Source organism: uncultured Shewanella sp. (assembly GCF_947491715.1).
Taxonomy (GTDB): Bacteria; Pseudomonadota; Gammaproteobacteria; order Enterobacterales; family Shewanellaceae; genus Shewanella.
This window is the reverse complement of sequence record NZ_CANLKR010000003.1, coordinates 115,343-173,013: the sequence shown is the minus strand read 5'-3', so window position 1 is coordinate 173,013 and position 57,671 is coordinate 115,343. Positions and strand designations below refer to the sequence as shown.

The following is a 57,671-nucleotide window of genomic DNA, read 5'->3' as shown; positions in this document are numbered from 1 at the left end:
ATGCCTGCCAAGGCCAAAGACTTGAGCAATAAAGCGTAAATTCTCTTCTATGGTTAGTTGTTCGTACAAAGAAAATTTTTGCGTCATATAACCAATGCGCAATCGTAAGGCTTCAATTTGATTGGGTAAATTTAAATCTAACACATTTACACTGCCGTGAGTCGGTGTTAAAAGCCCTGTTAATAACCGAATACTGGTCGATTTACCACAACCATTCGGCCCTAAAAAGCCATAAATTTTTCCTCTTGGTACATTGATACTAAGATTATCAACCGCCGTAAAATCACCAAATTTTCTCGTTAGCCCTTTTGCTTGTATGGCATATTCGCTCATGGCATAACCACCTGCGCAGGCAAGCCACTCGGTAAATCATTTGCTGTATCAGGGAGTGATACATCGGCTAAATACACCAATCGACTTCGCTCTTCTTCATTTAAAGCATAATAAGGGGTATAAGCTGAGTCCATTGAAATCCAGGAGATCACCCCTTGAAAGGGGCTTTTGATGCCATCGACTTTCACCATGACTTGACTGCCCACTTTTAATCTTGCTCGATACGGCTCAGGAATATAAGCCCTTACATAAGGTGTTGCACCACTTAAAATCACTGCCACAGGAGAGTTTGTCGACACCCTCTCCCCTAAATTCCAAGGTAAATTATCTAAAATACCATCGCGAGTGGCTACGACACTTAACTGATCATAAGTTAACTTTTCTGACTGATAAACAGCCTTAGCAGCTGCTAGGCTCGCTTCTGCGGAGTCTAAATCCTCTGGTCTAGTCCCATTCGTTAACTTTAATAAGGCTTCTCTGGCATTATTACGACTGGCTAAACTCGTTTTTTGATTGGCCACATCTTGATCATATTGCGCTTTAGAGGTCAAATTAGAAGCCAGTAAATCTTTTGTACGGGCTAAAGTTTTTTCCGCTAAGACAAGACTCGCCTCTGCATCATTCAGCGTTGCTTGAGCCGCGGCCACATCTTCTTTTCGAGAACCATTTTGTAACTTAACTAAATAGGCTTCTTTTTCAGCCACATCGGCAATCGTTTTATCCACTAATGCTTTTTGTCTAGCGTTATAAAGCTGAACCAATAAGTCACCTTTTTTAACGTGATCGCCCTTTTTAAAAGGAAGTGCTGTCACGATTTCATTCGCCGTTGCTGTTAACACCACCCGCTCTCTAATTAATGAACCTAATGCGACTTTTCCATCACTATTTTTTCCACAGCTGGTTAATAATAAAAGAAAAGGCAACAAGTAAACCAATCCCCTTTGACCAAAATAACTGTTCAATTGACGCATTAATTTTCCCCTTAAGCACTCACACATTTAAAATGGTCTAAATTAAATTTAGAACAATTATGAATTTAAATCCTAGAAATTATTGATGGCGTACTCAATGCAAAATGAATACAGAGAGACCCAAGTGACTTCTCATGTCTTTAGGCGGGAAAATATAATCTGAAACGTGATTTTAGTGCAAGGCAATACTTGCAACAAAAATTCCTCACCTTTTAGCTTACAACACTCAACAATATGAAAAATAATAAGAATTAAGCAAACTATCAAAAAATGAATGCCACCTTTCCCGTGTAATACTCAATCTCTGGACACTGTCCATCAATTTTTAGAAAATGACAGGCGCAAGGATAAAAGGCGAGCCGTGAAAAACGACAATGATAGGAGGTCGAGAGCTAAGGGGGATGAAAAAATCAGTGAGTGCCTTAAATAAACAAAGGCACTATGCGGCGGCAACTTGTTCTTTCACAACCAAAGGCAGTAAACGATCATGCATCACTTTTATGGTATCAAACTGCCTTAATACTTTTCTATCTGATAATACGCAGTGTTCTGATAATAGCATGATAAGCGAAGCTTGCAGACCCGACTCCACAACAAGCACTGTCACTTGCTCCGATAGTGTTTGAAGGTGAAATAACTTGCCTTCTTCACTAAAAACACAAACATCAGACACAGAAAAGTACCAAGATTTTGGCATCTCAGGTTTGAGCAAAAAACGTGCAGCAGTCGCATTTAAAGCCATTTGAACAATATGAGCATCATTGCATGATAAAGCTTGCCTTAAACGTTCAACCACTTGAATATAATATTTGGCGTGCTCGACACTAAATATTTGCGATGTTTTCGCATCAGGGATTAAGACTTTTGGTGTATATGGCGTCAAAAATTCCATTTCATCGCCTAACGAAATACTCAACACATTATAGTTATCGTTATACACCCATTGCCATTCCTTGTTTGGCATTAACAACATAACCTCTACCTATTATAATCATACAAGGTGATAATAGTTGATATTACCCCCTATCACAAAGTTAATTTATATCCTTATAAACAACACATCTAAATAAGATTTCTTTACCTCTATAAGATAAAGAAATCTTATTTCAAATACAACTGTAAATTGATAAGAGATTATTTCACGCTATAAGCATCAATGATCCGTTTGATCAGTTGAGGCCCCTTATAAATAAAGCCTGAATACACTTGTACCAAGCTGGCTCCTGCATCGAATTTATCCAACGCCGACGCAACGGTTGTGATCCCTCCTACACCAATAATCGGTATTTTCCCACGCACATGATCTGATAATGCTTGCACAACCGAAGTCGATAATCGATCAAGCGGTAAACCACTTAATCCCCCAGCCTCTTCTCCAAAGGGCAAATGTTTAACCGTTTCACGCGCCAATGTGGTATTGGTCGCAATAATACCATCAAATTGATTCTTTAAAACCGAGGTCGCAATATCTTTAATTTCATCTAACGATAGATCCGGTGCAATTTTTAACGTAAGAGGAACATATTTGCCGTACTGCTCAGCCAATTCACGCTGCTTCTCTTTCAAGCTGGATAATAGCTCATCTAATAAGGTGCCATACTGCAAACTTCTCAATCCAGGGGTATTAGGCGAAGAAATATTAATCGTAATATAAGCCGCATAAGGATACACTTTCTCCATGCAAATTAAATAGTCATCTTTACCTTGCTCAACAGGCGTATCTTTATTTTTACCAATATTGACCCCCACAAGCGCATTGGATTTCATCGCTTGTAAATTGCGAACAAGGTAATCCACCCCTTTATTATTAAACCCCATACGATTGATAATGGCTTGTGCTTTCTCTAGTCTAAATAATCGAGGTTTAGGGTTGCCTGCCTGTGCTCGTGGTGTCACAGTGCCCACTTCCACAAACCCAAAACCCATAGCATGAAATGCATCAATGCATTCACCATTTTTATCGAGACCCGCCGCCAACCCCACTGGATTAGGAAAAGTGATCCCCATCACTGACACAGGAGTCGATTGGACTTTCTGCGCATAAAGTCCATTCAAAGGAGAGTGTGCCGTTGACTTCAAACTACACAGTGCCAGCTCATGCGCGCGCTCTGCATCCATTTTGAACATGAACTTTTGGGCAATTTTATAAAACATGCTTTCCTCTAACGCTAAAAAAAGCCCCGGCATTTGCCAGGGCTAATAATTGAGTGACTATTTAAGCTTGACCTTCACAATGAATGATCAATAAATTCAGTTCACGTAGAGCCACTGAGAACTTAGCAAACTCATGACTTTGTGATGTCTTAAAGTCCGCCAACATATGGAACCATCTTTCCAATAAACCTTGATGCGCTTCGATCCACTCTTCGATAAGCGGCTCTGCAGTCAGATCTTTAGTACAACTGCGAAGCACCACTGAACATAATGAACGTTGTTGCCAATCAAGCTCTTCTCTAAACGCGGCTCTAGCCAAAGCTTGCCAATGGTTAGCTACAGGCTGTGCACTGATCTGATCTAAGAACCAATGTAAATCAACTTTCGATCCCAGTTTAAAGTAAGTCTCGGCAACTAAACTAATGGGTTTAGACTCCAAATCTACAATCTGAGCAATATCAAGGGATGAGAATAAGGTACTGACATTCGCAACAGACATCGCTAGCTTCTCTGGAACCCCTTCGTTCACCATCGCTTGTGTTTCAGATAAAATGGTATCCACTTCATCTTGCACCATGTATTGATGTACTGTCTCATTTAGCTCATCAAACACTGGTTTGAAGAAAGCCACACTTTGCTCAATGCTCATATTACGATTACGATGACGTAAGAACCAACGACTAGCACGGCGAATATTACGGCGTAATTGATGTAACATTTCACACTGAACAAGTGCTGGCATCAAACCATTTAATGCAATGATATCTTTAGTCATTGACTCTAAACTAAAGACCTCACTGGCCATGGTATAGCAGGTCGCCACTTCAGTAATAGTGGCCCCTGTTTCTTCTTGCATTCGCTGAACGAAATTCAGCCCCATGTCATTCACAATACCATTGGCTAATGAGGTGGCAATAATCTCACCTTTCAATGGATGTTGATCCATATTCGCCGTATATTTAGCTTGTAACTGCTCAGGGAAATACGCCACTAAAGATTGCTTAATAAAGTTATCTTCTGTAATTTCAGGGATCAGCAGCTGCTCTTTCAATAACATCTTCGCATAGGCAACCAATACCGATAACTCAGGGCGAGTTAACGGCTGCCCTTTCACCAAGCGATCGGCTAAATCATCCTCAGTGGGTAAAAACTCCAAGGCTCGATCCAGCTTACCTTCTTTCTCAAGATAATGAATAAAGCGAATTTGTTCTTTCAGTTCATCTGCACCACGCACTTGAGTAACCGAAATACTGCGAGTTTGTGCCTTACAATCATCTAATACAATTCGACTGACTTCTTCCGTCATATCTTCCAATAGACGATTACGTTGCTTGAGTGTCATCTCACCTTCAGCCACCAACGCATTCAGCAAGATTTTGATATTCACTTCGATATCAGAGCAATCTACACCGCCCACATTATCCACAAAGTCGGTATTCATTCGACCGCCATTGGCAGTATATTCAATACGACCCAGCTGAGTGCAACCTAAATTACCCCCTTCACCAATAATTTTCGCTTTCAGCTCATTACCATTGACCCGTAAACTATCATTAGCACGATCGCCCACCTCAGCATGAGATTCACTGGTTGCCTTAACATAGGTGCCAATACCGCCATTCCAAAGTAGATCAACGTCCATTTTAAGTAACTGCTTAAGCAGCTCTATGGGCGTCATACTGGCTTTATGTGTTCCCAGCATGGTTTTCATTTCACTGGATAATGGAATGGATTTCGCAGAACGTAAGAAAACCCCACCGCCTTTAGAGATCAACTCTTTATTATAATCTTCCCAACTTGAGCGTGGTAAAACAAATAAACGTTCACGTTCAGCATAACTCTTTTCAACATCAGGGTTAGGATCAATAAAGATATGCATGTGGTTAAAAGCAGCAATCAAACGCGTGTGCTTTGACAGCAACATGCCATTACCAAACACATCTCCACCCATATCACCGACGGCTAAACAGGTAAAGTCTGTGGTTTGGCAATTAACCCCCATTTCACGGAAATGACGTTTAACCGACTCCCAAGCGCCTCGAGCTGTGATCCCCATTTTCTTATGATCGTAGCCATTGCTGCCACCTGATGCAAAAGCGTCGCCCAACCAAAAATTGTATTCCTCGGCGATACCATTGGCTATATCGGAGAAAGTTGCCGTTCCTTTATCAGCTGCAACAACGAGATAGGCGTCATCTTCATCATGACGAACCACATTATCCGGTGGCACAATTTCACCATTGATAATATTATCACTGATGTCGAGTAAGCCTCGAATGAATAATTTATAGCAAGCTTGCCCTTCAGCAAAAAAAGCTTCACGGCCGCCTTCAGTAGGCAATTGTTTACAAACAAAGCCCCCTTTAGCGCCCACAGGCACAATCACTGTATTCTTAACTTGCTGTGCTTTTACCAATCCTAAGACTTCGGTACGGAAATCTTCACGACGATCTGACCAACGCAAACCACCCCGCGCCACTTTTCCGCCACGTAAATGCACACCTTCAACTCGCGGAGAGTAAACAAAAATCTCATACTTAGGTAATGGACGTGGCATTTCGGGAATTTGCTCTGGGGCAAATTTAAACGAAATATAAGGCTTCACATCACCTTGCTCGGTGATCTGATAAAAGTTGGTTCGATTGGTGGCATTAATCAAATCAAGATAACGATGAATAATACGATCATCATCCAAACTTGATACATCATTTAATCGTAAATCAATTTGTTCCACGAACTTATTCACCGTCCGTGTCTTCAATTTAGGATTAAACTTGCGAATATACATTTTAACCAATAAATCGGCTATTTGCGGATAACGGCTAAAGGTTTCTTCGATATAGGCTTGACTGAACGTCGAATCAATTTGACGCATATATTTCGCATAAGCCCGTAATACTGACACTTCTCGGCCAGTCAGTCCCGTCGATAGCACTAAACGGTTAAACCCGTCATCTTCAAGCTTTTTATTCCAAACTTGAGCTAATGCGGTTTGGAACCTGTCTTGACTATCAGCCAGGTTATCACTGGCCACGGCTTGCGCCGTCATCAAGAAGTCTAAAATCCAGTACGTTGCCCCGTCAGCGGTGATCACTTCATAAGGGCGTTCATTAATCACTCTTAAGCCGAAGTTTTCAAGCATAGGAAGCACATCAGATAAGTGAATAGGCTCATCCTTGTGAAACAGCTTCAAACGCACTTTACTGTTCTTCAGCGCCGTTTCTTGCGGCTGATAAAACAACATCCCCAATTTATGATCGTCATCCAATGCTTCTAAATGCTCAATATCGACCACCGAAGAGGTAGGTAACACATCTTCTTTATAGCTGCGAGGAAAAGCGTCAACATAGCGTTTCACTAAGCTGGTACCCATTTCTTCGCCTTGGGCACTGACTAACGCACTGCCCAGTTTGTCTTCCCAAGAGCGTGCAGCTTCCATTAAATTTTTCTCAATCGCAGCCACGTCCACGTCCATATTGTTGTTTTCAACTTTGACAATGTAATGAGTTCGAGCCAGTGTCGATTCAGAGAAATAAGTCGTGAATTCAACCGTTTCATTACTGTTAAAATGTTGCGCTAAAATACGTTGTGTGTCTTCACGTAACTTAGTGTTATAGCGATCTTTTGCTACATATACAAGGCAAGATAAAAAGCGACCATAGCCGTCTTTACGCACAAACAGCTTCAATCTATCCCTATCTTGCATTTCCAACACGCCATGAGCAATATGGGCAAGCTCTTTAACATTAGCTTGAATAAGCTCATCACGGGGTAACGTTTCTAAAATATGCAATAAAGCTTTGTGATCATGAGAGCGAGGAGCAAGGCCAGACGCTTTTAATACTCGCTCAACTTTCTCAGCAAGCAGTGGGATTTCACGCGGACTACGGTTATACAGATTCGATGCATAAAGACCAATAAAACGATCCTCACCAACCACTTCACCCGCATCATTAAAGCGTTTAATACCAATGTAATCAACATAGGCAGGACGATGTACTCGGCTTTTTTCGCTGCTTTTGGTCAACACTAACAAACTGTCATCTAACGCTTCTTTACGCGCAACTTCTGAGAAATTCGATAATAATACACCACGTTCTGCCTCAGATTTTGCCGATTTACTAAACAAACCTAAACTCGAGGCTTTATCTGCAATCAGCTCCAGATCCCCTTCGACTTTACGAAGATCATATCGGCGATAACCCAATAAGGTAAAATGATGATTATTAAGGTAAGTCAAAAAACGAGACGTTTCTTCAAGCTCTGATTTAGCCCCAGGGTATGGGCGGCTATCAAGCTCTACAATCGTTTCAGTCAACTTGGTTGACATTGCCTGCCAATCATTGACAGAAGCGGCCACATCTGCGACAACAGAAGCAATTTCTTTTTCTAATAATTTAATGTCTTCGTTGCTGCTTTGTCTGTCAATTTCAATTAAAAATACGGCGACTTTTTCTAAATCATCACGTCCTTCATCACTGTAACTGACATGGGTGACATCCCCATCCTTACGCTCAATAGACATAGGTGTATGTAACAACATATGAGCGGTGATGCCAAATCGATTAATTGCCATACCAATTGAATCAACAAGAAATGGCATATCAGGCTGGATCACTTCAATCACAGAATGGGCTGATTCCCAACCGTGTTTTGACTGGCTCGGGTTATAAACACGAATATGTCCTTTGCCTACCGATGTCTTATTTAATGCGTTCCATTGGCTCAATACTGCGCCATATAGATCACTGTCATTACGGGCATTGAGATCATCTTTTGACATATGCGCATAGAGACAATTTGCAAATTGCTCAACTTGTTTCGCATGAGAATTAGGTACTTTGGAATGAATAAGATTTACTACATTTTCAAGTAATACTGAAGGCATTGCATCTTTCAAGGCCATGTTGCTGTTTCCTTAAGGGTCTATAGCCGCGCTTTTATAATTTTTGGATGCTTATAAAAAATGACCTGAGCCCAGAATCTGACCTCGGTCATGGGGCGAAGTTTATTACTAAATGCACTATATTTCGAGGATTATTTTAGTGGTACATCCACCACTCATACATGTTTTTAACATCTTGATGAGAAGAACTGAAATTACAATCATGAATTAAGACTATTTATTCAAAAGAAAGAGGAGTCAAGCTCCTCTTTTAGTTAGATATTACCTAGGCTGCCGCCAAAGTATCGCCGCTAATGCAGGTAAAATAATTATGGCTCCCAACATGTTAACTAAAAACATAAAAGTCAGTAATATTCCCATGTCCATTTGAAACTTTAATGCCGAAAAAAACCACGTACTGACCCCAATAGACAAGGTCAGACCAGTGAACATGACGGCACTGCCTCTTTCAACAAGGGCTTGATAATAAGCTTTTTGCACAGAATCACCGGCTCTGAGCCTCACAGCCATGGTGGATAAAATATAAATACCATAATCGACCCCAATTCCAACACCCAATGCAATAACAGGCAATGTGCTCACCGCCAATCCAATGCCTAAAAATGTCATGAGTGCTTGTGCAAGCGTGGATACTACGTACAAAGGAATGATCACCGCCAAGGTGGCTCTTAACGATCGAAAGCTCATCAAGCATAAAATAAAGACCGCACCATAGACATATAACATCATAGGCCATTGCGCTTCGGCCACCGTTTCATTGGTGGCCGCCATCACGCCAACGGGACCAGACGCTAAAGCAAAACGGAGTTTATCCGTCTCCATTTCACTCGAGAGGTGTTTTACTTTCACTAACACACGCTCAATGGTATCGGCTTTATGATCGGTTAAAAAAACATAAATGGGCATGACCGAACAATCACGATTCAATAACCCCGATGTGGTGGGCACTCGTCCAACAGCTTGCACTAAACTGGCTGTTGTGCGAGGCAATATGTGCCATTTGGGATTGCCTTCATTAAAACCTGTATTCACTCTTTTTGCCACAGAAGCCAAACTGGCCGTCGATTCAACGCCAAGCGTATTACTGAGCCGCCACTCAAACTCATCAATTTGAGAAAGTGTATCATGATAAGTACAAGCTTCAGGGAACGCTTCAACAATCACTGTCAACACATCTGTAGTAATAGAAAAATGATCGGTAATAAAAAAAGTATCTTGGTTATACCTCGCATCTTGATGTAGAGCAGACGCCCCTGCATTTAAATCCCCAATTTTCATCTCCCTCGCTTGAAAAAAACCCAGTACATAAATCAATGCGGTAATGGATAAAATAACCACTGCATATTTGGGCGTCGCAAACAAAGATAATTTACGCCAAATCCTTGTCATTGAAGATGCTGTGGATTGATTAACCTGTAATTGGGTATATGAGATCAGTAAGGGCAGTAAAATTAAATTCGTTAAAATAATCACTGCAACACCAAGGGATGCGGAAATGGCCAGCTCTCGAATAATACCAATATCTATGGTCAATAATGTTAAAAATCCAACAGTATCAGAAAGTAATGCTATACCACCTGGAATTAATAACCCTCGAAAAGCAAGCGCCGCAGCCCCTTTGGTGCTCTGCCCAGCTAAGACATGACGCTTAACACCATTAATCATCTGTACACTGTGGCTCACGCCAATCGCAAACACCAAAAAGGGGATCAATATTGACATGGGATCTAAACCAAATCCCATTAAGGTAAGTAAGCCTAACTGCCAGCAAACAGCCACGAGACTACAGAGCAATGGAAGAAACGTTAAAATGAAAGAACGTGAAAATAAATACACCATAATGGCAGTAATAAAAATGGCCAATAGGAAAAAAAGTACCACCCCTTTTGCCCCGTCTGCCACATCCCCCGCCATTTTAGCAAAACCAATAATATGAATGTTAATATCATCATTCTCATACTGGCTGCGAAGTTGCATTTCTAACTGCTGAGCAAACGCTAATGTGTCTAATGGCTCCCCCGTTTGAGGGTCAAAGTCCAATAATTGAACCTTCACCATGGCAGCAGAGTAATCTTGTGCAATCAAACGACCGACAATGCCTGCTTTTTCAATATTACTGCGAACAACTTCAAGCCCTGCCGGCGTCAAGGTAAAATCGGCAGGAATGACAGGCCCTCCAGCAAACCCTTCTTCGACCACCTCAGTAAAACGCGTCGAAGGCGAGAAAAGCGACTTCACCTGCGCCCTGTCCACCCCAGGAATAAAAAAGAGTTGATCATGTACCTTTTTTAACGCATCGAAAAAGATAGGATTAAAGATGTCTCCTTTGGTATTTTCAATCGCCACCATAATACTATTGGCACCACCAAATTGTTGCTGATGCCTCAGGTAAGTCTGCATATAAGGATGAGACAGGGGAATATTTTTAACAAAAGCCGCATCCATCTTCAGGAGGCTGGCCTGATAACCTAAGCACACAGTGATAATAATAAAAACACCAATAACCCAAGCACGTTGGCGAAATAGAAACAACTCCAATCCATTAACCCATTTTTCTAACATCTTTCAACCCTATTCTTATTATAGTGAGTCATTTTTATTGAAACGCGAAAGCCCCTTACTTCCTGCAATCCAAATCTCTCCATTGGCCAATTGTGTAATTGCAACAAGACTTTCACCTTGGCGCTGCTGTATTAGCTGACTCACTCCCTTTTCATTCACATCGATGATCACTCCCCCATTGCCCACAATACGAATACCTTTCTCCTCACCTAATGGCATAACACCATTTATCGTTGCCGTTAAGGGCAAGTCCACCCTTGTCCAAACGGATAAATCAGATGACTGAAAGACATGCCCTCGTAATCCCATCACATAAACAGTATTATCTGTTGCAATGGCATTAAAAAATGAGCCTTCATAGTGGAGATCATGTTTCGTCCAATGCCGTCCTAAATCCGCCGATGTTGCCACCAAACCAAGCTCCCCCACCATAAGCAAGTGGCCATTAGATAATGTAATTATGCGATTAAAATGAGGCAGCAAGGTACTGCGTTCAGACAAATATAAGGTCATATCCTCCAGCTTAAGCTCTTTTAAATAAAGGATGTCATCTTCATGGAGCAATTCTTGATGGTATTCACTTTCCCAACTGCGTCCGCCATTTTGGGTACGATAAAATAATCCATAGGCCCCTACCGCAACACCGTGTAATGCATCAAAAAACAACACATCTAAAAAAGGTTTTTCAATACGCGAAGACTGCATCTGTTGTTGCCAAGTCAAACCGCCATCTTGTGTCTGTAAAATAGTGGCATCATGACCGACAGCCCAACCAAGAGACGGCGAAAGTAAAAACGCTTTCGTCAATAGTGCTTTTGTGGGCGTCACCACCTGCTGCCACTGCTCATCATAAATAAAAATATGGCCTCGTTCACCCACCGCCAAAGCTGTTTCTTGCTTTGAAACAAGATCGAGCACTAAAGCTTGGCTTGCCAAAGGCAATATAGCATCGCGTAACAGTGGATGTTGTGGGTGATTGTCAGCCAAAAGCGGAAAATGAATACTCAATAAACAAGCAAACACACATAAACGAGACTGAAGTATGCTAAACCTCATACAAACTTCCTTTTAAAAATCATCATGGTTTATTTCAAACACCAATAAGCCATTAACATTGGCATTTGCTTAAGCAAATGCCAAACCGATTAACGTATACCTGTTCTTCTTAAGGCAGCGGGGGTAAAGTTTGCTTCACTCAAGCGAGCACCAAAATCATACATGCGCCCTTCATTATCCAATCCCATGGCAATGTATCGACGCGACTGTAAATCATGAAACACTTCCAATGTGCTCCACTGAGTCGGCACTTCGTAATAATTTAAACCATGGGCCATCGCAACGCGGTAAAGTTCATCGCGGTTATCATAAAGATCCGCCGCCGCAATTTGCCAAGAATCTTCATCAATATAAAAGACACGGGTCTTATAAATATGACGCATTCCGTCTTTTAATCTGGCTTTGACCACCCAAACACGATGCTTTTCATAGCGAACAAACTCGGGATTAATATGGCCTGGTTGCAATATTTGATCGTACTCAAGTTTATCTGAATGCAATTTATAATCATTATAAGGAATATAGAGCTCTTGCTTGCCAACGAGCTCCCATTGGTAACGATCGGGTGAGCCATTAAACATGTCAAAATCATCTGTGGTTCTCAGCCCATCAGACACTGTACCTGGCGTATCAAATGCCACATTTGGCGCTTTACGAACTCGGCGCTGTCCTGTGTTATACGTCCAAGCCTGCCTAGGCAGTTTCTCTTGATCCATGGTTTCTTTCACCAACAAGGCCGTCCCCGCTAAACGCGCAGGTTGTGTCACGACCTGTTTAAAATAAAATAAGGTATTCTCATTTGATAATTTATCGATACTCATCTCTGGGCGAGAATATTCAGAGCGTAACTCTTCAGTGGTTTCCACCAGTGTGTAACTTCCACCAGAAGTCGGCGCCGCTTGACTACGAGAGCTTTTTAAATCCACACCACGAAAACGAAGTACGTGATTCCAAATCACTTCTAACCCATTTTGAGGAATAGGAAAAGGGATCCCAATGGCAGCACCGGCAATGCCATTACCTCCATCAACCAACTCAGCGCGGGTCGCATTGGCCTTAGTGGCTTCATAAACAAAGCTAGGAAAAGACGCACTACGGCGAGTTTGGTAGATATTCATTTTAAATGTATCAGGATACAAAGAAAATAATTGCAATTGCCCTGGTGTGAGAAATTCGGCATATTGCGCTTTGTTTTTATTGGTAATAGTCAATTTTATTTTATCATTAGAAAAGGGATCTAAATGATGCATCCCCGTTTCATACCCTTTAACAGGCTCTGTGATCCCCCCATTCCAAGCCGGAATGCTGCCATCTTTATTGCCCGCTTTTTCTGCTCCTAAAGGAGTCAAACTCTTATTAAGCTTAGCCGCTTCAACTTCATTGACTTTTGCTTGTACACTTTGTCCCGACAGTGCAAGAAGCAATGCTGTCGATAGTAAACCTAGCTTTTTCATACTGATGTCCTTATTTTTACACCCAGCACATGATTAAATGCCCTGAGTGATACCTGCTAACTTTCAAGTGTTTATATGGAATATTTAATGTTAAATGAAATATAATCCCTATCTTCTAGCGTATTTGTCGTACCAACGCCGTCAAAATACGTGTTATAAGATAAATCAGCAGCCCAACTACTTTGGTAGTCAAACCCGATTCCGAGCCCTATAGACTTTTTATCTTCAGTAAACAAATAAAGTGGATCCGGCGTGATGCCTTCTACATCATGAGAGAAAATAATGCGCGGTGACATATTCACACCGGCAAAAATATTGTTATAGTCGGTCTTAAATAAAACACGATAACCCCAAGCAAAGTCAGTGGGAAAAGGATTGGTTTCAGGACCGTCATGCAACACTCTAATAATCCCGGGCATATCAGGATTACCGCCAGAATTCGCCGTACCAGGTCCATTGAGGCGCAGCTCATTAAACCCTGGCATATCATGGATCCAAATGCCGCCCACTTCTGCTAACGCCGTGACGCCATCATTACCTAAAGCAGGGCCGAAAACATGAGTAAAAGTCATTTGTGCTTGAGTGGTATCGGTACGAATGTAGCCATTCGCCGTTTCGCCAGGTTCAACCACCTCCATTTGAGATACCCCATCAAGATCGGCTCGATAATAAGGCAGTGAAGGATCCACATTGGCAAGTTGCTGTGGCATCGCCGCAAACAACAACTCCACATCATCGATTTGTAACGGCTCATCCAAACGATGAGCGATTTCACCAGCAACCGATGTATCACCCACTAATGTATTAAAACTCAAACCAATGAGTTGAATATCCTCAGGGTAAACAATTTGTGCCTTTGAAAACGTCTCTAAATTTAATAAATCGCTGCGTCCCATAGTCGTGCCATCAAGGGCTAAACCCCCTAAATAAGCCAGATCTTTGACCACCGCTTCGGCGGTGAAATTGGCCGTGGTTCCACTGATTAATGGGCGACGACTGTGATAATTCATGTAATATAAGCCAAATTCCGTTTCCCCTAATTCTGGCGCATAATAACCCAACTTGACCCCCCACTGACCATCATTACTCGCAGACTGGCTATCTTTCACTAAGGTGGCTTTGGTGGGATAAGCCAATGCATATTGCACTAATTGCTCAGGGGTTAAACTACCTGAAGCCATAAGCGCCAAAAAGTCATTGTATTCAGATAGTAAAAAATCAATGTTCATATCTGGATTCGCATTAAAGCCAAGCTGAGCATTTTGGTGGTAGCCGCCGAATCCGGCAAAATCGTTGGTGGAAAAGAAGGAACCTGATGTCGGGACCCACACCTCTTGCCAATCATATTGATAAAAAGCTTCTACCGATAATTCATTGGTGATCCCGAGGGATCCCCACACCATGCCTTGGGGGCGATAAGCTTCTTTTAATTCAGCTCCCGGGGCATTGAGAATATTTAAATCGACTGGATTAATGACGCCTATCCCATGGGCAATTAACGTACTCTCCCCCCAAGACACCACCTGCTGACCGACACGAATAGCCAGTGGATTCTGTCCTTGATTTAAATCAAAGTTCGCGTAAACAAAAGCATCTAATAAACGAATATCCTTACATTGCACTTCAGATGCCTTACTGTCAGCGCAGGCATCATAGGATTTACCCGTTAAGGGATCGGTAAATTCAAAATCACTTTCCACCAGCACTCTGTCGTAAAAGTACATTCCACGAACAAACAAACCATAATTATCATAATTCAATGACAACTCATGCAAACCTTTAACCATTTCTGAGGTAGTATCACCTTGAGAGTAAAGTAAATTACTTAAATCGCCATTACTGGAAAAAGAACCAGGTTGAGACCAAATCTGGGCTGGCGTATAAATGGTGTTCCCCGTGAACGCCGAATAACCCGTCCAATCAAAACGAGGGTGATTCACCTTACCAATTTGATCATTCCAATTACGTTCTTGTGTGCGCCAACTGGCGCCTGCTGAAAATGTGGAATCAAAGGTTCCATCAACCTCTCCCCAATTAAAAGAAATGGCGCTAGCAGGTAGTGACATTCCTATAGCTGATATCACAGTGATCGCGAGTACAGAGCGATTAAAAATCCTTCTACTTTCTTGCATGATGACTTCTCTCCATAACCTGCTGCTTATTTGTTATTAAGAGTTTTTAAACATATTATTATCCAGCAGGTAACGCAATTGTTACAATATTTTCACCCAATGGGCAAGATAAGAATTTGAAAAATCGATGAAAAGAAATATGAGGGAAGACTTATTGAAGCGATGAAATATATATCTAACATTTAAATGATGTAAAAATGAACAAACAAAGAAAAAATAAAAAAAACAACAAATGCATAAATAACATACAGTTAAACAGATAAACGAATAGCGACTTATTCGTACAAAAAATGAATCAACCGTTTGGAGTAATTACTCTAATTTATTTAAGGAAATAATATCGCCTCGTTGGCTTAATGTGAGTTTAAACAGACCGTTAACGCCATTTAATGTCAAAAAAGGCCTGAAATGTCGACCATTAATCCAAATCACTTGCTGCTCCCTATCCCTCACTTCAATATTGTTAATTTTCCCTTGATAAAAAGGCATAAACTCGTGATAACTAAAATTAACCTTAAAGGTAAATGTGCGCATAGATCCGCTCCTTTTTTAAATGTACCTGTGATAGCTCATGATGCATTATCCAGCTGGAATAAACAGGCTTTCAATTATTGACCGTTTTGATTTTCTTATGTCCCTTTCTGAGCGTGTTCGCCACACAACAACACGCTTCAGCCTGGCTGCAATATACACCAGAATATGGCTTGATTGTGTTGAATAAATTAAAAAATAATCAGTGGATGGTCAGTTTAAGGGATCTCGTAGGCGATGAACTGGTGCAATGTACATTGACTGCTAAAAGCTTATTTTGTTGAACTCATTTTGTTGCACTAAGCTTAGATAGACCCAAGCCTCTTGAAGACACTTGTCATCAATCATTATGAGGAAAATAAGTCTAACAGTACAATATGATACGATAAAAGGACCTTTACTATGCGAAACTTCTCCCTTCTCACTATTGGTACTTTATTTCTTTATTTCAACCTTTATTCCTTTCATGCTGTTGCCGATCCTATTCCCAGCTCAGCTTGGCTACAATATACCGAGCAAGGATTAGAAGTACGCGCACTCATCTCTACACAAATTGGCACGCTAAAATCAAATACTGAAGTAGAACAAACCGATACGAATGAAACTGTCAGCTCCAAAGTTAACGCCTTATTGTCGGCGTCAAACAATCGATTAGATTCTCAAAGCCAAGATCCTTGCCCCCATGTCAATGTCGATGGCCTCACATTAAGCATGCAAGTTCGTACAAAACCGACCCCAGATTTTCCAACACGAGTATGCAGTGCCCATATTCCAGATAACGCAAATATTATTACCTTAAAAGATATTGTACTGACGCCTGCAATCCCTCAACCTAAGCGTATTGTATTGATCGGTGATACTGGGTGTCGACTCTCTGGAGGGCAGCAACACTATCAAGCCTGTAATAATACCAGTATTTGGCCTTTTGCCCATATCGCCACTCGCATAGCCCAATACAATCCAGATCTCATTATTCACACAGGTGATTATATTTACCGCGAAGTCGCTTGCCCAAAAGGTAACGCAGGATGCAGTGGCAGTCCCTTTGGCCATAATCAATCCACCTGGGATGCAGACTGGTTTACACCCGCAGCACCCATGTTACAAACCGCTCCCTTTATATTTTTACGCGGTAACCATGAGGGTTGTGATAAAGCAGGAATAGGCTGGTTTCGCTTTCTCTCCCCGCGTTCAGAACCCGATACCTGCCAGCTCAGCACCCCTCCTTGGTTTATTAACTTGGCATCGTTACAATTAGGGATTATCGACAGCGCTAGTGTCAAGGATAAACAACATAAATCTTTAGCACCCGCTTTTTCAAAACAACTAGACACATTAAATCCCCAATATAACAAACCCGCCTGGCTATTAAGTCATCGACCCTTTTGGGGATTTGGTGCCAGTGATACTGGCACCCGCCTTACTAAACAAACATCTGAATTACAAACTGCAGTAAAAACATCTTCTCTATCTACATTCATTAACTTAATTATTAGTGGCCATATTCATCTAGCTGAAATACTCAACTTTGATGGAAACCGCCCTACCCAAGTTATCGCTGGTAATGGAGGAAGTATGCTCATCTCTCGCACCCCTAAAGCTATCCAAATAGATAGCATGGCCATAAAGCAATCAAAAGTCTTATATCAATACGGTTTTATCATCATGGAAAGTGACGAAAAAAATGATTGGCGCTTAAGTTTTCGGGATGTAGAAGGCCGAGAAATCGAAGCTTGCTTACTAGGAGAGGAGCAACTGTTTTGTGAATAATACTCAATAGCACACTATTTTATTTTTGATAAAAATTGAAGTGCTTTATCTAAATCTCGCGTACGAGTCATGGGCGGTAAAGAATGTAAAAAAGCCTGCCCATAATCTCGATTAACAATGCGGTTGTCACACAATATCAATACTCCACTGTCTTTTTCATCACGAATAAGCCTACCTACACCTTGATTTAACGATATAATGGCTTTAGGCAAAGCAATATCCATGAAGGGATCTTGAGCGATATCACCCATCGATTGTAATCGAGTACGAAACACCTTGTCATCAGGAGACACAAAAGGCAAACGCTCAATGATGACACAGCTTAATCGTTTACCTTTAACATCAACCCCTTCCCAAAAAGCCCCTGTTCCTAGTAAAACAGCATTACCTAGTTGTCTAAACTTTTTCAGTAAACCTTGTTTGCTATCTTGCCCTTGCACCAAAATAGGATAATCAACACAATGGTAGAGTGCTTGTGCCAGTTTTTCTAACATTCGATGGCTAGTCAATAAAATAAACGTGCGCCCTTTCGCTGCCTGAATAGCCTGAGTGCAAATATCGCGCATCTGCTTGACGGCAAGCCCTTCATTATTGACATTGGCTAAATGGCGTGGAACGCAAAATATCGCTTGTTTTTGATAATTAAAAGGACTCTCTAATAAGAGCTGTTGGGCGTTAACTAATCCTAAAGATTGACAAAACACATCCAATGTTTGATTCATCTGCAAGGTCGCGGAAGTCAATATCCAATGGGTTTGTCCGTTAAAGATTTTTTGACATTCTCCAGCAATGTTCTTCGGTGTCATCATCAAGCGAAGATCAGGCTTTGAACAATCAATACGATACAATAATTGAGGATGATTACATTCAAAAAATGAACGTAATTTACCCTCGAATACAGTAAATTTTTTCGCTTGATTATCTAAAGCATAACTGCGTTCTTCATGTCTTGCGAGCAATGCAACTAACTCACCAAGGGAGTCTAATAAGCGGCCTGCAGACTGAGCTAACGCTTTATCTGACATCAAGTGCTTTCCATCAGTAACGCCACGCTCTCTTACTGAGTTTTGCCAATCCGATAACGTTTCAGAGCAAGCCATCGCTAAACGCGCTATCTGCGCGGTATCTCCAAGACTTTGACGCTGTATATGTGCAATCAAATTAAGTAGTCGAGTCAAATAACTCATTGATAATTGTTGGCCTAAATACGAGAAAGTCATATCTGGTAACTGATGCGCCTCATCAAAAATAACCGCGTCCGCATTAGGCAATAAGGTATTAAGCGTGGCCTCTTGCAATAGCTTATCAGCAAAAAATAAATGATGATTAACCACAATAATGTTGGCATCTAACGTACGCAAACGAGCCTTACGCGTAAAACACACATCAAAATACTGGCAATCTTGCCCACTGCAACCTTCCTTTTGGCTACGCACTTTATCCAATGACGGTGAAAACTCTGATACCGCGGTTAATCCACCCAGATCACCATCTCTCGTTTTATCCGCCCATTGATGAATACGCAAAATATCATCTAAGTGCTCAGGGGGGATAAACTGAGGATCCCTTAATAATTCAAATAACTTTAGTTGGCAGAGATAATTACTGCGACCTTTTAATAAAGCCACTTTAGGGGTTAACTTCAGTATGGAAAGTAGAGCGGGAATATCTTGATAAACAAGCTGCTCTTGCAAATTTTTTGTTCCCGTACTAATGATCACTTGCTGCCCACTAAGCAAAGCAGGGACTAAGTAAGCAAAGGTTTTTCCTATTCCGGTTCCCGCCTCCACCACTAAAGGCTCAGTCCCTTTTAACGCTCCACTTACCGCTTCTGTCATCTTGCACTGAGCATCTCTCACACGATAATTTGGAATATGTTGAGCAAGCAAGCCGGCTTTGGAAAAAACGGCAAGACTTTGCTTGGCAAGTTGACGGGTCAAAACAATAAATACTCTCAATTAACGACAGAAAAACGTATTATCCTGATCTACAGGCATATCACAAGTACAAAGGTTGTAACAAAGTTGTTTCTTAACAGTAATTTTAAATGCTTATTTTTAGGTATTTTGGCCCAATAAACTCGCTTAAATACGCATTTCTTCATGAGCGAAAATTAGTTGTTGCAATCATCAGAAAAAGTGACTACCTTAAATTAACGCTGACGCGAAGCACTTGAACTTTGTTTCTTGCGCCTCTTTTTAAATCGCCTCAGCATGACCCTATTTAGGTTCGTTGACTTAGTACGTTGAACGAGCCACTAATGAGAGAATTAACCATGACACAGCTTCCAAGCACTATCCATCATCACCATCATCAGCGGTAGCCTTCGGAAGCTCACTGCCGAAGGAATGATCCCTTCTGGCGGTTGATTAATACTTTCAAAAACCCTCAGAAGAAATTCTGGGGGTTTTTTCTTTTTAAGCCCCCTAATAAAAAACGATTAGCGTATTTTTTTATTGTATAAAATTTAATTTAACACTTAATTATCAAGTTCATAGGAACGTATTATGTCTGAGTCAAATCGCTTACGTATCGCCATTCAAAAATCAGGTCGTCTATCAAAAGAGTCACTTAAGTTATTGAAAAGCTGCGGCGTAAAATTCAATATTAACGAGCAACGTCTTATCGCACACGCTGACAACATGCCCATCGATTTACTACGTGTTCGTGACGATGACATTCCAGGTCTGATTATGGACGGTGTGGTTGACCTTGGTTTTATTGGCGAAAATGTCCTTGAAGAAGAACAAATTGAACGGGAAATGCTGGGTAAACCGGCCCTCTTTAATAAACTAAGGCAACTGGATTTCGGTGCCTGCCGGTTATCGCTAGCCGTGCCTAATGAATTTGACTATCAAGATGCTAGCTCATTAGAAGGGTTACGCATTGCCACCTCTTACCCCAATTTACTTCGCCGCTATATGCAAGAAAAAGGCATTAACTACCGTGATTGTATGCTCAAAGGCTCAGTTGAAGTCGCGCCTCGTGCAGGCTTGTCAGACGGTATTTGTGATTTGGTCTCTACTGGCGCAACACTAGAAGCAAACGGCTTATACGAAACCGAGGTCATTTATCGTTCTACCGCTTGCTTAATTCAATCAACCCAAACACAAGATAACGATAAACAAGCCTTAATTAATAAAATCCTCTCACGCATCAATGGTGTCGTTCGCGCCAAAGAAAGCAAATATATTTTGCTGCACGCGCCAACCGAAAAATTAGATGAAATCGTTTCATTACTACCTGGAGCTGAAAACCCTACCATTTTACCGCTCAATGATGACAGTAATCGTGTCGCTATCCACGTCGTGAGCACGGAAGATTTGTTTTGGGATACCATGGAAACCTTAACTCAGTTGGGCGCCAGCTCCATTCTTGTCATGCCAATCGAAAAAATGATGGGGTAAGCGTATGCAGATCCTAACGTGGCAATCTTTATCTGATACAAAAAAACGCCAAGCACTCACACGCTCGCCCATGACGCAAAGTCAGCAGCTCGAGCAAGATGTCAGTCAAATCATCAATACCGTGATCAGTCAAGGCGATCAAGCCTTGCGTGATTACAGCCAAGCATTTGATGGTATCACCTTAGACACTATTAAGCTCAATGACAGTGTCATTCAACAAGCCGTTGACAATGTGAGTGACAACTTAAAAGCGGCCATTGAACACGCCATGGATAATATCAGTCGTTTTCATAGCGCTCAGCAGTTTCAGAGTATTGATATCGCCTCTAATGGGATCCGCTGTGAACTTCGCTCTGAGGCCATTGAAAAAGTCGGATTGTATATTCCTGGCGGCAGTGCTCCGCTCATTTCAACCGTCATGATGCTTGCCCTTCCCGCTAAAATCGCGGGTTGTCAGCAACGCGTGCTTGTTAGCCCCCCTCCAATCGATGATGCGATTGTTTATGCGGCAACGGCTTGCGGCATAAAAGAGATTTACCAAGTCGGTGGTGCCCAAGCCATTGCGGCACTCGCCTTTGGCACAGAAAGTGTCCCTAAGGTGGATAAAATCTTTGGCCCAGGAAATCGCTTCGTCACTGAAGCTAAACGTAATGTTAGCCAAGATCCTCGCACTCTTGTGAGTATCGATATGCCTGCGGGCCCATCAGAAGTGTTAGTGATTGCCGATAGTCAAGCCAATCCAGAGTTTGTGGCTGCCGATTTATTATCACAAGCCGAACACGGGCCGGATTCTCAAGTGATCCTCGTCACTGATAGCATGACCTTAGCCAGCCAAGTGAGTATTTCGCTGAATGAACAATTAGCACAACTTTCTCGTGTCGATATTGCCACACAAGCCTTAGCACAAAGCCGCACTATTGTAGTCAATACCTTAGCCGAAGCGGTACAAGTCTCTAATCAATATGGGCCTGAGCACTTAATTATTCAAACCCAATCGCCTCGAACGCTCCTCAAAGATATTCGCGCCGCAGGTTCGGTATTTTTAGGCGCTTATACGCCAGAATCGGTAGGTGATTATGCCAGTGGCACCAATCATGTTTTACCCACTTATGGCCATAGCCGCACAGTATCCAGCCTGTCGTTAAGCGATTTTTGTCGTCGCTTCACCGTGCAAGAGCTTAGCCCTCAAGGCTTAACTCACTTAAGTGACACAGTAATGACATTGGCTTCAGCTGAGCGGCTCGATGCACACAAACAAGCTGTAGCCATTAGACTTGCAAACATCAATGCTGATGATCCGTTATAACCCTTAATCAGTAACGATTTAGCAATGAAAGTAACCCATACACAATACGATTAACAGGCTATACCCATGATACTTGAAGATGCAGGATTCAGCTGGAATTAAAAGCCTTTTAGACAAGGCTTTGAACAGCGTGCTTAGTGATTCTAAGCTGGTGTTCAGTAACGCAGCATAAAAGGCTTTTAAACCAGCCCCTTGGGAGTCTGTAAAATCACCTACTTCTGCGTTGCATCACCTTAAGCATTCCTGCAATAATACGCCTTGAATTAGGCACTTTTACAGGCTCTGAAAACATGCATCTTCAAGTATCACGGGTATAAAATGAGGGACAAAAAAGAATGACTCAATCCAACTCGCTTAATTTGGCTCAACGCCTTGCACGTCCAGAGCTATTGGAACTGGAAGTCTACCAATCCGCTCGTCGAATTGGCGGACAAGGTGATATTTGGATAAATGCTAATGAGTCGCCTTTTAATAACAGCGAAATTAATAATATCAACCGTTATCCAGAGTGTCAGCCACCAGCGCTGTTAAAAGCCTATAGCCAATATGCCAATATTGACACAACACAGCTTATCGTCAGTCGTGGTGCAGACGAAGCCATAGAATTATTGATCCGCACTTTTTGTATTCCTAGCCAAGACAATATCGCTATTTTTGGTCCAACTTACGGCATGTACGCCATCAGTGCATGTACCTTTAATGTTGGCGTAAAAGCATTATCTTTAACTCAGGATTATAATTTACCTCAAGATTATATTGCCCAAGTCACGGGTGCTAAACTGGTGTTTATCTGTAATCCCAATAATCCAACAGGCACGATTATTGGAAAAGCAAGGCTCATTGATATCATTCAAAGCCTTCCCAACCAACTTGTGGTCGTCGACGAAGCCTACATTGAGTTTTGTCCTGAATTTAGCGTTAGCGATTTAATCGATGCATACCCAAATCTAGTGGTACTGCGGACCTTGTCTAAAGCGTTTGCCCTTGCAGGTGCCCGCTGCGGTTTTTTGCTCGCCAATAAGAACATCATTGACATGGTGATGCGAGTAATAGCCCCCTACCCCATTGCAGAGCCAGTCAATCAAATTGCGACTCAGGCCTTAAAGCCGCTCTCATTAATTCTGATGCAACAGCAAGTGGATGCCCTCAAACATCAAGGTCAACGCTTAACCCAAGCAATCGAGCAATATGGTGCCAACACTTTGCCCGCATATGGCAACTATGTGCTGGCCGAATTTAGCAACATTGGTTTCGTCGTGCAAAGGCTAAAGTCGACTGGCATAGTCGCTAGATGTTATAGCGATCCTCGATTGGCCAGCGCGATCCGTTTTAGCTTTACCAATGAAGAGCAAACCAATCGCATCATCCACTTTTTCAACGAACTCAAGTACACTGCTCCTCAATCAGCAGAGTCCTAATTTACATTTACAATAAAGATTTATATTAAAGGTAAGTACTCACATGAAACAAAAAATCCTTTTTATTGATAGAGATGGCACCATAATTGAAGAGCCCGTTACCGATAAACAAGTGGATAGCTTAGCCAAATTAGTGTTTGAGCCTAATGTCATTCCTGCACTGTTAAAACTTCAAAAAGCCGGTTTTCGTCTCGTCATGGTGAGTAACCAAGACGGATTAGGCACGCCGTCTTTTCCTAAAGATGACTTTGATGCACCGCAAAACATGATGATGCAAATACTGCAAAGTCAGGGAATTCAATTTGATGATGTCCTCATTTGCCCCCATTTTGATGATGAGAATTGCAGCTGCCGCAAACCTAAATTGGGCTTAGTGAAAGACTACTTAACACAAGGAAAAATTGACTTTACTCAATCTGCCGTGATTGGTGATAGAGAAACCGATTTAGGATTAGCCGATGCCATGGGTATTCAAGGCATACAATATCACCCTAAAACCCGTAATTGGAACAAAATTTGCGATCAACTGCTTAGCCGTCATCGAGTGGCAACGGTCGTGCGTACTACAAAAGAAACCGACATTCGCGTGACTGTGGATCTTGATACCAATCAAAAAGGTAAAATAGACACAGGGATCGGCTTTTTTGACCATATGTTAGATCAAATCTCAACCCATGGTCAGTTTAAAATGGATGTGGAGGTCGATGGCGATCTTGAAATAGACGATCATCACAGCGTGGAAGACACGGCACTAGCCATCGGTGACGCACTGCGTCAAGCCTTAGGCGACAAACGCGGTATTGCCCGTTTTGGCTTTAGTATTCCCATGGATGAAGCACAAGCCCAGTGTTTATTAGACTTATCAGGTCGCCCTTTTATTAAATTTGACGGCGAATTTGACCGTGAAATGGTGGGCAGTATGGCTACCGAAATGGTGCCTCATTTCTTTCGTTCACTCTCCGATGGCCTGCGCTGCACATTACATTTATCGACCATCGGCGATAATGACCATCATAAAGTCGAAAGTTTATTCAAAGTCTTTGGCCGTACATTACGTCAAGCCGTCACCATTGAAAGTGACGCATTACCTTCAAGCAAAGGTGTGTTATGAACTTAGCCGCTTCTCAAACTCAGCCTGTCGATACCACTGTCATTATTGATACAGGTTGTGCGAACCTCAGCTCTGTGCGTTTTGCTTTTGAACGACTCAATCATCAAGACCGAACTGACATTATCGTGACTGACGATCCGACCCTCATCAAATCGGCCACACGCGTCGTATTACCGGGTGTGGGCAGTGCAGGCGCCGCTATGGCTTCCCTTGAACAAAAACAGCTTATTGAGGTGATAAAAGCCCTCACTCAACCTGTATTGGGTGTGTGTCTTGGCATGCAAATGCTCACCACCCTTTCAAGCGAAGGCGGCAGTCAAGCACAACAATGTGACTGTTTAGATCTTATTCCAACACACATCACCGAATTAGACAGTCAAGGGGCGCCGCTACCCCACATGGGCTGGAATCAAATCACACCGTCATCGCATCCTTTATTTGCGGATATCGATGCCGGCAGTTACGTTTATTTTGTTCACAGTTACCGCGCCCCGCTCAGCGACTATAGTATCGCCCAATGCCAATATGGTGAGACTTTTAGTGCGGCCATCGCCAAAGGCAACTTCATGGGAGTGCAATTTCATCCAGAAAAAAGTGCACTCATTGGCGCTAAGATCCTCAGCAACTTTCTCAATATGGACAGCAATACGGATCTTTCAGCATTCACATTTTTCAACTCAAATGAGGCCAACACATGATTATTCCCGCTATTGATCTTATTGACGGACAAGTTGTGCGCCTCTATCAAGGGGATTATGCGCAGCAGACCACCTTTAACTTAAGTCCATTAGAGCAATTACAATCTTATCAAGCGCAAGGGGCGAATTTGTTGCATATCGTTGATTTAACCGGCGCCAAAGATCCCAATAAACGACAAACCGCATTAATTAAAACCCTCGTTGATGGCCTTCACACTCAAATACAAGTGGGCGGCGGCATTCGCAGTGAAGCTCAAGTTGCCGAGTTACTTGACTTAGGGGTAAGCCGAGTCGTGATAGGTTCTCTTGCTGTTAGCCAACCAGAATTGGTCCAATCTTGGTTAAAAAAATACGGCGCCGATGCCATTTGTTTAGCCCTCGATGTCAATATTAATGAACAAGGCGAAAAAATCGTCGCGGTATCAGGCTGGCAATCCGGCGGGGGCAAAACATTAGAGTCGCTTGTGGACCAATTTTCTCCCTTTGGGCTAAAACATGCGCTCGTGACCGACATCAGTAAAGACGGCACCTTAACCGGTGCCAATACTGCCCTGTATACCGATATTGCGCAGCGTTATCCCCATATCCAATGGCAAGCATCTGGCGGTATTGCCACCCTCAATGATGTCGCTGCAGTGAGAGACAGCGGCGCCTGCGGAATTATTATTGGTAAAGCCTTACTCATTGAAGCCTTTGATGTAACAGAAGCCATCAATTGTTGGCCCAATGCAAAAGAGGGAATGTCATGCTAGCAAAACGTATTGTCCCCTGTTTAGATGTTAAAGAAGGAAAAGTCGTTAAAGGCGTGCAGTTTCGTAACCACGAAATTGTGGGAGATATTGTTCCGCTTTCGGCCCGTTATGCCGCAGAAGGGGCTGATGAATTGGTATTTTACGATATTACCGCCAGCGCTCATGACAGGATCATTGATAAATCTTGGGTCAGCCGTGTTGCAGAACAAATTGATATTCCATTTTGTGTTGCAGGCGGTATAAAAAGCCTTGAACAAGCTCGGCAATTACTGGCCTATGGAGCAGATAAAATATCCGTCAACTCCCCCGCATTAAGCGATCCCTCCCTTATCGCAAGGCTGCAAAATGAATTTGGCCGCCAATGTATTGTCATTGGTATCGACTCTTATTTTGATAAAGAGAGTCAAAGCTATAAAGTGAAGCAGTTTACGGGGGATGAAGCTGCCACTAAAGACACCCAATGGTATACCCAAGACTGGGTAGAAGAAGTGCAAAAGCAAGGCTGCGGTGAAATTGTGCTAAATGTGATGAATCAAGATGGTGTCAGACAGGGCTATGATCTCAAGCAATTATCAATGATCCGCCGCCTCTGTGATGTGCCCCTTATTGCTTCTGGTGGTGCGGGCACAATGGCCCATTTTAAAGATGTGTTTACTGAAGCCAATGTCGATGCCGCCCTCGCTGCCAGTGTATTTCATAAAGCCATTATCGATATTCAAGCGCTAAAGACGTATTTGCAAAAAGAAGGTATTGCCATCAGGCGCTAACCTATCCTTAATGCCATGAGTCAATACATATTTTTATCAAAACAAACACGAATAGGTTCCCCAAAACACCTTCAATTCAATGGGGCATAGGATAACATTATGACAGACACGCTTATCACACAACTTGATTGGAATAAACAAGATGGCCTCATTCCTGCTGTCGTTCAAAACCACTTAAGTGGTAAAGTCCTGATGCTAGGTTACATGAATAAAGCCGCCTTAGAAAAAACCCTTAGCACTCGGCAAGTCACTTTTTTCAGTCGCAGTAAACAAAGGCTTTGGACAAAAGGAGAAAGCTCTAATAATACACTTGAGCTGGTGAGCATTGACACTGATTGTGATAATGACAGCTTATTAGTGCAAGTCTTACCCAATGGACCCACCTGCCATTTAGGCACTGAAAGCTGCTGGAAAGACGGCGAAAGCCACAGCTTTATTGACAATTTATCTCAGCTTGTTGCTTCGCGTAAAGGTCAAGATCCTAACAGCAGCTACACGGCTTATTTATTTGAACGTGGCACTAAACGCATTGCACAAAAAGTCGGTGAAGAAGGCTTAGAAACGGCGCTCGCCGCAGCGACTCATGATAAACCAGAGCTGATTGATGAAGCCTCAGATCTTCTTTATCATTTACTGGTATTACTTGAAGATCAAGAATTAAGCTTAAGTGATATCACGCAAAACCTAATGCAACGCCACAACAAAGCGACACAAACCGATAAATAACGATGTAATTTAAAGTTAAATTTAATGACTTGCTGAGACTCATTATCCCTAATTCAGGTTAGATAAACAATATCAGCTCAAGTGTTATCAATTGAGCTGATATTTACTGCGCTTGCACTACCTGTAATACAAAAACAAGACTAACCTTTGGGCTCCATTGGCGGCCTCAAAGACCTTTGACTGGCATCGCACATAATATCCCCTTGCTTATTCTTCAGTTTTTTTTGATCCAGCGCACAGCCTTGCTGTCCTTTGAGGCAACCTAAGATCTGATTTTTAGCAGGTAAATTAACATGGTAGTGATACCCTGACTAACAGCTTGTTCATCAATTGATAAGGTCGATGCGGTCGCAAGCGGTTGTTGGGACTCATGAGCAAAACTCAGAGACATGTAACCGACCGATATTGAGCCCAATAAAAAATAAATCACTGATTGTGAAAAAGACATAATCAAGATCCCTTTTGAAACACGCCTGTTATGATCATAGACGAAATCTCATACTACTAAGACCAATAGGTCGATAATCTGGTTTATGTTAGTCCTTTTGCTATACTTTTTTAACACTAAAACTATATTCCAACTCTCTATAATATGAGTGAGCTAATGCTATTAATTGAATGATATGACAAGTAGTAGATTAAAAAGTGTAGGTATTAACTATAACAAGAAATTGATATCTCAATGATTAACGGTATGACAGGAGTAAACATGCGATTAATCAAAAAAACTAAGGTGCTGTTCAAACGAAAAATCAGTCAAATTGCATTGATGTATTATATCTTTATTTCAGTGCAAAATAAGTACGCTACTTTGCTCTTGTATAAATTAGCGCATTCCTATCCTGTTTGCCGTAAATTGCATTTAGTCGATGTGTTATCAGATAAAAAAAGCCATCAAATTGTCAAAAAAGAACGCCTGTACACATTGATTTAGAGAAATTAAAGCACTTGCCCAAAGATAGTTTTGGTCACCAGCTCTACTTGCATGCACAAACAACACCACTATTCACACATCATAATAAGGATAAAAATGATTATGCCTATATCATCAATAGGCTTGTCGTCACCCATGACATTTATCATGTCCTGCTTGATGTCGACACAACATTTGCCTCAGAAGCGCGTATTGCTGGTTTTAGCTCTATCCAACATCCCTATTACTTAAGCCCTATTATCAATGTCTGTGCCGGCTTAATATGGTGCAGCTTAAACCATCCCCACCGTGTTAGTCGTGTCATTGATGAATTTATTAAAGGCCGCAACATAGGCAAAGACGCTAAGAAGGTGTTTCACATCGAATGGGATAGCCTCTATGAAGAAAAAGCCGAAACGGTCAGAGCTGATCTCAATATCGTACTTTGATACGATAATTTGTAAAAATAACTGGCCAAATACACTATAGTTAATAAGTAAATATTAAATTAACAGTTTTAAAATTTAATTTAAGCTCTTTAGGCTGCGTAAACTCATACGCCATCTGGTGATTTGTATATTGAAATGAATTAAAAATAAAACAGCATGCCGAATAACTTCAACTCAGGTACTTATATTGCCCGCTAAAACCTTACCAATCGAATGGACCTTGTTACTTTCCCTGATTAAATTCAAACTTATTTTTGTTTTATTTCTACCCTTGCTCGCAAAAATTAAATTCAATATTTCTAAAATCACTCATCACAAACTAGTCATTAAACTTCCCCTTAAGCGCATCAATAAAAATTACTATCATAGTCTCTATTTTGGCGCACAAACCATGATGGCTGAAGCCCTGCCTTACCTTTACATCTATCAGATTATTAAACCAGATATTAAACAATACCATATTGTCACTCAATCTTTTGAGAGTCATTTTTATCACAAAGCGGATAGACCCTTATATTTGTCATTAAAGCAGTCGCCCAACACACTAAAACACATTTTTAAATCGCTTAATAAGCAACCCAGTAAACACAGCCTCACATTCGTTATTAATGGTTTTTGCTTCAAAGATCATCGAGCTCAACGAGTGAGCCAATTTATCGTCAAGTTACACATCAAATCCAAAGTTCCTCCCCCTTCATGTCATCAATAAAACAACACATTCATGCAGATTAACCTTGTATTGAGAACTCTGTTTTCAAGTCCGAAATTGTCATGATATCTTAGTGTTGACTCACCTAACTTCTGCTACAATCGGCGGCAAATTAAGCCCACTTCTTTTTTGATAGGTATCCCTCAATGAACCTTGCTGATAAAGTATTAGTCGTTAATGATAATCTTCCTATTCGTACCGAAAAACCTGTCCACTCAGGAAAAGTCCGAAGCGTTTATTGGTTAACTGACAGTGACAGTGCCCGTTTAATTGCAGAAAAAGGCTATGATGTGCCTGCCGATACCCCCCTTGCCATCATGGTCATAAGCGATCGCATTTCTGCCTTTGATTGTATCTGGAGAGGCGAAGATGGTTTAAATGGTGTACCAGGTAAAGGCATGGCACTCAATGCCATTTCAAACCATTGGTTCACACTATTTAAAGACAAAGGCTTAGCCGATAGCCATATCTTAGATATTCCACATCCTCTCGTATGGATAGTTCAAAAAGCACGCCCTGTGATGATAGAAGCCATTGCTCGACAATATATTACAGGATCAATGTGGCGCAGTTACAGCCAAGGTGAGCGAGATTTTTGTGGGATCACCCTTCCCGAAGGGCTTAATAAAGATCAAAAATTACCTGAACTGCTCATTACCCCTTCAACTAAAGGCATCTTAACTGGCCTTGAGGGCGTACCTGAGGCAGATGATGTCAATGTATCTCGTGCGGATATTTTACGTCACCTTAAAGGGTTTCATTTTAATAATGAACAAGATGTTGATTTATACGAGAAGCTATTAAAAGAAGGTTTTGACGTGATCAGTGATGCATTGGCCAAACAAAATGAAATTTTTGTTGATACCAAATTTGAGTTTGGTTATGTCAAAGATACCCAAGGCAATGATAAATTAATCTATATGGACGAAGTAGGAACACCCGATAGTTCGAGAATTTGGGAAGGCCATTCTTTTTCACAAGGCAAGATCATCGAACAATCAAAAGAAGGCTTTAGACAATGGTTACTCAATCATTTCCCTGAGCCAGACATTCTCCTCAATAAAAACCGCATGCCAGAACGCTTAGCATTAGCGGCTGACAATCCGCTACCACAAGAAATCATGATGATGATTTCAGACACTTATATTGGAATCGCTGAAAAAATTATTGGTCAAAGTTTGTCAATAAGTCAAAATCCAAAACAAGAGATCATTGATGTCCTCAGAAATGAGTACCAACTTATTGATTAAATAAGGAAAGAGTATGGACTCTGGAGGTTCCTTTAAGTTAACTCTCGAGAGTCCAGCATAAAAGTCATTAAAAATATCAAATTCAACCGTTAAAATAGTATTGAATCAATGGGTATTAAGTTTATCTCATCTATAAACGGGCAAGCCAAACGTGTGACAATGTGTCTACAACTAACACTATTAATATGAACATCATAACGCATACGAACTTAATTCAGCTAACGTTATAAAAACTTAGATTTTATATAACTCGATGTTGTCAATATTAAATCAGTCCACTTGGCAATCAAATTCTACATCAGGCCAAATCGATAAAATTTCGTTATGCTGATCGACCTGAGAGAAACGTTCCCAATGCACGCCATTAATGTCCGTTTCAGACGTAAAGCTACCCGCTTTAGGATCTTCCCATCCTAAATGACGAATGGGCCGCTCAGACTGATCGGGTGTCAAACGAATAGAAAAGTTCAATATCTCAGTACGCCAAAGAGCATATTCTCCCGAAATGACTACCTCTGGCTCACATCCTAATTTTTGATTATAAAGAGTAATAGACTCATCAATATCTTTCACTGCAAGGGCAACATGAAACCTTTTCATAAGTAAACCTCTCATAGGATAAAGCAGCCGTTATTTTACGCTTATTTTGTTTAAAAAACACTCCAATGCAAAAAAGCACACCATCACTTGAAATACTATTCAATTGCGATAGTCCGTTATCACGGGCGAACATACGAGCTCAGTTTAAAATCACCCTGATTTCATCACGCCAGCTGCAAAAACCTCTTTCTTCGGTAAGATATTCCACCCCATGGTGTTATATACATAATAGCGGAAATACCCTAAGTACTCATGCAGAGCAAAATCCATTAGTGCAAACTCATACCCACTCGGCAACCAAGAAACGGACGCAACCACATAATCCCCTCGAATAGGGATAGCATTAATACCAAAATGGTTGAAGTATTGTTCACTGCGGCGCAAATGTAGTCCTGAAGTCACCAACACAATTCGGCTATTTTGTTGATTAAAAGTAGTAAAATCATGATCAAACTCTAAAATGCGTCGAGTAAATTCAGCATTTTGCCAAGTATTCATACTATTAGGTTCAGTGATTATCATGTTTTCTGGTACACCCAAAGACACTAACACATGTTTATATACTTTGGCTTCAGCCTCACCGTTCTGCAAAGGATCACCACCAGAAACAATCACCCAACATACAGACTTCGTTTGCTGACAATACTGATACTGAATAGCCGTTTCGGTTATTCGGCCATAAGCAAAAAAAGGCGGTTCAACGTCATGAGTACGAGGCACCTTAACGGTACCCGCCCCCAATAAAATAATGACATTATTCTCACGCCATGAGACATTCGGTTTCACTTGATAGTCTTGTTGTAACGCATTTAATAAATACCTCGGAGCAACACCAGTACCTACCCCAAAAAACAACACCAAGGTCAATAATACAAGCATATAACGTGTTTTTCGCCATCGAAGAACAGAGGCTAACAGTATCAATATCACTAAAATGATAAACAATAGAAAACTCATGAATAATCCTTTTTTAATCCGTTAAAAAGGCTCCCATGATGATAAGCAAGAGCCTACAACATAATATAGCGTATAACTTTACCCAAAACATTTAATTAAAAACAACTTAAAAAACAAAAAGTTGAATAACACACTCTTATAATTAACACTTCATTGCAGTTTGAAGGAATCAAAATCTTCAAATTTGGTATTGGAAAATAATGGATTTATGAAGCATTTACTGACTCTGTTGAATGCATCACTAATGACTTTGGCGATCCCGCCGTTGGGCTAGTCAAAGCCTGTTATGTGGTTGAATAGTTGTCTGCATTAACGAGGAGTCTGTAACCCCTTAATTAACCCTTAATCCCAAAATAAAGACATGGTTTTAACACAGAAATAAAAAATATTTTGAACATGCCATAATGATGATGATCCATCCGTGTTGTATATAAACTATTTACATTGTCTCCCTAATTAAATAGCACCAAAAGTCTTACTCAATATTATGGCACTGGATCCACACGAGTGAAACAGTGGAAGTTTGTGCCTGCCAACTGGGTAGGGTAGTACGATAAAGTGCATTTTGTTTAGCAATCACAACATCACCGTATTGGCTTTTAAAGGTGATCTCGTTCAACGCAGATTTTATCAATATTGCGGCACCAGCACCTAAAAGGCCATGACCACATAAATTAAGTCTAAGGGAGCAAATAGCCAATAAGATAAATATCAGTCATTAATTGTAAAATGTAAAATAAACTCTTAACCTGATAATTGAAATCAATAAGTCATTAAACCTAACTTGCTCTACCCCCAATTAAGCAAGATTAATTAAAATAATTAGATAAAAGCAACAATGATAATGCCTTGCATCTTGTTATCGCACGACACTGATCCAACCCTTTTGTTAAATAACATCTTGATAAATAACATCTTGATAAGTAAAAAGTTAAAAACGAATCAAGCGCCATCTTGGTTAAGGTCTAAGTTAAGGTCTAAGTTAAGGTCTAAGTTAAGGTCTAAGTTAAGGTCTAAACCCATTGGCGCTACCTAAACCCATAATGTGTGAAGAGGCATCGTTAATTTGGCACCTCCAATATCAACGAAACTCATCAAGCTGAGTTCAAGTTAAATCGAAGTGGCTAAAAGTTACTATTAATGAGGGCTATCGCCTTTAACGAAGGCTCGCTTTTTGAAGTAACTTAAAACTGCATTCAAGCTCTTTTATAATAAGTAAAGTAAGCTTATCTTCGAAAGAAGTATGTAAATGAAACTTTAGTTGATAACAATCTTTATCTTTACTAAGAGAATCACTCAAATTACGGGAAACGAACCCACCAGAGAAAAATTCATGCTTAGTACGTAAATTTTCAAACAATACGCCTGCAAGAAACTTACGATTATATAGGGTTAAAGAATAAGTTTCGTTTTCCAAAGTAAGTTCAAATTTTATCCTTTTTCTATATTTAATGAGTAAATTATTTACCCTAAGAACTCTCTCCATATTTTTAATTGAGTAGTTTAAAGACCCAATAACCCTTTTGTTTCCTACATTATGCTTCGTGAAAATATAATCTCGATTTCTAGATATATTTCTTCCTGTTGTAATATTAAGTTTATCAACTCCTTTCATTAGTGCTGAAGTTAGTTTATTTGATTTAATAAAAACATTTATATATTCAATAGCATCATTGAAAGCATCGACACTAAAAAACTCAGTTTTTCCATCACCTTCACTGTAATTCATAGAAAACTGCTCAAGGAGTAAGTGTAGGCTTTTCTCTAACTTAAATACAGATTCTGAGCTTATTACTAAAGAAAATGAATTAGCATAATCAGGCTCGCCCCACCACTTTTTAATGCTATCAGCACGGTTAAAAACATTATCTGCCTTACCTACTTTAAATGCTTTAAGCTTTGGATAAATTAACAAATAAATATTAGTCATATAATAAATAACCTAAAACTTGGATTGCCATAATAACCGACACACTTTAACCTAGAGAAGAGAATAAGTTGCCTATAGCTTCAATCTCTCAGAAAATCAGCCTAAGTTATTAAATGATAAACGAATATAAGCAGTTCACTTTAAAAGAAATATACCAGATTGAAACACTAAGTAAACAAAATTTTAGTACTAAAATTATTGCCAAGCAATTGAAAAATTGTAATAAAGGCCATATCGAATGATCTAACATGTTGCGCTTGTAGTCATTATTGTGGTGATACGGCTCAAGCTATTATGAATAATCAACTGATTTTGAAAACAAAACCCCAGATAAATCAAAATATTGTCTTGATATTTACGTAATATCAATTTTAGCCCTAAGCAAATAACTGGTCACATGGTACAAAAAAAGTTACCGAAATATCGACTAACACACTCTATAGTTGATAAATTACTCAATAAAATAAAGCAACAAAACTGCCTCAAAAAGGTCAAACGCTAATTTTTGCTGCTCCCTGTGTGAGTGAAAGCTCACGTTTTTAACCTCGCTGAAGGCGATAAATACCAATATGGCTATGATCCTCAATGTATCATCCAATACAAATGAGCCTAGAATGGTATCTAGGCTCTTTCTCAGTGTTGACGAATAAATACCCCTAATCGTGAAAGTCTAACTCAAAAATCAAATAATTTGATTTCAACCGCGTTTGCTTGCCCTCAGTGCTGACGTATAAATGCTTGCCCTTCGCGGTCACATTTTCATAGGCCTCATTCCAATACCTTAAATTCTTTCCTTTGGTATCTGATGTCGCAATAATGGCATATTTCCCCTGCTTGAGGGCGGCCGCTCCGCCAGATAGATAATTGCGCTGTAAGACCACACTCACTTCGTTCCAAATGGGATCATCTTTTAATGTTAACTCAGCAACGGCATTATAAATATCCGTGCCCAATTTAATATATTCTTTTGCCGCCGATAAATTCAAGTGCTCAGCAATACTGGTTTTGGTGACGATAGCGGTTAGATTATCGATATCGGCTTTTTTATCAACTTCATCCAGCTTTAGCTTCAATTCCAACTCATCATCAATTTTCACATCTTTAAATATTCGTCGATGTAAAAACCCGCCGGGCGCAGTGGCATCCTTAACGCGAAAATCTAATGAAAACTCCGCCTCCTCTTTTTCATCGGGTTGCTCCGCTGGAAAATATTTCACATTAAATTGTAATAAAGCCTCATTAAACTTATCCCAATCGGGCAGGTTATGGGCATAAAATGCCGTTAAATAAATATCGACTAATTTTTCTTTTATGGCATCACCATCACCTGCAATGCTGTTTGCTAACACGACGGGATAATGGGTTGAGGGATCCTGTGGAAAATGATCAATATTGATATAAACAAGCTCGATATTCTCTAATTGTCTGGCCATATTAAACTCCTTATTGATTCAAAGTTATCTCATTGTTCAGACTATCAAAATGTGGATTATTTCAGCACCCCCTATTTGGACTAAAACAAATTGAGATGCTGACAAATGTAAACCCTCTATTTATATCCTGAAACTTAACGCCCAAAGCAGCGGTTTATCCGCTGCCTTTGGGCGTTACATTTCATTTATGTACTTTGGCGAAACACTATCAACCAACCAAACGTTGTTTGCCGATTTATAGAATTTAAAGCCATCGTCAAACATCTCTTTAGCTGAAATATTTAATAGAACAGGTTTACCGTATCTAGAGCCTACATTCTCTGCGACAGCTTTAGACTCAGATAAATGTACATGTTGTCTTTGCATCTTGTTGAGCCCCTGCACCCTAATTGACTCGACAAACCTTTCCGCTGTCCCGTGAACTAGAAACTGAGGAGGCTGTATTGGTGTCAATTCCAGTTCGACATCAATTGAATGCCCTTGATTCGCTCTAATTTGAAGCCCATCACCGCTAATACTGAATCTTTTCTTGTCGTTAGTCCCTACAACTATCTCAATAAGATCTCTGTTTAATTTAAAGTCGACTGTTTTCTCGATTAATTCATCAATGCTCGCCCAACCATTTTCATCTAATGACAAACCAACCGATTCAGGCTCATGACGAAGCAAATAACTGAGGTACTTTGATATATTATTTAATTCTTTACTCATAATCTCATTCAATAGAACTGAAAAATGTAACGCCTTAAACACCGGCGCAGCTTTGCAGCGTCCGTGTGCTTTGACTTGTTAGCACTTCGCCTACGTTAAACATTAAACATCCTCTTGTATCGTTGCTGGAGTGCAATTTCACCGCCTTCCATAATCTCACACACATTCTTCCTAACACTTACTTCTTGCAGTGCACCAGACGCGACTGGGTTTATTTGGCCGCGATCTTCTAGCGCAATCACATACTCCGAATCGCCATTCACCACAATATTGGGGTTGTGAGTGACGACAATTATTTGCCTATCTGCTTTGTTTTCATGCAATTTAGAAACGATCAAAGTAGTAATAAGACCATTATCAAGGTCATCTTCAGGCTGATCCAAAACGAGAGGCTCTGTTCCATAGGACAATAAAAACGACAAAACAGCCGAGGCCTTTTGCCCTGCAGAACCCTGTGAAACATCCTTAAACCGATTTCCGTCATTAAATTTTATGGATAATTTATCTTCAGGAAACCAAGTGTTAATTTGGTCAAAGCTTTGAGGCTGCAAGTTAGACATGAGCTCAGTAAATCTTTTTCCTATCCTTGTGCCTTGAATTTCACCTGAACTAAAGTTAAATACCTGTTTTTTGAATTCAAAAATTTTAGTTAGCCAGGGATCTAGGTTGTTCGCACCATCAAGAGCTGCAGTAGTCGCTAACTCTTTGTTCAAATTGTAAAGGAAGCCACTCTCGCGATCTGAATCAAAAATATCAGAAGAGAAGGCGTTATCAGAACGTCCAATAACTTCTCTAAACGATTTTTCTATGTTGTCTATGTCTGAAAAAGGTGCCAACTCAATTTTAATAGAAGAGTTTCCAGCCAAGTTTTGTTGCAAGAATTCAATCCGACTTAAAGTTAACTTTTTTCTGCATTCTATTATTTCTTGATATGCAGAATTGATTGATAGCTCCACTTCAGCTATCTGACTGCTAACCAGATCCATTGCTCTAAGTGATTCGTTAATAATATCACGCTCACCAATTAGCCTTGCATAGTCAGCAGGACTATCAACCCCTTCGCTACGCAACCCATCAATTAATTCATCGTACTTTTTATTAACTTCAATATGAGATTTATTGAAATCAGAGACACTGTACCAATTTTTAAATTGAGTTATTTCATCTTGAAATGAAGCCACTGCCAGAGTAATACTCTCCTTAAATGATAATGCTGAGTCATTCAAGCTCTTTAACTTGACAAGAACTTCTGACTCACTGGTCGACTGCGTATTAAATGCACTTTCATCTACTAAAGGTATAGGGGCAGTGGTAGATATGGATTCAACTTGGAGCTTTAGGTTCTCTATACCTGCTTCATATTGAGAAACATTCGTTCTCTTCCCGCTATATGCTTGATAGTTGGTGAGAACATCTGTGTGACCAGACTTCTCTATTGCTTTTATCTTCTGTTCGACATCAGATACCTGCCCTAATAGAACATTTTTATTTTCCAACTTCGACTGAAGTTCTCTTTTTTGGCTGCACAACGTTTGAAAATGAGAGTACTTTTCAGACCATTCCATTTTCCATTGCTGGAAGCCAACAGTTGATGACTCATCGATTAGCCGAAGGAGAGTATTTGGGTTTTTTGCTAAATCGAATATCTGCTTCTGACTAAATATCTTTATTGGAAAGCGAGAGTGGGCTTCTCCTTCTTCAGGAACCCATTGCTGGCCATCATAGCGATAAATCGAAACGCTATTTCTTTCCTTGACCCAAGTCAGGAGGTAATGAATTTCATCTCTAGTATAAATACAACTTATTTTAGAATCTTCAAGGATCACTCCTTCAGAATCTCTAGATGAAGGTACTTTGGTAAAACTCTCGAAAGATCTGCGAATTTCGTTATTTGGACTCAATACATCTAAATCTCTCGATCTATCCATACCTAGTCGTATGAATTCAAGAACTGAGGATTTTCCGCTACCACGACCACCAATGATTGAATTTAACCATGGGTTAAATTCAATCATTAAAGGTGAAGAGCGCCCTGCATATTTAGTATTTTCGATAGTTACGGAACGTAACAGTGTATTGGAAGACCTATTTGGATTTGTTGTTTCATTATCTGAACGAATTAGGGAAGATGTACCATCAACCATACCCAGCTTGAGCCCTTCAATCGAAGGGTTGGACATTTTCACCCAAGTATAAGCTCTCCCAATATCATTTGGATGGTGGGCATCAGAGCCAATAATTGATGGCAAGTCGATACTAAGATTTGTATATCTTGATAAAGGTGCATCAGCCCGCTCCTGGTCAGGAAAAATTATTTCAACGGCATTTGCTTTCTTGCAGACTTGCTTTATTGTGTGAGAAGAATGCTGCTGACAAAGACCTGCCTTCATATCAATATGAGCTGGTATGGCTATGCCACCTGCAGCTATTATTTCTTTTATTACGTTTTCAGCACTTTCCTCAGCTACTGAGTCACTATCCCCTTTTGTACCACGGAACTTTGAAGCTCCGATAACGGCACTTATATCTGCTGACGTAGCACTTGGATCAAAAATACCTAAAACATGTATGTTCGAATTCGCTGTAATCTCAACACCAGGAAATACGAAGATCGAGTGGCCTTCGGCTCTTAAACTCTCTGCTGCATTATTAAGTCCATCAATCCAGTCGCCAGAATTATGATCAGTAACTGCAACGCACTCTATTCCCTTGGCGATGTAGTCCAGCAGCCAATCTTGAGGGGTCTTTGATGATTTTAAATGACGATCTGTCTTCCCATAATCAAAAGAAGCTGGTGTGTGCGTATGAAAATCAAACTTCCACCATCTTGCTCCGACAAAACTCATTACTTACATCCTTATGTACGATTTATTCCAGAGAGAGCTAACCTTTGTATACTCCGCATGCGTGTTTATCACATCTTCTAAGTCAGAAGCAGAGCACAACTCTTGATCAAACATCCGGCACATAACTAACATACTGTATTGCCCTATTTACGCTATTAAGTATGGGAACCAATAACTTCACTACTGACGATCCCACACTCCAGTCAGCAAAAATACTCTCAAACGTTACTTATGTAAATAAATTGTTTTAACTAATACCCTTAACAATCATCCAAAACAAGCGTCAATCCATGAACTCCATGTCATGATCTGCCTCACAACTGATTGAATGACGCTTTTACTTTTGTTTAGCCTTAACCCATATTAGAATCATATTAATTAGAACCATATTAGAATGTAGGTAGCTATTTCAAGGTTAATTCATTAAGCAGGATCAATACCTCACACCAAGAAGTACTCAAACCTCACCAGCCTATGAGATGATTAATTCAAAGGCAATAATAATGACCCAATTAACATTATGGCTAAAACAGCCATAAAAAAACCGTGCTGTTTTACACGGTTTTTTTATGCGTGGAACCTTACTGTAAATCGGTTAATCGACTTTACGATTAACAACCGATTTTAACCGATTTTAACCGATTTTAACCGATTTTAACCGATTTTAACCGATTTTAACCGATTTTAACCGATTTTCTCCAATCCGCCCATATAAGGACGCAGGGCTTCAGGCACGGTAATGCTGCCATCGGCATTTTGATAATTCTCTAAAATGGCCACTAAGGTTCTGCCTACTGCCAATGCCGAGCCATTGAGCGTATGCAACAATGACGGCTTCTTCGCGCCTTTGGCTTTGAAACGCGCTTGCATGCGTCTGGCTTGGAAATCTTGCGTATTACTGCAAGATGAAATCTCACGATAGGTATTTTGCGCCGGCAGCCAAACTTCAATATCAAAGGTCTTGCTGGCGGTAAAGCCCATATCACCCGTACAAAGGATCACAGTTCGATAAGGCAGGCCTAGCTTCTCTAATACCACTTCAGCATCGCGTGTTAAGCCTTCAAGGGCTTGCATCGACTCTTCTGGTTTCACCAGCTGCACTAATTCGACTTTATCAAATTGATGCTGGCGAATAAGGCCGCGCGTATCACGCCCATAAGAGCCCGCTTCACTTCTGAAACACGGCGTGTGCGCCGTTAACTTAACCGGCAAGTCCGCTTCATCGATAATGGTATCGCGAGCCAAGTTCGTTAAGGGGACTTCCGCCGTTGGAATAAGGCTTAAGCCTTGCCCTTCTTCGGTGGCAGGTTGAGTATGGAATAAGTCTTCACCAAATTTAGGTAACTGACCTGTGCCATGTAAGCTGTCACTGTTGACTAATAACGGGACATAGGTTTCGGTATAACCGTGCTCTGTTGTGTGTAAGTCCAGCATAAATTGCGCTAAAGCGCGATTCATGCGGGCAATTTGCCCTTGCATGATAATAAAACGTGAGCCACTGATCTTCACGGCACTTTTAAAATCAAGGCCGCCAATCGCTTCACCTAAATCCACATGATCTTTGACATCAAAATCAAACTCACGAGGGGTTCCCCAGCGGCGAACTTCCACATTCTCATTTTCATCTGCGCCCACTGGCGCCGACTCATCAGGTAAATTCGGTACACTCATGGCAATGGAATGTAACTCTTCAAGTAATGCGGCTAATTCATGCTTTTTTGCATCAAGCTCATCGCCCAAGCTACCGACTTTGGCCATAATAGGGGCAACATCTTCACCTTTTGCTTTCGCTTGGCCAATAGATTTTGACATGGCATTACGGGATGCTTGTAGCTCTTCCGTTGCCACTTGTAAGACTTTACGCTTCTCTTCTAGCTTGCTTAAGCGATCAACCTCTAAAATAAACCCACGAGTGGCTAAACGCTCAGCGGTAACTTCTAATTCATTTCGCAAAAATTTTGGATCTAACATATCTTATTATCTTATTAATAGTTAAAAGCGAGAAAAAACAAATTGTTGCCCTAAATATACAACAAATAAACACAGACCGATATTCAAAATAACATTTAAAATAGCTTTGACTATTAGACCTTCTTGCAACAACAACAAGGTTTCATTAGAAAAAGTAGAAAAGGTCGTTAACGCACCGAGTAACCCAACTCCAATGAATGCCTTCATTTCAGGGCTAACATGGGCCACTTGTCCTAAAGCATACACAACGCCCATGGCGAAGGAGCCGACGATATTAACCAATAGTGTACCAAAAGGAAAAGCACTACCAAATAGCTGAAGCATAAATAATGATAAACTATACCGTAATACCGCGCCCACTGAGCCGCCTAAGGCCACCAGCAGTAAATTATTCATAGCGTTTCACCTGACTGTGTTTATCAAGTTCGGCCAAAGAGGCTAATTTATCTTGAATGCGCTTTTCAAAACCTCGCGTAGTAGGAAAATAAAATTGACTCTGCGCTAAGGCCTTCGGGAAATAACATTCACCACTTGCATAGGCATTAGGCTCATTATGGGCATAGCGATACTCTTCACCAAAGCCTTGCTCTTGCATCAATTTTGTTGGCGCGTTCCGTAAATGATTGGGTACAGGTTCATGACCCGAGGTTTTTGCTAAGGCTCTTGCCGCGCTAAAGGCCGTATACACGGCATTACTTTTCGGTGCACAGGCTAAATAAATCACCGCCTGAGCAATGGCGCGCTCGCCTTCTGCCGGACCCACGCGATGAAAACACTCCCACGCATTGACCGCAACGGACATTGCCATCGGATCGGCATTGCCCACATCTTCTGAGGCAATGGCCAATAACCGCCTCGCCACATACAGAGGATCGCAACCCCCTTCTAACATGCGACAATACCAATACAGCGCCGCATCGGGGGATGAGCCACGAATTGATTTATGTACCGCAGAAATCAAATCGTAAAATTTATCGCCATTTTTATCAAACCCCGCCAGCTGTTGACCCGCCACCTGCACCAACATTTCGCCAGTAAACGAAGCACCATCATCAAGCATATCACTCATCAACTCGATTAAATTCAATGCTTTTCGCGCATCACCATCACTGACATTCGCCAGTTTTTCCATGACATCGGCTGACATAGTCAACTGACGTTTGCCTAAGCCTTTATCCGTATCATGAAGGGCTTGAGTAATAATGCTGATGATTTCAGCCTGTGTTAGCGGCTTAATCACATAAACACGGGCGCGAGAAAGCAAAGCATTATTGATTTCAAAAGACGGGTTTTCTGTAGTCGCGCCCACAAAAATCACCGTCCCATCTTCGATAAAAGGCAAAAATGCATCTTGCTGACTTTTATTAAAACGATGCACTTCATCGACAAAGAGTAAGGTACGTTGACCTCGTGACTGAGCCACACTCTTTGCCAGTTCAATGGCATTTCGAATATCTTTCACGCCCGATGTAACGGCTGAGATCCGCTCCACATGAGCATTAGTATGCTGCGCCACCAGTTCCGCTAATGTTGTTTTACCTGTACCCGGTGGCCCCCAAAAGAGCATTGAATGAGCACGACCCGCCTCCAAGGCTAAACGCAATGGCTTCCCTTCGCCTAATAAGTGTGCCTGACCCACATATTCCGCTAAGGTTTGAGGCCGCATTCTGGCCGCTAACGGCCTAAAGTCAGGTGAGAAATCCAGATCTAAATTTGACACAATAGCGACTTACTCCGCAGCATGCAGACGTTGGTCGTCCACATCCACCCCTTCTGGCAGCATAAAAGTAAACAAACTTGACTCTGATTTGCTTAGCGGCTGTTGGTTTGAGAGACGAAATTGACTCACATTACCCTGTTTATCATCCAATACCATTTCTGTTAACACCTCTCCTTTAAAACAGACTTCAACCGCACTCATGGCCGAATCAATATTGAGTGGCTTAATACGAAAGCAATCACCCTCTTGCTTCACTTGGTATTGCGCCCAGGTCTTGGCATCACGATGCACTAATAACGCGATGGGCGACGCTTTAATGGCTTGATCCACATCCATTACCGTCACTTCTTCGGCAAAAGGATTATACACCCACACATCACTGCCATCAGCCACAATCAATGATTCATCAGGCTCAGTTAAATGCCAATAAAAGCGATTGGGAAACGCCAAGGCTAGGACACCTTTACCGGTTTGAATGACTTTTTGATTTAAATCTGTCACCGTCTGACTAAAATCGGCTTTCACATTATTTATTTTCGCTAATTTATTTTTTAGCGCTGCCGAATCATCAGCATTTGCAGCCATACTTGAAAACAACAGCACACACACCAATGAACCACAAAGTGTTTTTCTCATAACTATTCCTAAAACTATCCCTAAAACAATCGCTAAAACAATGCCTAAAAGAATGCGTTTATCATTAACGCCATCAATAAAAAATCAATCAACTCAAACAAAAAATGAGCAACCATGAGGCAAACACATCACAGTTGCATTGAGACTTCAGCGTCTTTAAAAGTCACTGGGCGGCGGTGGCGCGAGAACTTCACGGTTACCGTTATGTCCTTGTGCACTCACCACACCTTGTGCTTCCATTTGCTCGATAATGCGCGCCGCACGATTATAACCTATTTTGAACTTACGCTGGACACTGGATATCGACCCCCGTCTCGATTGCGTCACAAAGGCCACGGCTTCATCATAAAGCGCATCGGTGTCATCACTATTTTCAGCCGCCTCGCCAGGCAGTAACACCCCCTCCCCTTCCCCACCTTGAATGATGGCTTCAATATACTGAGGCTTACCTCTGGCATGCCAATCCGCCACCACTTTGTGCACTTCATGATCGTCAATAAAGGCACCATGGACTCGAATAGGCACACTCGTGCCAGGTGGCAGATACAGCATATCCCCCATGCCCAGTAAGGTTTCGGCTCCTTGCTGATCGAGAATGGTTCTCGAATCTATTCTCGATGATACTTGAAACGCCATTCGCGTGGGAATATTCGCTTTAATCAATCCGGTGATCACATCCACAGACGGACGCTGGGTCGCCAAAATTAAATGGATCCCCGCAGCACGCGCTTTTTGAGCAATACGAGCAATCAACTCCTCGACTTTTTTACCCACAATCATCATCATATCGGCAAATTCATCCACCACCACCACAATCGAAGGCAGTTTATCTAATGCTGGCGCTTCAGGCTCCATGCTATCAGAGGACTTCCATAAGGGATCGGTTATCACTTCCCCTTTCTCTTTTGCCTGTTTAATCTTAGCGTTGTAACCTTTTAAGTTTCTCACGCCCAATGCTGACATTAATTTATAACGGCGTTCCATTTCCCCCACACACCAACGCAAGGAATTAGCCGCTTCTTTCATATCGGTGACCACTTCACATAATAAGTGAGGAATACCTTCATAAACCGATAACTCAAGCATCTTAGGATCGATCATGATAAAGCGAACATCATCAGGGCCTGATTTGTACAATAAACTGGTGATCATCACATTGACCCCCACCGACTTACCCGAGCCTGTCGTTCCCGCCACTAATAAATGCGGCATTTTCCCCAAATCAACGACCACAGGCTCACCCGCAATATCTTGACCGAGTACCATGCTCAAATGGGAATCATTATCTCTAAAGGCATGACAGTCAAGTACATCGCGCATAAAGACGGTTTCACGATATTTATTCGGCAGCTCCAATCCCACGTAAGCTTTTCCAGGGATCACTTCCACCACCCGCACACTTTCCGCTAATAGCGAACGGGCCAGATCCGTTGACAAGTTTGTTATTTTAGATGCTTTGACGCCAGGTGCTAAATCCAACTCAAACCGAGTGATCACAGGTCCTGGGTACACCCCCACGACCTTAGCCGCGATATTAAAATCGGCCAATTTCAACTCAACTAGCTTGCCAACTTGATCTAATTCTTCCTGACTAATAGAGTTGGCTTTACGATTGGGTATATCCAATAAGCTAATGCAAGGTAAAGGCGCCATATCAACAACTTCAGCCGTTTCACTCTGCCCAGGTAAAATCACCACGCCATCAACAATTTTGGCTTTATCTGAGGTGTTTTTCTTAACAGGCTTAGTGTTAGCAGCAACTTTCTCATTCACTCGCCTCGCACTGGCCGTAACGGCACCTTCTGACATCTTACTATCGAAATCAATCACATCATCTTCAAAATCTGCAGAGTCTTTGATGGCGACAGATTGAAAATCACTCACATTGGTATAATCTGAAATCTGCGGCTCAATACGCCCATCAACGGCCTCATCGACTGACTCATCCTCAACCTCAACAGGACTCTCTTTTACCTTATCCTCACGTTCAAAACGGCGCTTTTCTTTAAATTTTTCAACCAAAGACATGAAACCTTGGGTATCTTCTGTGTCTTTACTCACTTCAGTAGTATCTGCCTGTGAACGTTTTTCCTTGATTTGAGCCGGTAAACGGAAAAGATAAACACAAAAGCGGATCGTCAATGATCCTAATATATCAATTAAATTAAGCCAACTAATGCCGGTTAACAAGGTCAAGCCTGCACAAACGAAACATAATAAAAGTAATGTGGTTCCCAGCTGATTAAAATAAGGCAACATAGCAGCCGCTATCACATCCCCTATGACACCACCGGCAGAAAAATCATAAATATTCGCGGCATTCATGCTCTCCAGCGCCCCTAAGCTTAATACGACCAATAAAAAGCCGACTAACCTTAAGCCCACTGAAAAATAATCCACTTCTAACAATTTATGGGTGCGCTTAAAAAGCAGCCAGCCTGTAGCTGCAATAATAATGGGGATCACATAGGCGGTATAGCCAAAAAAATACAACAGCACATCAGCAACCCACGCGCCAACAGCACCGGTCACATTCTCGATTTCACCACTAAAATTAGATTGACTCCAGCCGGGATCGGATGAATGAAAACTGCTCAGCGCCAACAAGACAAAAGTGGCCACCATGCAACAAAGGATCAAACTTCCTTCAAGAAGTCGTTGTACTCCAGAGAGTGTTTTAACGCTTTTTTCCTTAAACAAACTAAAACCTTTGCTAAAAAATCAAACCATAATAATACTAACAATACCAGAAATAAGCTGAATGTGCAGTGTCAGACTTTGCTTTTTAATCATTCTGATTTTTTGACTAACCAGTCATTTTTAACAAAAATAAAGTAACACTTTGTATCATTGTCATTTGTGCACAAAAAAAGAGCCTTTCGGCTCTTTTTGCAGCATGTTTTAGTGTTAACTTCCATTAACCGTATTAATCGCCACACGATTTGTTTGCTTCACTTCTTCCATCACAACATAGGTTCGAGTATCCGAAACTGAAGGAAGGTGTAACAACGTCTCTCCAAGCAAGCGTCTATACGCGGACATATCTGATACACGGGTTTTTAATAAGTAATCAAAATCTCCTGAAACCAGATGACATTCTTGAATATCATCAAGGAGTTGTACCGCACGATTAAACTTATCAAACACCTCAGAAGTGTCTCTGTTTAGTGTAATTTCAACAAAAACCAATAGAGATGCACCAATATAATGCGGATTGATTAGCGCTGTATAACCGTTAATATAGCCTTGTTTTTCTAGCCTTTTTACCCTTTCAAGACAAGGAGTTGGACTTAAACCCACCCGTTTTGAAAGCTCCACATTAGAAATACGCCCATCAATTTGTAACTCATTGAGTATATTTCTATCGATTCTATCTAAGTCTTTTATCGGACTTTTTTTATTATTTACCATATTATTAACCTTAAATTAGCAGTAAAACGATACAACACACTGCAAATGGCCCATCTTTAGTAGCATAAACTTCCAAAGGAGTAATATACTTACTTTACTGAAAATATAACAATTCAGACTTCCCTTCAATCACTATCACGCCCAATGTAAATGGGTGTTTATGCAATTTGAGGCTTAATGATGATAATTGGTGTTCCTAAAGAAATCAAAAACCATGAATACCGTGTTGGTATGGTTCCATCCAGTGTTTATGAACTAAAACTAAAAGGACATGATGTATTTATCGAGACTAATGCTGGTGTCGGAGTCGGTTTTTCTGATAAAGATTATCAGGATGTGGGCGCAACAATCCTAAACACTGCAAAAGACATTTTTGACACAGCAGAGATGATTGTAAAAGTAAAAGAGCCTCAAGCCGTTGAGCGCGCCATGCTTAAACCGGATCAATTGCTTTTTACTTATCTTCATCTTGCCCCTGATCTTCCCCAAACTCAGGATTTAATTGACAGTCAAGCAGTCTGCATCGCTTATGAGACAGTCACAGATAATCGAGGCACCTTGCCCTTACTTGCCCCAATGTCAGAAGTTGCTGGACGTATGTCTATTCAAGCGGGTGCCATGGCTCTGGAAAAGTCACGTGGCGGACTCGGCATGTTATTAGGCGGCGTACCTGGTGTTGAACCCGCTAAAGTGGTTATTATTGGCGGCGGAATGGTAGGAACAAACGCAGCACAAATGGCCGTTGGACTGGGCGCAGATGTCGTGATACTTGACCGTAATATCGATACATTACGTCGATTAAACGTACAGTTTGATAATAAAGTTAAAGCGATTTACTCCACCGCCAGTGCCATTGAAAAGTATGTATTAGAGGCCGATCTTGTCATTGGTGGCGTACTGGTTCCGGGTGCTGCAGCCCCAAAACTGGTTACCAAAGATCACATCAAGCGCATGAAAGCAGGTGCAGCCATTGTTGATGTTGCCATCGATCAAGGGGGTTGTATTGAAACGTCATACGCTACAACCCACGAAAATCCCACCTATATCGTGGATGATGTTGTACATTATTGTGTTGCCAATATGCCCGGTGCAGTCGCGAGAACCTCGACCTTCGCACTCAACAATGCCACCCTACCTTACATCATAAAATTAGCTGATTTAGGTTATAAAAAAGCACTGCAACAAGATCCACACTTGCGCAATGGATTAAATGTCATGCACGGTAAAATCACTTGTGCAGAAGTTGCTGAAGCACTGGATTTAGCCTATGTCGATCCTATGTTATTGCTTGCTTAATCTCACCTTTGTTAACCAATAAATTTATTTAACAAATAAAAAGGAAGTCAATGGCTTCCTTTTTTTATCTTTAATTTCACCCTCATTTATTTTTCCGATTAAAGCAATCTAGAATAATCTGCTTTCATGGCTTTACCCTGAGAGCCAAATTCCCTACAATCCCCCCCACGCGTTAAGGAATGGAGAGAGCAATGACCCAAGCAAGACACTGTAATTTACTCATATTGGGTTCAGGCCCCGCAGGCTACACCGCTGCTGTGTATGCAGCACGGGCAAACCTAAAGCCTGTTATGATCACGGGAATGCAACAAGGTGGCCAACTCACTACAACCACAGAAGTTGAAAATTGGCCTGGTGACGCAAATGATTTAACTGGCCCAGCGTTGATGGAAAGAATGCAGGCCCATGCAGAGAAGTTTGATACTGAAATTATTTTCGATCACATCAATGAAGTTGATCTCAATGTGCGTCCTTTCAAACTCAAAGGCGACAATGGTGAATTTACTTGTGATGCGCTGATTATCACCACAGGTGCATCTGCAAAATATTTAGGTCTGCCTTCAGAGGAAGCCTTTAAAGGTCGCGGCGTCTCAGCCTGCGCCACGTGTGATGGTTTCTTTTATCGTAATCAAAGAGTTGCTGTCATTGGTGGAGGCAATACGGCTGTTGAAGAAGCTTTATATTTAAGCAATATTGCCTCAGAAGTGCATTTAATCCATCGTCGTGACACCTTCCGCTCTGAGAAGATCCTCATCGACCGTTTAATGGACAAAGTCGCTAATGGTAACATTATCCTTCACTTGGATCAGACATTAGAGGAAGTCGTGGGCGATGATATGGGCGTCACAGGCCTTAAAATGAAAAGCACCAAGAATGACAGTATTACCGATTTAGCGGTTGCAGGTGTCTTTGTCGCTATCGGCCATAGCCCTAATACTCAGATGTTTGAGGGACAATTAGACATGAGCCATGGGTATTTAAAAGTACAAAGTGGACTGCAAGGCAATGCAACACAAACCAGCATTGAAGGGGTTTTTGCCGCCGGTGATGTGATGGATCAACATTATCGTCAAGCCATTACCTCAGCAGGAACAGGCTGTATGGCAGCCTTAGATGCCGAGCGTTATTTGGATGCAAAAGGCTAAGCCTTAATCCAATTTGATCCAATAAAAATAGCAGGCAATTGTCCTGCTATTTTTATTTTACGTCGTTATACGCTTATGCAGTTAACGCCATTTTTTCTTGTTTTTGTAAATAAGCTTGAGCCACAGACTCTAAAATTTGTCCCGTTAAAAACAGGGTTGTTTTAGCAACTTGGATCACATCCTGTTTTTCTGTATCTGTCACAACCCATTCTTCGATAGCATCATTCACATCTTGAGCATGTTTAACGTCAATGACAGCATGAGCAATAAAGAAACTTAATTGCTTATCCGTTAATTTCAAAACATGACGGCAGGCATCCAATAAGCCCCCTAAGTGTTCATAGCTATCTTCAGCCCAAAAGCTGTAACCCAGCCTTGGGATCACGCCACCTCGAATCGCCACACTGTGCAAATAGCCATTCAGTGCTTCTGTGGCAGGTAAAGGCGGCGTATCAAACACACTTAAATCCACTCCCATAGACTCTAAATCTCGCACCACCATATTTTCATGCCCCAGCTCTTCCAATGCATGACGCATGGCAAAACGCAACAAACCTAACTTTTTATGATCTTCAGGAAATGTTGCCGCAGCCTGATTAATGGCATTATTTTTTGTATAATGAAAAACTTGCACCATGGCATCGATATACAATTCTTTTGTAATAGCTTCAGTCGCTAAACGAAAAAATGTACCTGCTTTAATTTTTTCCCATTCTTTATCACAAACCTCAGCCAACTCATTAATAAATGACATATGTTTATTCCTTAAATATATGCTAAGTCGTATTACAGTTTTAAAAACGACTTTAAAAAGAAAACTAATCGTGAAAACACCGTTAACCCTTCTACTGAATCCCAATGTTCAGCCAATTGCCCTTCTTCTAGTCGGTAAATATCGATACATTTTAATTTAACAGTAAATAGCCGATTCGATGCCCAATGTGTTGCATGAAGGCAAACCTTATCATTATCTGCAAATACCAACTCAACATGGGTACCTGAACGCTTAAATTGTTGATAAAAATTTTTAAAATACGCTTTAAAATTTTCCCTACCACTTTCGACAAACTGACTGTGATTAATATAATCCACTTTCATGAGTTCATTACAACATTCCACCGTTCTCTGACTAAAAACTGCATCATAAAAAACCAAAACAACATCAATGTTACTTTCTGAAAGGGATTGATTTTCATTATCCGTATGCGTTTCTTCTTGCACGACTTTGAGCATATTATTCACCCCATTCATCCTTCATCATGACATTATTGATACTGTCAAACAGTGATAATCCCGGTTGTTTATCAATACCTAATAGCTGAGACATGCCAATTAACGTATCGGCTTTATATAATTCATATTGCTCATTCCCACGCTCATGTATGGTAAAAGTAAGGACTTCCTCACCGAAATTAGCCTCTTTTCTTTTGAGCTTAGGCTTAGAATAAGTAATGTAACGACTTTTCTTAATACTCATAGTCACTAAAATACCCGCAACCACATTTAATGCGTGCGCCACTCCCCTACCTAAACCATAATCATTATTCACCGCAAGTCGAGAAAACTCTATATATTTCTCTTTAAAATCATCTTCTAAGAATGCACTCAAGGCCTCATTATTAATATACTGACACACTTCAAATGGGTAAGTGGCAATACGTTGCGTCCCCACTATTTCACCTTGAAAATAACACGCAAATAAGTAAGAAGAGTAATCTTTATCATCAATAAAATAGTCATTATTATAAAACTGACTAAAGTAATCAGCATGTTTTTTATATATTTTTTTCCTGGCTTCAGACAACAAATACAACTCATCACTATCGATAACCTGACGGATTAGCAAATCTTTTCGCCCCATGATGCGCCGAGTAAAATGATCTGTATATTGATATAAACATTCTAATTTTGGATTGATTAATTTTAGGTCGAAATTATCACTAACCTTCTCATTACTCAATTTTTTAACTGGTATACCCATAATCTTTTCCCTGATTGATAAACATCAATACCGCAGAAAAGTTATCTAAGTCTGTCGCATAATACAATTGCATTTTGTCTTATACATATGGCTATTTGTCACAATCAAGAAACGATTTCATCAATGCAAAAATGATACCGTGTTCCGCCCCCTATTACCTTCATGGGAATAGTGACGTTCAAAGGAATGCACTAAAAAACATGCATTTTGGATTATTAAATCGACTGAATAACATTTTAAAGTAAATATTAATTAATATATTGCGTTATAAGGCAAATAATGTAAATTAACAAAACAAAATATAAAAAGGTAATACTTTTATGACATGTGCTTTTTGCAAAATAAATAATGGAACTTTACCTTGTGTGAGTATTTATGAAAATAAGCACTGCCATGTCATATTAGATAAATTCAAAATAAATAAAGGCCACCTTTTAATTTTAAGTAAGAATCATCATCAATCAATGACAAAATTAAGTCACGAAGAGCGCTCACAACTTATTAATACCGCTTCTCAAGTGGCTTTAGCAATGAAAGGTATGAATAATAAAATTAAAGATTTTCACTTCTTAATTAACGATGGTCCTGGCGCTTACCAACACGTTTCTCATGTACATTTACATTTAATTCCGAGGTATCGATATGATCTATTATTCTTAGTCACTAATATTTTTACTCGATATATCAACCCTTTCAACTATACAGTCAATAAAAAAACATATCGTTGGGCCCAAAAACTATCACACTATATTAAAATGCAATGTGAACTTGAGACAAATTGCTAATAACTTGATTCAAATTGTCGTTTTTTTCTATCGACTAATTAAATAATATTTAGTGAATATAAACATTATCGCTAGAGTTGATAGAATGAAAAATAATGAAATCATCACAGCAAAAAAAATAGCACTCAAGCTACCAGAAATACTCTTTAAATTACCTCGCATTATTAAAGGCCTCAAAATAGCCGATGCAAGAAGTAAAACTAAATCTGTTGGATTAGGACTCTGTGTAGAAAATGCGGCGAAGAAAACCCCTCTTGGCTTAGCCATTCGATATCAAGAACGCAATATTACTTATCAAGTGCTTAATGAATGGAGTAATAAAATTGCGCGAACCTTGCTCCACTACGGTCTTAAAAAAGGCGATTGTGTCGCCATCATGATTGAAAATAGGCCTGAACTTCTAGCCGTGGTCACAGCATGTGCTAAAATCGGCGTCATTAGCGCCATGGTCAATACCAGCCAACAAGGCAAAGTGCTCACTCATAGTCTGAAAATCGTCAATCCAAAACTCATTGTCCTCGGTGAAGAGTGTTACGATGCCTATGAAACAATACGCGATCATATCCATATTCCTAGCACACATCACTTTTATTTAGCCGATACCGATACCCTCAATAAAATGGGTCACGCCCCTGCACATTGGCAAAATTTAGCGATCTTAATGAGTGCCCAATCGGGGAAAATGCTGCCCCAAGTCAGACACATTTATAATGATGATCCTTGTTTCTATGTTTACACTTCGGGGACCACAGGTTTACCTAAAGCGGTCATTTTTAATCACGGACGATTCATGAAAGCCTATGGTTCCTTTGGCCATGCAACGGTGAGCTTGACTAAAAGCGATGCCATGTATGTGCCGCTGCCTTTCTATCACTCTACTGCTATGGCCATTTGTTGGGGCTCCGTTTTGGCAGGAAATGCCACCCTCATTATGGCCAGAAAATTCAGTGTCTCTCGATTTTGGCAAGACATTCGTTACTATAATGCCACTGCATTTGGCTATATCGGCGAGCTGTGTCGTTATTTAATAGAACGTGCACCCAATGCCGAGGATTGCCAACATTCAATAAAAATCATCTTAGGCAATGGTCTTCGCCCTTCAATTTGGCGTGAATTTAAACAAAGGTTCAATATCGAACGTATCTATGAATTTTATGCCTCCAGCGAAGGTAATGTCGGGTTCAGTAATGTGTTGAACTTTGATCATACCGTCGGGTTTTCTCCATATAAGTACGCGCTCATTGAGTATGACAAAGAAAATGAGCGCCCCATCAGAAACTATCATGGGTTTTTCAAAAAAGTCGCCAAAGGGCAAAGTGGACTATTGCTTGGAGAAATCAGTCCTAAGTCACCCTTTCATGGCTACACTGATCAACAAAAAACACAACACTGTGTATTAAGAGATGTCTTTGAAAAGGGAGATGCATGGTTTAACACTGGCGATTTAATGCGTGATATTGGCTTTAAACATACACAATTTGTCGATCGTATTGGCGATACTTTTCGCTGGAAAGGTGAAAATGTCTCCACCACTGAAGTGGAAATGCTTATTGATGAAATAGACAATATCAGCCAATCCGTTGTTTATGGTGTTAGCATTCCCAATACCAATGGAAAAGCGGGAATGGCACAAATTAAATTAAATTGTGACATTGCCGATTTTAATTTTTCAGCCTTTTATCATAAATTAAAGCAAGCCCTGCCGCAGTACGCCATTCCCATTTTCATCAGCTTAAGTAAAGGAATGGAAATGACCGGGACCTTTAAATACAAAAAAAGTAAACTAAAAGAATTAGGCTTTAATATTGAACTCTCAGATAACCCTATTTTTGTCTTATTACCTAATACTGAAACCTATCAGCCCTTAAACGCAACTTTACAACACGATATTATCCAAGGACAATATCGTTATTAACCCACCTGTATGGACTTGCGTAGACATGCAACAAAGAAGATACTTACGCTTGTTCACCACCTATTTTAAGCCTCATCAAGCTGAAATGGCGTTGTGAACATTTCAGTTGAGGCTTGAGCCAACAGCGTCATTCGATATATTTTAGGCGTGCTATTAAACCATAATTTAAAAGCGCGATAAAAAGAACTGGCATCTTTAAACCCAAGCATACTTCCTATACTTTCCACATTATGATTTTTATCTAATAGATACCCCACCACTTTTTCTTTTCTCACCTCACTGAGTATGGCCTTAAAATTCAGTCCTTCTTTGGTCAATTTACGGTGTAATGTTTGTCGACTCATGTTTAATTTTTGGGCAACAAAAGCAGATGAGCAAGTTTGACAATGCAAATATTGACTGATAATGAATGCGACTTTCTCTTTCAAAGAAGCATCAATATGAAGCACTTTCATTTTCTGCTCAATACGTTTTACAAGCATCTCTTTAATATAAGCATTCGCCGTTTTAATTTTTAAACTCGCCACACTGCTTGGTATATCAAGAAAAGTCTCTTTTTGATTGAAGCATACTTTGCTTCCAAAAATATCATTATAATCAGTCAAATAGGTAACATCCGCATGTTTGAAACTTGCCTTTAATAAAGTTAACTGATTTTTCGTTAAATATCTTGCCCACGTCACCATGGCACTCAAACTGCGCTCTGTTGATATTTGAGTAAACTCGTAATCATAATCGGTAAGGTAGAGGATCCGCATGCCCCAGTCATGCTCAATCACATCAATCTTTTCGCATTGATTCATTAAGACAATATATTTCTTATACAAATAAATCGCTTCTCTTAAGTCTTCAGCCATCGATAATAAATGAGATAAGACTCCCTGTGCATTGAGATTGATTTGTGTTCCAACAACAAAACCAATATTATCGAAACTCGATATTTTTTTACCCATAGCCCATAGCTGTCGTTCAAAGGCTAAAGGCACACGTTTCTCAACCCCCAACAAATCTTGGCGTTTAAAATTGAGTTGGCTAGCATTGCTTGGTGTTATTACTTCATGACAAGACAAAACATCATACAAATCCAATACTGCGGCGGCAGATACTGTTGGGTAAGCAGTCAGGCCAAACTCCATATGTCATTTCTCCCAAAAATAATAAACCCTTCTAAAACCAGAATAAACAGCATTTGGTTTCTAAGCAAGTCAAAATATTGACAACTTTATTGACAATAAAAAACTGAAAAAGGCTGCTATAAGAAAGCATCAATAAGATTTCAAAACTGTATAACAAACAATCAAAAGTCACTTGGAAAAACGCATTATGATAGTCAATCGCATATAAGCCCTGTATTATGCGCCCCATCAATAAATCACGAAGACAAAGATGTTATGACGCAGTCAACTAAACCCGTGGGTAACGCATTATTAGAACACGCTCAGAATCACATGCCATTAGGTGTCGCTGATAGTTATCGCTATTGGGGAGAAAACAATACTGTTTTTGTCAAGCATACCCAAGGTTGCACCATTACTGATGAAGATGGGCAAGAATTTGTTGATTTTCGCTTAGCTTATGGTCCTATAATTTTAGGTTATCGCGACCACCGAGTCGATCAAGCCGTCATTAAAACCATTACTGAATGCGGGACTATATCAGGCTTTTCAACAAAATTAGACTCTGAAGTCATCGCCTTAATTAAGCAAATGTGCCCTAATATCGAAAAGATGCGTTTTGCTAATTCAGGGACAGAAGCCGTTATCGGCGCTGTTCGTACAGCGCGAGGTTTTACCAATCGAAATAAAATCGTTGTCGTTGAAGGTGGCTTTCATGGCCTTTACGATGAAATGATGTGGAAATCAGATGTGGATAATTGGGATGTTGAAAACCAAGTCGCACCTGAAATCGCTTCTTTTGGTGTTGGGATCCCAGAAGCAAGCCGAGAACATCTTGAAACGGTTCCTTTGAATGATTTTGCCGCCATCGATGCCGTGTTCGACCGAGTCGGTAATGATATTGCCGCCATTGTCATAGAGCCTATCTTAGGTAACTGCGGCAGCATCGCTTCATCACAAGCGTATATGCAAAAACTCCGTGATATGTGTGACACTCATGGCAGTTTATTAATTATGGATGAGGTCAAAACAGGCTTTCGTGTGGCGAAAGGCGGCGCACAATCACTTTATGGTATTCATGCCGATTTAACCACTTACGCTAAAGCCATGGGCAATGGTTATCCTGTTGCGGCATTTGGTGGTCGAGCCGATGTCATGGATGTCATCAGCTTCAGCAAAAAAGGCGTGACTCACGGCGGCACTTATACGGCCAATATGATAGCCTTAAGCGCGGCAAAAGCGACGTTAACCTTGCTCAATGAAACCGATGCATACGCCAGTATTAATCAAGCGGGCGCGAATATTCAAGCACTATTGTCTCGTGTATTTACCAAACATGGTATCGCACATAAATTTGCCGGTCCTGATGCCATGTTTGGTGTGCATTTCGGCGATGAAGTGCCTCATAATTATCGCGACTGGAAAAAAACCAACAGTGATTTGTATACCCAATTTGCTCATAACTTAATTAAGTACGGTATTATGTTAGAGCCTGACTCACGTGAGCCTTGGTTTATCTGTGAGGCCCATAAAAATATCGACCTTGCTTGGCTTGAAGCCACCGCAGATCGCGCCATGGCTGAGGCCATTTCTGCGTAAGGCTAATCACTTATTTTGATTCAGCATGAAATACGGCCCATTTTTTAGTGAGCCGTATTGATTTTCATCACCACACATAGATAATAAAAATCAATAAAATGATTGATAGAGAAATCAAACCGAACCAACCAAAAGCTTGCGTGATCTTTTCAGGAAGCTGCTGATTAAGTTGCGGAAATAAAATAGCAGCAAAAGAGACAATAGGGATCCCTTCAAATAAACTCGCTCCTTTTGATGGCCGCTGC

47 protein-coding genes (2 of these 47 running past the window's edge) are annotated in these 57,671 nt (G+C 40.8%); 17 read left to right on the top strand and 30 right to left on the bottom strand.

Translation table 11 applies throughout. From position 1 onward, the window contains the following. The 10 genes from Q0779_RS05015 to Q0779_RS04970 form a co-directional block, all read right to left on the bottom strand. Positions 1 to 333, bottom strand: partial view of an ABC transporter ATP-binding protein gene (locus Q0779_RS05015; protein ID WP_298770149.1) — the beginning only. It extends 597 nt beyond the left edge of the window; the window shows 333 of its 930 coding nt (coding positions 1-333); it begins with the start codon at positions 331 to 333; its stop codon lies beyond the left edge, outside the window. Then, complete coding sequence (locus Q0779_RS05010; RefSeq protein ID WP_298770148.1) at positions 330 to 1,304, bottom strand: HlyD family efflux transporter periplasmic adaptor subunit; 975 nt, start codon at positions 1,302 to 1,304, stop codon at positions 330 to 332. The genes Q0779_RS05015 and Q0779_RS05010 overlap by 4 nt, the downstream gene beginning before the upstream one ends. A gap of 439 nt (positions 1,305 to 1,743) precedes the next feature. Then, the gene (locus Q0779_RS05005; protein ID WP_298770147.1) at positions 1,744 to 2,277 is read right to left on the bottom strand and encodes a cell division protein ZapC; all 534 of its coding nucleotides are present in this window, start codon (positions 2,275 to 2,277) and stop codon (positions 1,744 to 1,746) included. Between the two features lie 161 nt (positions 2,278 to 2,438). After that, a complete protein-coding gene (gene pyrD, locus Q0779_RS05000) occupies positions 2,439 to 3,458 on the bottom strand; it encodes a quinone-dependent dihydroorotate dehydrogenase (RefSeq protein WP_298770145.1) in 1,020 nt (339 codons plus the stop codon). Between the two features lie 61 nt (positions 3,459 to 3,519). After that, positions 3,520 to 8,364, bottom strand: a complete 4,845-nt coding sequence (locus Q0779_RS04995; RefSeq protein ID WP_298770143.1) for an NAD-glutamate dehydrogenase — start codon at positions 8,362 to 8,364, stop codon at positions 3,520 to 3,522. A 261-nt stretch (positions 8,365 to 8,625) separates the two neighbouring features. After that, complete coding sequence (locus Q0779_RS04990) at positions 8,626 to 10,926, bottom strand: MMPL family transporter (protein ID WP_298770141.1); 2,301 nt, start codon at positions 10,924 to 10,926, stop codon at positions 8,626 to 8,628. 18 nt (positions 10,927 to 10,944) lie between these two features. After that, entirely contained in the window at positions 10,945 to 11,982 is a 1,038-nt protein-coding gene (locus Q0779_RS04985; protein ID WP_298770139.1) for a YCF48-related protein, read from the bottom strand. Between the two features lie 89 nt (positions 11,983 to 12,071). Then, positions 12,072 to 13,436: a DUF1329 domain-containing protein gene (locus tag Q0779_RS04980; protein ID WP_298770136.1), complete on the bottom strand. Its 1,365-nt coding sequence runs from the start codon at positions 13,434 to 13,436 to the stop codon at positions 12,072 to 12,074. 71 nt (positions 13,437 to 13,507) lie between these two features. After that, the gene (locus Q0779_RS04975) at positions 13,508 to 15,568 is read right to left on the bottom strand and encodes a DUF1302 domain-containing protein (protein ID WP_298770134.1); all 2,061 of its coding nucleotides are present in this window, start codon (positions 15,566 to 15,568) and stop codon (positions 13,508 to 13,510) included. 312 nt (positions 15,569 to 15,880) lie between these two features. After that, entirely contained in the window at positions 15,881 to 16,102 is a 222-nt protein-coding gene (locus tag Q0779_RS04970) for a DUF2835 family protein (protein ID WP_298770131.1), read from the bottom strand. Positions 16,103 to 16,501: 399 nt separating this feature from the next. On the opposite strand from Q0779_RS04970, the gene Q0779_RS04965 reads away from it, so the two are divergent. Continuing rightward, complete coding sequence (locus Q0779_RS04965) at positions 16,502 to 17,869, top strand: metallophosphoesterase (RefSeq protein WP_298770129.1); 1,368 nt, start codon at positions 16,502 to 16,504, stop codon at positions 17,867 to 17,869. Between the two features lie 14 nt (positions 17,870 to 17,883). On the opposite strand, the gene Q0779_RS04960 is transcribed toward Q0779_RS04965, so the two are convergent. Further along, complete coding sequence (locus Q0779_RS04960; RefSeq protein WP_298770127.1) at positions 17,884 to 19,809, bottom strand: ATP-dependent DNA helicase; 1,926 nt, start codon at positions 19,807 to 19,809, stop codon at positions 17,884 to 17,886. Positions 19,810 to 20,376: 567 nt separating this feature from the next. On the opposite strand from Q0779_RS04960, the gene hisG reads away from it, so the two are divergent. The 8 genes from hisG (at position 20,377) to hisIE (ending at position 28,054) form a co-directional block, all read left to right on the top strand. Then, complete coding sequence (hisG, locus tag Q0779_RS04955; protein ID WP_298770125.1) at positions 20,377 to 21,276, top strand: ATP phosphoribosyltransferase; 900 nt, start codon at positions 20,377 to 20,379, stop codon at positions 21,274 to 21,276. A gap of 4 nt (positions 21,277 to 21,280) precedes the next feature. Further along, positions 21,281 to 22,582, top strand: coding sequence for a histidinol dehydrogenase (gene hisD, locus Q0779_RS04950; protein WP_298770123.1), 1,302 nt, complete (start codon positions 21,281 to 21,283; stop codon positions 22,580 to 22,582). Positions 22,583 to 22,917: 335 nt separating this feature from the next. Then, positions 22,918 to 24,000, top strand: a complete 1,083-nt coding sequence (hisC, locus tag Q0779_RS04945) for a histidinol-phosphate transaminase (protein WP_298770120.1) — start codon at positions 22,918 to 22,920, stop codon at positions 23,998 to 24,000. A 43-nt stretch (positions 24,001 to 24,043) separates the two neighbouring features. After that, positions 24,044 to 25,111, top strand: a complete 1,068-nt coding sequence (hisB, locus tag Q0779_RS04940; protein ID WP_298770117.1) for a bifunctional histidinol-phosphatase/imidazoleglycerol-phosphate dehydratase HisB — start codon at positions 24,044 to 24,046, stop codon at positions 25,109 to 25,111. After that, the gene (hisH, locus tag Q0779_RS04935; RefSeq protein ID WP_298770115.1) at positions 25,108 to 25,809 is read left to right on the top strand and encodes an imidazole glycerol phosphate synthase subunit HisH; all 702 of its coding nucleotides are present in this window, start codon (positions 25,108 to 25,110) and stop codon (positions 25,807 to 25,809) included. The genes hisB and hisH overlap by 4 nt, the downstream gene beginning before the upstream one ends. Then, complete coding sequence (gene hisA, locus Q0779_RS04930) at positions 25,806 to 26,561, top strand: 1-(5-phosphoribosyl)-5-[(5-phosphoribosylamino)methylideneamino]imidazole-4-carboxamide isomerase (RefSeq protein ID WP_298770112.1); 756 nt, start codon at positions 25,806 to 25,808, stop codon at positions 26,559 to 26,561. Before hisH ends, hisA begins: the two co-directional genes overlap by 4 nt. Then, entirely contained in the window at positions 26,555 to 27,328 is a 774-nt protein-coding gene (gene hisF / locus Q0779_RS04925) for an imidazole glycerol phosphate synthase subunit HisF (protein ID WP_298770110.1), read from the top strand. Before hisA ends, hisF begins: the two co-directional genes overlap by 7 nt. Positions 27,329 to 27,427: 99 nt before the next feature. After that, on the top strand, positions 27,428 to 28,054 hold the full coding sequence (gene hisIE, locus Q0779_RS04920) for a bifunctional phosphoribosyl-AMP cyclohydrolase/phosphoribosyl-ATP diphosphatase HisIE (protein ID WP_298770108.1): 627 nt from the start codon (positions 27,428 to 27,430) through the stop codon (positions 28,052 to 28,054). Between the two features lie 262 nt (positions 28,055 to 28,316). Here the strand turns inward: hisIE and Q0779_RS04915 are convergent, their stop codons facing one another. Beyond that, positions 28,317 to 28,502, bottom strand: a complete 186-nt coding sequence (locus tag Q0779_RS04915) for a hypothetical protein (RefSeq protein ID WP_298770106.1) — start codon at positions 28,500 to 28,502, stop codon at positions 28,317 to 28,319. A 261-nt stretch (positions 28,503 to 28,763) separates the two neighbouring features. Between Q0779_RS04915 and Q0779_RS04910 the strand changes: the two genes are divergently transcribed. From Q0779_RS04910 to Q0779_RS04900, 3 genes are all read left to right on the top strand, one after another. Then, positions 28,764 to 28,988 (top strand): hypothetical protein, encoded by a 225-nt coding sequence (locus Q0779_RS04910; protein ID WP_298770104.1) that lies wholly within the window; start codon positions 28,764 to 28,766, stop codon positions 28,986 to 28,988. Positions 28,989 to 29,002: 14 nt separating this feature from the next. Beyond that, a complete protein-coding gene (locus Q0779_RS04905) occupies positions 29,003 to 29,416 on the top strand; it encodes a Coq4 family protein (protein WP_298770103.1) in 414 nt (137 codons plus the stop codon). 855 nt (positions 29,417 to 30,271) lie between these two features. Further along, positions 30,272 to 31,375: a phosphoribosylaminoimidazolesuccinocarboxamide synthase gene (locus Q0779_RS04900; protein WP_298770101.1), complete on the top strand. Its 1,104-nt coding sequence runs from the start codon at positions 30,272 to 30,274 to the stop codon at positions 31,373 to 31,375. A gap of 270 nt (positions 31,376 to 31,645) precedes the next feature. Here Q0779_RS04900 and Q0779_RS04895 read toward each other — a convergent pair whose 3' ends face one another. The 13 genes from Q0779_RS04895 to lrp form a co-directional block, all read right to left on the bottom strand. Further along, on the bottom strand, positions 31,646 to 31,975 hold the full coding sequence (locus Q0779_RS04895) for a hypothetical protein (RefSeq protein WP_298770099.1): 330 nt from the start codon (positions 31,973 to 31,975) through the stop codon (positions 31,646 to 31,648). 150 nt (positions 31,976 to 32,125) lie between these two features. Then, on the bottom strand, positions 32,126 to 32,932 hold the full coding sequence (locus Q0779_RS04890) for a YdcF family protein (RefSeq protein ID WP_298770097.1): 807 nt from the start codon (positions 32,930 to 32,932) through the stop codon (positions 32,126 to 32,128). Positions 32,933 to 33,407: 475 nt separating this feature from the next. Beyond that, complete coding sequence (locus Q0779_RS04885; protein ID WP_298770095.1) at positions 33,408 to 33,566, bottom strand: hypothetical protein; 159 nt, start codon at positions 33,564 to 33,566, stop codon at positions 33,408 to 33,410. Positions 33,567 to 34,088: 522 nt separating this feature from the next. Then, complete coding sequence (locus Q0779_RS04880) at positions 34,089 to 34,862, bottom strand: GIY-YIG nuclease family protein (protein WP_298770093.1); 774 nt, start codon at positions 34,860 to 34,862, stop codon at positions 34,089 to 34,091. 656 nt (positions 34,863 to 35,518) lie between these two features. Continuing rightward, positions 35,519 to 36,295 carry a hypothetical protein gene (locus tag Q0779_RS04875; protein ID WP_298770091.1) on the bottom strand — a complete coding sequence of 259 codons (777 nt, stop codon included), beginning with the start codon at positions 36,293 to 36,295 and terminating at the stop codon, positions 35,519 to 35,521. Positions 36,296 to 36,469: 174 nt separating this feature from the next. After that, positions 36,470 to 37,006, bottom strand: coding sequence for an RNA 2'-phosphotransferase (locus tag Q0779_RS04870; RefSeq protein WP_298770089.1), 537 nt, complete (start codon positions 37,004 to 37,006; stop codon positions 36,470 to 36,472). Positions 37,007 to 37,101: 95 nt separating this feature from the next. After that, positions 37,102 to 39,852 (bottom strand): TrlF family AAA-like ATPase, encoded by a 2,751-nt coding sequence (locus tag Q0779_RS04865; protein ID WP_298770087.1) that lies wholly within the window; start codon positions 39,850 to 39,852, stop codon positions 37,102 to 37,104. Positions 39,853 to 40,536: 684 nt separating this feature from the next. Then, positions 40,537 to 41,823, bottom strand: coding sequence for a serine--tRNA ligase (serS, locus tag Q0779_RS04860; protein WP_298770086.1), 1,287 nt, complete (start codon positions 41,821 to 41,823; stop codon positions 40,537 to 40,539). 21 nt (positions 41,824 to 41,844) lie between these two features. Continuing rightward, entirely contained in the window at positions 41,845 to 42,219 is a 375-nt protein-coding gene (crcB, locus tag Q0779_RS04855; protein ID WP_298770084.1) for a fluoride efflux transporter CrcB, read from the bottom strand. Then, complete coding sequence (locus Q0779_RS04850; protein WP_298770082.1) at positions 42,212 to 43,543, bottom strand: replication-associated recombination protein A; 1,332 nt, start codon at positions 43,541 to 43,543, stop codon at positions 42,212 to 42,214. The genes crcB and Q0779_RS04850 overlap by 8 nt, the downstream gene beginning before the upstream one ends. A 9-nt stretch (positions 43,544 to 43,552) precedes the next feature. Beyond that, positions 43,553 to 44,179: an outer membrane lipoprotein chaperone LolA gene (lolA, locus tag Q0779_RS04845; protein ID WP_298770080.1), complete on the bottom strand. Its 627-nt coding sequence runs from the start codon at positions 44,177 to 44,179 to the stop codon at positions 43,553 to 43,555. Between the two features lie 156 nt (positions 44,180 to 44,335). After that, positions 44,336 to 46,879: a DNA translocase FtsK 4TM domain-containing protein gene (locus Q0779_RS23990; RefSeq protein ID WP_367180780.1), complete on the bottom strand. Its 2,544-nt coding sequence runs from the start codon at positions 46,877 to 46,879 to the stop codon at positions 44,336 to 44,338. A gap of 207 nt (positions 46,880 to 47,086) precedes the next feature. After that, the gene (lrp, locus tag Q0779_RS04830; protein ID WP_298770078.1) at positions 47,087 to 47,590 is read right to left on the bottom strand and encodes a leucine-responsive transcriptional regulator Lrp; all 504 of its coding nucleotides are present in this window, start codon (positions 47,588 to 47,590) and stop codon (positions 47,087 to 47,089) included. Between the two features lie 180 nt (positions 47,591 to 47,770). Here lrp and ald point away from each other — a divergent pair, with 180 nt between their 5' ends. Together ald and trxB are read left to right on the top strand one after the other, a co-directional pair. Beyond that, positions 47,771 to 48,886 (top strand): alanine dehydrogenase, encoded by a 1,116-nt coding sequence (gene ald / locus Q0779_RS04825; protein WP_298770224.1) that lies wholly within the window; start codon positions 47,771 to 47,773, stop codon positions 48,884 to 48,886. Positions 48,887 to 49,077: 191 nt separating this feature from the next. Then, positions 49,078 to 50,031, top strand: coding sequence for a thioredoxin-disulfide reductase (trxB, locus tag Q0779_RS04820; protein WP_298770076.1), 954 nt, complete (start codon positions 49,078 to 49,080; stop codon positions 50,029 to 50,031). A gap of 73 nt (positions 50,032 to 50,104) precedes the next feature. Here trxB and Q0779_RS04815 read toward each other — a convergent pair whose 3' ends face one another. From Q0779_RS04815 to Q0779_RS04805, 3 genes are read right to left on the bottom strand one after another with little or no spacing between them, the layout of a single operon-like run. Beyond that, positions 50,105 to 50,785: an iron-containing redox enzyme family protein gene (locus Q0779_RS04815; protein WP_298770074.1), complete on the bottom strand. Its 681-nt coding sequence runs from the start codon at positions 50,783 to 50,785 to the stop codon at positions 50,105 to 50,107. A gap of 32 nt (positions 50,786 to 50,817) precedes the next feature. Continuing rightward, on the bottom strand, positions 50,818 to 51,264 hold the full coding sequence (locus tag Q0779_RS04810; protein WP_298770222.1) for an ester cyclase: 447 nt from the start codon (positions 51,262 to 51,264) through the stop codon (positions 50,818 to 50,820). 1 nt (position 51,265) lies between these two features. Further along, complete coding sequence (locus Q0779_RS04805; protein WP_298770072.1) at positions 51,266 to 52,012, bottom strand: hypothetical protein; 747 nt, start codon at positions 52,010 to 52,012, stop codon at positions 51,266 to 51,268. Positions 52,013 to 52,332: 320 nt separating this feature from the next. Here Q0779_RS04805 and Q0779_RS04800 point away from each other — a divergent pair, with 320 nt between their 5' ends. Together Q0779_RS04800 and Q0779_RS04795 are read left to right on the top strand one after the other, a co-directional pair. Further along, the gene (locus Q0779_RS04800) at positions 52,333 to 52,797 is read left to right on the top strand and encodes an HIT family protein (RefSeq protein WP_298770070.1); all 465 of its coding nucleotides are present in this window, start codon (positions 52,333 to 52,335) and stop codon (positions 52,795 to 52,797) included. A gap of 85 nt (positions 52,798 to 52,882) precedes the next feature. Then, complete coding sequence (locus tag Q0779_RS04795; protein ID WP_298770068.1) at positions 52,883 to 54,712, top strand: long-chain-acyl-CoA synthetase; 1,830 nt, start codon at positions 52,883 to 52,885, stop codon at positions 54,710 to 54,712. Positions 54,713 to 54,777: 65 nt separating this feature from the next. Here the strand turns inward: Q0779_RS04795 and Q0779_RS04790 are convergent, their stop codons facing one another. Continuing rightward, positions 54,778 to 55,848, bottom strand: a complete 1,071-nt coding sequence (locus Q0779_RS04790) for an AraC family transcriptional regulator (protein WP_298770066.1) — start codon at positions 55,846 to 55,848, stop codon at positions 54,778 to 54,780. A gap of 255 nt (positions 55,849 to 56,103) precedes the next feature. Here Q0779_RS04790 and Q0779_RS04785 point away from each other — a divergent pair, with 255 nt between their 5' ends. Continuing rightward, the gene (locus Q0779_RS04785) at positions 56,104 to 57,426 is read left to right on the top strand and encodes an aminotransferase class III-fold pyridoxal phosphate-dependent enzyme (protein WP_298770064.1); all 1,323 of its coding nucleotides are present in this window, start codon (positions 56,104 to 56,106) and stop codon (positions 57,424 to 57,426) included. A gap of 67 nt (positions 57,427 to 57,493) precedes the next feature. On the opposite strand, the gene Q0779_RS04780 is transcribed toward Q0779_RS04785, so the two are convergent. Then, positions 57,494 to 57,671 carry the 3' portion of a hypothetical protein gene (locus tag Q0779_RS04780; protein WP_298770062.1) on the bottom strand. 26 nt of this gene lie beyond the right edge of the window, so the window shows 178 of its 204 coding nt (coding positions 27-204); the start codon falls outside the window, past its right edge; the stop codon is at positions 57,494 to 57,496.

What these genes read in the sequence shown, in the direction of transcription:
- Q0779_RS04875 (WP_298770091.1), bottom strand. Translation starts at nt 36,295, where the DNA reads ATGGCCAGACAATTAGAGAATATCGAGCTTGTTTATATCAATATTGAT.
- Q0779_RS04890 (WP_298770097.1), bottom strand. Translation starts at nt 32,932, where the DNA reads ATGAGTTTTCTATTGTTTATCATTTTAGTGATATTGATACTGTTAGCC.
- Q0779_RS04985 (WP_298770139.1), bottom strand. Translation starts at nt 11,982, where the DNA reads ATGAGGTTTAGCATACTTCAGTCTCGTTTATGTGTGTTTGCTTGTTTA.
- ald (WP_298770224.1), top strand. Translation starts at nt 47,771, where the DNA reads ATGATAATTGGTGTTCCTAAAGAAATCAAAAACCATGAATACCGTGTT.
- hisH (WP_298770115.1), top strand. Translation starts at nt 25,108, where the DNA reads ATGAACTTAGCCGCTTCTCAAACTCAGCCTGTCGATACCACTGTCATT.
- Q0779_RS04805 (WP_298770072.1), bottom strand. Translation starts at nt 52,012, where the DNA reads ATGGGTATACCAGTTAAAAAATTGAGTAATGAGAAGGTTAGTGATAAT.
- hisC (WP_298770120.1), top strand. Translation starts at nt 22,918, where the DNA reads ATGACTCAATCCAACTCGCTTAATTTGGCTCAACGCCTTGCACGTCCA.
- hisG (WP_298770125.1), top strand. Translation starts at nt 20,377, where the DNA reads ATGTCTGAGTCAAATCGCTTACGTATCGCCATTCAAAAATCAGGTCGT.
- hisB (WP_298770117.1), top strand. Translation starts at nt 24,044, where the DNA reads ATGAAACAAAAAATCCTTTTTATTGATAGAGATGGCACCATAATTGAA.
- serS (WP_298770086.1), bottom strand. Translation starts at nt 41,823, where the DNA reads ATGTTAGATCCAAAATTTTTGCGAAATGAATTAGAAGTTACCGCTGAG.
- hisIE (WP_298770108.1), top strand. Translation starts at nt 27,428, where the DNA reads ATGACAGACACGCTTATCACACAACTTGATTGGAATAAACAAGATGGC.
- Q0779_RS04790 (WP_298770066.1), bottom strand. Translation starts at nt 55,848, where the DNA reads ATGGAGTTTGGCCTGACTGCTTACCCAACAGTATCTGCCGCCGCAGTA.
- Q0779_RS04785 (WP_298770064.1), top strand. Translation starts at nt 56,104, where the DNA reads ATGACGCAGTCAACTAAACCCGTGGGTAACGCATTATTAGAACACGCT.
- Q0779_RS05005 (WP_298770147.1), bottom strand. Translation starts at nt 2,277, where the DNA reads ATGTTGTTAATGCCAAACAAGGAATGGCAATGGGTGTATAACGATAAC.
- pyrD (WP_298770145.1), bottom strand. Translation starts at nt 3,458, where the DNA reads ATGTTTTATAAAATTGCCCAAAAGTTCATGTTCAAAATGGATGCAGAG.
- Q0779_RS04880 (WP_298770093.1), bottom strand. Translation starts at nt 34,862, where the DNA reads ATGACTAATATTTATTTGTTAATTTATCCAAAGCTTAAAGCATTTAAA.
- trxB (WP_298770076.1), top strand. Translation starts at nt 49,078, where the DNA reads ATGACCCAAGCAAGACACTGTAATTTACTCATATTGGGTTCAGGCCCC.
- Q0779_RS04900 (WP_298770101.1), top strand. Translation starts at nt 30,272, where the DNA reads ATGAACCTTGCTGATAAAGTATTAGTCGTTAATGATAATCTTCCTATT.
- Q0779_RS04980 (WP_298770136.1), bottom strand. Translation starts at nt 13,436, where the DNA reads ATGAAAAAGCTAGGTTTACTATCGACAGCATTGCTTCTTGCACTGTCG.
- hisF (WP_298770110.1), top strand. Translation starts at nt 26,555, where the DNA reads ATGCTAGCAAAACGTATTGTCCCCTGTTTAGATGTTAAAGAAGGAAAA.
- Q0779_RS04990 (WP_298770141.1), bottom strand. Translation starts at nt 10,926, where the DNA reads ATGTTAGAAAAATGGGTTAATGGATTGGAGTTGTTTCTATTTCGCCAA.
- Q0779_RS04870 (WP_298770089.1), bottom strand. Translation starts at nt 37,006, where the DNA reads ATGAGTAAAGAATTAAATAATATATCAAAGTACCTCAGTTATTTGCTT.
- Q0779_RS05010 (WP_298770148.1), bottom strand. Translation starts at nt 1,304, where the DNA reads ATGCGTCAATTGAACAGTTATTTTGGTCAAAGGGGATTGGTTTACTTG.
- Q0779_RS04800 (WP_298770070.1), top strand. Translation starts at nt 52,333, where the DNA reads ATGACATGTGCTTTTTGCAAAATAAATAATGGAACTTTACCTTGTGTG.
- Q0779_RS04795 (WP_298770068.1), top strand. Translation starts at nt 52,883, where the DNA reads ATGAAAAATAATGAAATCATCACAGCAAAAAAAATAGCACTCAAGCTA.
- Q0779_RS04815 (WP_298770074.1), bottom strand. Translation starts at nt 50,785, where the DNA reads ATGTCATTTATTAATGAGTTGGCTGAGGTTTGTGATAAAGAATGGGAA.
- crcB (WP_298770084.1), bottom strand. Translation starts at nt 42,219, where the DNA reads ATGAATAATTTACTGCTGGTGGCCTTAGGCGGCTCAGTGGGCGCGGTA.
- Q0779_RS04965 (WP_298770129.1), top strand. Translation starts at nt 16,502, where the DNA reads ATGCGAAACTTCTCCCTTCTCACTATTGGTACTTTATTTCTTTATTTC.
- Q0779_RS04865 (WP_298770087.1), bottom strand. Translation starts at nt 39,852, where the DNA reads ATGAGTTTTGTCGGAGCAAGATGGTGGAAGTTTGATTTTCATACGCAC.
- lrp (WP_298770078.1), bottom strand. Translation starts at nt 47,590, where the DNA reads ATGGTAAATAATAAAAAAAGTCCGATAAAAGACTTAGATAGAATCGAT.
- Q0779_RS04895 (WP_298770099.1), bottom strand. Translation starts at nt 31,975, where the DNA reads ATGAAAAGGTTTCATGTTGCCCTTGCAGTGAAAGATATTGATGAGTCT.
- Q0779_RS04995 (WP_298770143.1), bottom strand. Translation starts at nt 8,364, where the DNA reads ATGGCCTTGAAAGATGCAATGCCTTCAGTATTACTTGAAAATGTAGTA.
- Q0779_RS04915 (WP_298770106.1), bottom strand. Translation starts at nt 28,502, where the DNA reads ATGTCTTTTTCACAATCAGTGATTTATTTTTTATTGGGCTCAATATCG.
- lolA (WP_298770080.1), bottom strand. Translation starts at nt 44,179, where the DNA reads ATGAGAAAAACACTTTGTGGTTCATTGGTGTGTGTGCTGTTGTTTTCA.
- Q0779_RS04810 (WP_298770222.1), bottom strand. Translation starts at nt 51,264, where the DNA reads ATGCTCAAAGTCGTGCAAGAAGAAACGCATACGGATAATGAAAATCAA.
- Q0779_RS04975 (WP_298770134.1), bottom strand. Translation starts at nt 15,568, where the DNA reads ATGCAAGAAAGTAGAAGGATTTTTAATCGCTCTGTACTCGCGATCACT.
- hisD (WP_298770123.1), top strand. Translation starts at nt 21,281, where the DNA reads ATGCAGATCCTAACGTGGCAATCTTTATCTGATACAAAAAAACGCCAA.
- Q0779_RS04910 (WP_298770104.1), top strand. Translation starts at nt 28,764, where the DNA reads ATGCGATTAATCAAAAAAACTAAGGTGCTGTTCAAACGAAAAATCAGT.
- hisA (WP_298770112.1), top strand. Translation starts at nt 25,806, where the DNA reads ATGATTATTCCCGCTATTGATCTTATTGACGGACAAGTTGTGCGCCTC.
- Q0779_RS04970 (WP_298770131.1), bottom strand. Translation starts at nt 16,102, where the DNA reads ATGCGCACATTTACCTTTAAGGTTAATTTTAGTTATCACGAGTTTATG.